Source organism: Pseudomonas sp. zfem002 (assembly GCF_032621685.1).
In the GTDB taxonomy this organism is placed as follows: domain Bacteria; phylum Pseudomonadota; class Gammaproteobacteria; order Pseudomonadales; family Pseudomonadaceae; genus Aquipseudomonas; species Aquipseudomonas japonica.
Genome location: NZ_JAVYJH010000013.1, coordinates 53,528 through 108,902, shown reverse-complemented (window position 1 = coordinate 108,902; position 55,375 = coordinate 53,528). Strand labels below are relative to the sequence as shown.

Genomic DNA, 55,375 nt, shown 5'->3' with positions numbered 1-55,375 from the left:
GGTCGTAGGTGGAAGGGTCGAAGACAGCACTCATGCGTTGAACCAGCCCAGCTTGATGACGAACAGGATGGACAGGATCACCAGGGCCGAGTTCAGGTCGCGGCCGCGGCCGGAGATCAGCTTGATCGCGGTCCAGGAGATGAAGCCGAAGGCGATGCCGTTGGCGATGGAGTAGGTCAGCGGCATCGCCAGGGCGGTGATCACCACCGGCGCGGCTTCGGTGATGTCATCCCAGTTGATTTCCGCCAGGCCCGAGGCCATCAGCACGGCGACGAACAGCAGCGCCGGCGCGGTGGCGAAGGCCGGTACGCTGCCGGCCAGCGGGGCGAAGAACAGCGCCAGGAGGAACAGGATGGCGACGACGATGGCGGTCAGGCCGGTACGGCCGCCGGCACTGACGCCCGCCGCCGACTCGATGTAGCTGGTGGTGGTCGAGGTGCCCAGCAGGGACCCGGCCATGGCCGCGGTACTGTCGGCGATCAGGGCGCGGCCCATCTTCGGCATGTGGCCGTCCTTGCCCATCAGGCCGGCACGCTTGGCTACCCCGATCAGGGTGCCGGAGTTGTCGAACAGGTCGACGAAGAGGAAGGCGAAGATCACGCTGACCAGGCCGATGTCCAGCGCGCCCTTGATGTCCAGTTGCAGGAAGGTCGGTGCCAGCGATGGCGGCATCGACACCACGCCGCCGAACTGGGTGACGCCGAAGACGATGGACACCACGGTCACGGCGAGGATGCCGATCAGCACCGCGCCGCGCACTTTCAGCGCCTCCAGGGCGACGATCAGGAAGAAGCCCAGGGTGGCGAGGATCGGCGCGGGCTGCTTGAGGTCGCCCAGGCCCACCAGGGTGGCCGGGTTATCGACGACGATACCCGCGTTATGCAGGGCGATCAGTGCGAGGAACAGACCGATACCGGCGGCGATCGCCGAGCGCAGCGGCAGCGGGATGCTGTTCACGATCCACTCGCGGATGCGGAAGATCGACAGCAGGAAGAACAGCACCGCGGAGATGAATACCGCGCCCAGCGCCACCTGCCAGGTGTGACCCATGTGCAGGACCACGGTGTAGGTGAAGAAGGCGTTCAGGCCCATGCCCGGCGCCAGGGCGATCGGGTAGTTGGCGATGATGCCCATGATCGTGGAGCCGATGGCCGCGGCCAGGCAGGTGGCGACGAACACCGCGCCCTTGTCCATGCCGGTCTCGCCGAGGATGCTCGGGTTGACGAAGAGAATGTAGGCCATGGCCAGGAACGTGGTGACGCCCGCCAGGATCTCGGTACGCACATTCGTATTGTGTGCTTTCAGTTGAAACAGCCGTTCCAGCATGTCCTGCTCCCCGTGGCGCGATGGGCGCCTAAAGTTGTCGGTCCGGTCAGGAAAGCACAAAGCGTACCGCCTTGACGTTTTTTTCGACCGGGCCGGAAAAAAGCCGCGCATCATACCAGCATGGCTGGCAGAGGGTAATGCGTCCAACCGCCCGCCGATCGTTCGCCGTAGGCCCGGTGATCTACGCTGGATGGACACGCCCGGAAGGAGTTCATCATGACCCAGAGAGCCCTGATCGCCGTCGCCGAAGGCGTCGATGACCTGCAGACCGTGACCCTCGTCGATGTGCTGCGCCAATCGGCGGTGGAGGTACTGCTGGCGAGTGTCGAGACGCGGCGGATGCTCACCTGTGCCCGTGGCACCCGGCTGACCGCCGACGCCATGCTGGTGGACGTGCTGGCGCAGTCGTTCGACCTGATCGTCCTGCCCGGGGGCGAAAACGGCGCACGGCGCCTGGCCGCGAGCCCGGCTTTGGAGCAGCGCATGCAGGAGCAGGTCAAGGCCGGGCAGTATTACGCGGCGATCGGCGAGTCGCCGGCGCTGGTGCTGCAGGCCTGGGGGCTGCTGCGTCAGCGGCGCATGACCTGCCACAACGATGTCAGCCAGCACCTGTCCGGGTGCAGCTTCGTCGATCAGGCGGTGGTGGTGGATGGCAACTGCATCACGGCGCAGCATTCGGCGGCGGCGATCCCGTTCGCCCTGGCCCTGGTGGAGCTGCTGGAAGGGAAGGTGATGCGGGGGCAGGTGGCGCACTTGCTCGGTTGCTGATGCCACGTAGATCCCCCTCTTAGGAGCGTGGCTTGTCGTGTGACGAACCACCGCGAAGGCCTGCAACGCAGGCCCATAGGCGACCAGATCAGGGGCCGCTGCGCGGTCCTTCGCGGGCAAGCCACGCTCCTACAGTGGGACGCGGAGTCGTCAGGTCGAGCGCCGGCTATGCATATGATCCCGCCCCGCCAGGGTCGGAAACAGCTTGATCCACACCCCGGTCACCACCAGGGTTCCGACGCCCCCCAGCACCACCGCCGGCACCGTGCCGAACCAGTGCGCGGTCACCCCCGACTCGAACTCGCCCAGCTGGTTCGAAGCACCGATGAACAAGCCGTTCACCGCACTCACCCGGCCGCGCATTTCGTCCGGCGTCTCCAGTTGCACGAAGGCGCCGCGGATCACCATGCTGATCATGTCGGCCGCGCCGAGCACGGCCAGCACCGCCAGGGAGAACCAGAACGAGGTGGACAGGCCGAAGGCGATGGTCGCCACGCCGAACACCCCGACCGCGGTGAACATCACCCGCCCGACCTTGCGCTCCACCGGGAAGCGCGCCAGCCACAGCGACATCAGCAACGCCCCCACCGCCGGTGCCGAGCGCAGCAGGCCCAGGCCCCAGGGGCCGGTGAGCAGGATGTCCTTGGCGAACACCGGCAACAACGCGGTGGCGCCACCCAGCAGCACGGCGAACAGATCGAGGGAGATCGCCCCGAGGATATCCGGGCGGCTGCGGATGAAGCGGATCCCCGCCAGCAGCGATTCGATGCTGGCGCGGCCCTGGGCCAGCGGGGTCTGCCGTGAGGTCAGGCTGAGGGTCAGGCAGCAGGCGATGAGGTACAGGCACACCGTCGGCCCGTACACCCAGACGCTGCCGAAGGCATAGAGAAAACCGCCCAGGGCCGGGGCGACGATGGTCGCCGACTGCATCGCCGAGGCCGACGCCGCCACCGCCCGCGGGAACAGCTCCGGCGGCACCACGTTGGGCAGCAGCGCCTGGGTCGCCGGCATCTCGAACGAACGGGCGGCGCCGAGGAGGAAGGCGAGGATGAAGATCAGCTCGCGAGTCACCGAGTCGCTGCTGCTGGCCAGCGCCAGCGCCAGGGCGATCAGCGCCTGCAGGCTCTGGCACAGCGCGGCGACGCGACGCCGGTCGTAGCGGTCGGCGACATGCCCGGTGTGCAGCATGAACAGTACCCGCGGGGCGAACTCCACCAGGCCGACCAGACCCAGGTCGAGGACATTGCCGGTCAACTGGTAGAGGTGCCAGCCGATGGCCACGGTGAGCATCTGGAAGCCGCTGGCGGTGAACACCCGGGCCAGCCAGAACGACAGGAAGGGACGGTGACGACGAAGCAGCAACGGAGCCGTGGCGGACATGGGCGAAGGCGCAGTCTTCATGGGGACGGGGTGTGGCAGCGTAACACCTGGCTGTAACAAAAGGTTGCAGGAAACGCCGATGCCGTTCGCTGAGCGCACCGTTTCACATTTTCGTAAAGAGGGTGAGGCAACCGGTCACGCGGCAATCAACCACACAACCGCGCGCAGGGTTCGGGACTATCCTTTCTCCCTGTCATTGACCTGGATCAATAGTTGCCGCTGCAACGATCCGCTCGACGACGGGCCTGCGGGCCGCCGATCCCTGGGGTGGGAAATTTTTCAGAACAATTCGAACAGGTTGCACTCAACCACCACGGGGGCAGTTGGCGTCAAGGCAACGGACCCTGACGCCGGATTACCTGACAGAGGAAGCACCATGTTCGGATCAGAGGCCCTCGATCTCGCCCGAATGCAGTTCGCGTTCACCGTGTCCTTTCACATCCTGTTCCCTGCCATCACCATCGGTCTCGCCAGCTACCTGGCGGTGCTCGAAGGCCTCTGGCTGAAAACCAACGAAGCGGTCTACCGCGACCTCTACCACTTCTGGTCGAAGATCTTCGCCGTCAACTTCGGCATGGGCGTGGTCTCCGGGCTGGTCATGGCCTACCAGTTCGGCACCAACTGGAGCCGCTTCTCCGACTTCGCCGGCGCGGTGACCGGGCCCCTGCTGACCTACGAGGTGCTCACCGCATTCTTCCTCGAGGCCGGTTTCCTCGGCGTCATGCTCTTCGGCTGGAATCGCGTCGGCCGTGGCCTGCATTTCTTCTCCACGGTGATGGTGGCTCTCGGCACGCTGGTCTCGACCTTCTGGATCCTCGCCTCCAACAGCTGGATGCAGACGCCCCAGGGCTTCGAGATCGTCGATGGCCGGGTGATTCCGGTGGACTGGCTGGCGGTGATCTTCAACCCGTCGTTCCCCTACCGCCTGATGCACATGGCCACCGCCGCCTTCGTCGCCACCGCCTTCTTCGTCGGCGCCTCGGCGGCCTGGCACCTGCTGCGCGGGCGCGACAACCCGGCGATCCGCAAGATGCTCTCGATGGCCATGTGGATGGCCCTGATCGTCGCCCCGATCCAGGCGGTGATCGGCGATTTTCACGGCCTCAACACCCTCAAGCACCAGCCGGTGAAGATCGCCGCCATCGAGGGGCATTGGGAAAACGTCGGCGACGAACCGACCCCGCTGATCCTCTTCGGCATTCCCGACATGCAGGCCGAGACCACCCGCTTCAAGCTGGAGATCCCGGCCCTGGGCAGCCTGATCCTGACCCACAGCCTGGACAAGCAAGTGCCGGCGATGAAGGACTTCCCGCCTGAGGACCGGCCCAATTCCACCGTGGTGTTCTGGTCGTTCCGCATCATGGTCGGGCTCGGCATGCTGATGATCTTCGTCGGCCTGTGGAGCCTCTGGCTGCGCAAGCGCGGCACCCTGTACAGCTCGCGGCCGTTCCTCTACCTGACCCTGTGGATGGGGCCGTCCGGCTTGATCGCGATCCTCGCCGGCTGGTTCACCACCGAAGTCGGCCGTCAGCCGTGGGTGGTCTACGGCCTGATGCGCACCGCCGATGGCGCCTCCAACCACAGCTACGCGCAGCTCGGTTTCACCCTGGTCATGTTCGTGGTGGTGTACTTCGCCCTGTTCGGCGCGGGCCTGGGCTACATGATGCGCCTGGTGCGCAAGGGACCGAAGACCGGCGAAGGCAACGAGACCAACCCCGGCGGCCCTGGCCAGCCCCGTACTCCGGCGCGGCCGCTGTCGGCGGCGAAAGACGATCACGACGTCCGCGACGTCAGCCTGACCAAAGAAGGACACTGAACCATGGGAATCGATCTTGCGCTGATCTGGGCCGTGATCATCATCTTCGGCGTGATGATGTACGTGGTCATGGACGGTTTCGACCTGGGCATCGGCATCCTCTTCCCCTTCATCAAGGGCGAGCAGGATCGCGATGTGATGATGAACACCGTGGCGCCGGTCTGGGACGGTAACGAGACCTGGCTGGTGCTGGGCGGGGCGGGATTGTTCGGCGCCTTCCCGCTGGCCTACTCGGTGGTGCTGTCGGCGCTGTACCTGCCGTTGATGCTGATGCTGGTGGGCTTGATCTTCCGTGGCGTGGCCTTCGAGTTCCGCTTCAAGGCCAAGGCCGACAAGCGCCATCTGTGGGACAAGGCATTCATCTGGGGCTCGCTGACCGCGACCTTCTTCCAGGGCGTGGCCCTGGGTGCCTTCATCGAGGGCTTCAAGGTGGTCGATCGGCAGTATGCCGGCGGCACCCTCGACTGGCTGACGCCCTTCAGCATCTTCAGCGGCCTCGGCCTGATCGTCGCCTACGCGCTGCTCGGCTGCACCTGGCTGATCATGAAGACCGAAGGCAAGCTCCAGGAGCAGATGCACAACCTCGGTCGGCCGCTGGCGCTGGTATTGCTGCTGGTGATCGGCATCGTCAGCCTGTGGACGCCGCTGGCCTATCCGAAGATCGCCGAGCGCTGGTTCACCATGCCCAACCTGCTCTGGTTCATGCCGGTGCCGCTGCTGGTCCTGGTGACCTTCTACGGCCTGCTCCAGGCGGTGAAGCGCAACGCCCACTACACGCCGTTCCTGCTCACCCTGGTGCTGATCTTCCTCGGCTACAGCGGCCTGGGCATCAGCCTGTGGCCGAACATCATCCCGCCATCGATCTCGATCTGGGACGCTGCCGCGCCGCCGCAGAGCCAGGGCTTCATGCTGGTCGGCACGCTGTTCATCCTGCCGTTCATCCTCGGCTACACCTTCTGGAGCTACTACGTGTTCCGCGGCAAGGTGACCCATGAACATGGTTATCACTAGGAGGGTTCAGCGCATGAAAGGCGACGATACCTTCGAACCGGAGAAGAAGCCGCTGTGGCAACGGCTGGGCTGGCTGGCGCTGATCTGGACGCTGAGCGTGGCGAGCCTGGCGGTGCTGGCGTGGCTGATGCGGATGTTCATGAGTGCGGCGGGGCTAAGCACGTAGGAGCTGGCTTGCCTGCGATGGACCGCAAAGCGGTCCCAGACAGCAGTGAGGTCTGGGACCGCTTTGCGGTCCATCGCAGGCAAGCCAGCTCCTACAAGAAGCAGCGCAATTTCTTCGCGTTTTATTTCCGGGCCTTGAGGATCACGAACTTCGGCGTCGCCGCCACCTGCTCCACCCCGCGGAACAGGCGCGCCAGCTTGGTGTGATAACCCAGATGACGGTTACCCACGATATACAGCGCCCCACCCACCACCAGCGCCTCGCGGGCCTGCTGGAACATGCGCCAGGCGAGGAAGTCGCCGACCACCTGCTGCTGGTGGAACGGCGGGTTGCACAGCACCACGTCCAGCGAGTTCGCCGGCTGCCCGTCCAGGCCGTCCGCCGCGTGGATCTCCGCCTCCCGCTCGCCGAGGGCCGCACGCCAGTTCTCCATGGCGGACTGCACCGCCATATAGGATTCGTCCACCAGGGTGTAGTGCGCCTGCGGGTTGTCCAGGGCACTGGCGATCGCCAGCACGCCATTGCCGCAGCCGAGGTCTGCTACGCGGGCGCTGCCGAGGTTGCGCGGCAGGTGCGGGAGAAACGCGCGGGTGCCGATGTCCAGCCCTTCGCGGCAGAACACGTTGGCATGGTTGACCAGCTCCAGGGCCGGCTTGTCCAGGCGGTAGCGGGTCGGGTAGGGCGACTGCGCGGGCGCCTTCGCCTCGAAGGTGGCGACCAGCAGGCGCGCCTTCTTCTGCGCCAGCGAGGCCTGCATCGGCCCGATGTACTGTTCCAGCAGATCCCCGGCGGCCCGTGGCAGGTGCTTGATCATCGCCCCGGCGACCACGCGGGCGCCCGGCGCCAGCTGGCTTTGCAGGCGAATCAGCTGCTCTTCGAGCAAGGCCAGGGTCTTCGGCACCCGCACCAGGACGTAGTCGAACGGTCCCGGGCACGGCGCGCTGGCCGGCACGAAGGGCACGCTGTCCCAGGGCTGGTCGTTGCGCGGCAGGTTCTTTTCCAGGCCCAGGCGAGCGAGGAAGGAATCGCCGCTGCTGGTCACCGCGAAGCGCTCGCGCAGGCTGATGGCCAGGCCGCCGAAACTGTCGTTGAGGACCAGCACCCGGGCACCAACGGGCAGGTCCTGCTCGGCCAGGTGTTCCAGCAGGTATTCGTCGGCGGCGTCGAAGGCTTGCAGGGGATCGTTGGCGTAGTCGGGCTGGCGGATCAGGTCGAGGTGGGCGAAGGGGCTGGTCAGCAAAGGCATGGGTCGAGGCTCTGGGGCATGGGTGTGCACTGCCGGGCAGTGACAGACAGGCGCCGATTCTACAGGGCTTTGCGGTCTAGCGGGGTCACAGCAGTCCGTGCATGGCGGCGATGGCCACGGCGCCGGCCTTGTTGTTGGCGTGCATCTTGGAAATGACGCTGCGGATATGGAAATTCACCGTGCTCTGCGACAGGGTGAGGATGCAGGCGATGTCCGAGGCGGTCTTGCCGGCGGCGGACCATTTCAGCACTTCGCGCTCGCGTTCGGACAGGCCGAAACCATTGGGTTGCAGCGGATTGATGCATTCGAGCATGACCGTGTGCATGACATTGCACAGCCACAGGGCCTGGCCGGTCTTGTCATAGAACTCGGCTACGCTGATAGCGTTTTCGCTGCGCGCCAGGCTGAGCACGCTGTTGTTGCCACGGATATCGTGGGCGGCCTGGCTCCAGCCATGGGTGAGGCCATTGGCCTTGGCCTCTTCGCGCAGTTGCGGGGTCTGTTCGAACACCGCGTCTTCCCACAGCAGCGGGATCAGCGAGTGACGGCAATGGTGGAAGGTCGGGTCCTGGGTGAGGTAGTTGCGCTCCTGGTACAACGCATTCCACTCGGCGGAGAAGTTGTTGTACATCAGGTACTGGGGGGTGAGGCCGCTCGCCTGGCTCTGCACCACCAGGCCGAGGTATTCCATGCCCAACTGCTCGGCCAGGGACAGCGCGGTTTCGAAGATGCGCTCAGGATCCCGTTCGCCGATCAGGCTTTCGAGCTGCTCTTGCTTCCAGTGCGGCATTGACGGGTTGCTCCCTGTGCATGGATCCAAGTTTTCCGCTGCGGCTTTGTCAGTATAGGAATTGTCCTACAGTGCGATTGGTTTTTTTCGCTATAAGTTGACCTATGTCATGGCCGACGAAGGATAGTTGATGTAACGGATTGTTTGCCGTGCGCTGAGGTTTTTCACACAAGGCCTACAAACCGGCGGTGTTTATTCTGATGGCTTTGCGCGACACTGGGCGCACCCGATTTGTGGAGCGAACCATGACTGCCAGCGCGGAGAAATACACCCGCCAAACCCTCCTCGATGTCCAGCCGCTGACCCCCAGCCTCTTCAGCCTGCGCACCACCCGCGATGCCGGCTTCCGCTTTCGCGCCGGCCAGTTCGCCCGCCTGGGCGTGACCAAGGCCGATGGCAGCGTGGTCTGGCGCGCCTATTCGATGGTGTCGTCACCGTTCGACGAGCACCTGGACTTCTATTCCATCGTGGTGCCGGGCGGCGAGTTCACCAGTGAGCTGAGTCGCCTGCGCGAAGGCGACGAACTGCTGATCGACCGCCAGGCGTTCGGCTACCTGACCCTCGATCGCTTCGTCGACGGCCGCGACCTGTGGCTGCTGGCGACCGGTACCGGGATCGCCCCGTTCCTCTCGATCCTGCAGGACTTCGAGGCCTGGGAGCGCTTCGAGCGGATCAAGCTGGTCTATTCGGTGCGCGAGGCCCGCGAGCTGGCCTATCTGGACCTGATCGCCGGCCTGGAGCAGCGCGACTACCTGGCGGAATACGCCGGCAAGCTGCAGTTCATTCCGGTGGTGACCCGCGAGCAGCATCCGGGGGCGCTGAACGGGCGGATCACCACGCTGATCGAGAACGGCGAACTGGAGCGGGCGGCCGGACTGGAGCTGATTCCGGAGCATTCGCGGGTGATGCTCTGTGGCAACCCCGAGATGATCGACGATACGCGCAAGGTGCTGAAGGCCAGGGAGTTGAACCTGAGCCTGAGCCGGCGGCCGGGGCAGGTGGCGGTCGAGACTTACTGGTGAGAGTCATTGGGACCGCCTTGCGGTCCTTCGCGGTGGTTCGTCACACGACAAGCCACGCTCCTACCAGTGCAGCGCGGATACGCGGATTTTGTAGGAGCGCGGCTTGTCGTGTGACGAACCACCGCGAAGGGCCGCATAGCGGCCCCAAAAATCTCAAGGCTTGTTGTTCTGAGCCTTCAACAGATCGCGAATCTCGGTCAGCAAGGTCTCCTGCGGAGTAGGCGCCGGCGGTACGGACGGTGCCACTGCTTCTTCACGCTTCAGCCGGTTGATCACTTTCACACCCATGAAGATCGCGAAGGCCACGATCACGAAGTCGATGATGGTCTGGATGAATTTGCCATAGGCCAGCATCACCGCCGGCGCATCGCCTTCGGCGGCCTTCAGCGTGATCGCCAGGTCACTGAAGTCCACTCCGCCAACCAACAAACCTATGGGCGGCATCACCACATCGCCGACAAAAGATGAAACGATCTTGCCGAACGCCGCGCCGATGATGATACCGACGGCCATGTCGACGACATTGCCCTTGACCGCAAAGGCTTTGAATTCACTGATCAGGCCCATGGTTTATTCCTTGTAACAATTGAAAGGGTCAACGCAGTGTAATTCAGCCGGCCGCTTCATGCGCTGCGTCGACTGCAAATGACCGCGCTCATAGCCAATGGTTTTGTCGCGATTGGCACCCGTCCCGGCACGGCGGCTATCATGGCGACTTTTTCCAGGAGATTGCCCATGGCCAAGGCCAAGCGCTTGTACGGCTGCACCGAGTGCGGCGCGACCTTTCCCAAATGGGCCGGCCAGTGCGGCGAGTGCGGCGCCTGGAACACCCTGACCGAGACCATGATCGAGAGCGGCGGCGCCGCAGCGCCCAGCGGGCGTACCGGCTGGGCCGGGCAGCAGGCGCAGATCAAGACCCTCGCCGAGGTCTCCATCGAGGAGATCCCGCGTTTCTCCACCGCCAGCGCCGAGCTCGACCGCGTTCTCGGCGGCGGCCTGGTGGACGGTTCGGTGGTGCTGATCGGCGGCGACCCCGGCATCGGCAAGTCCACCATCCTCCTGCAGACCCTCTGCCATATCGCCACGCGCATGCCGGCGCTGTACGTCACCGGCGAGGAATCCCAGCAGCAGGTGGCGATGCGCGGGCGTCGCCTGGGCCTGCCGCTGGATCAGTTGCGGGTGATGACCGAGACCTGCATCGAAAGCATCATCGCCACCGCGCGCAGCGAAAAACCCAAGGTCATGGTGATCGACTCGATCCAGACCATCTTCACCGAGCAGCTGCAATCCGCCCCCGGCGGCGTCGCTCAGGTCCGCGAGAGCGCCGCGCTGCTGGTGCGCTACGCCAAGCAGAGCGGCACGGCGATCTTCCTCGTCGGCCACGTGACCAAGGAAGGCGCCCTGGCCGGTCCGCGGGTACTGGAGCACATGGTCGACACCGTGCTGTATTTCGAGGGCGAGTCCGATGGCCGCCTGCGCCTGTTGCGCGCGGTGAAGAACCGCTTTGGCGCGGTCAACGAACTGGGCGTGTTCGGCATGACCGACCGTGGCCTGAAGGAAGTCTCCAACCCGTCGGCGATCTTCCTCACCCGGGCTCAGGAGGCGGTACCGGGCAGCGTGGTCATGGCCACCTGGGAAGGCACCCGGCCGATGCTGGTGGAGGTCCAGGCGCTGGTGGACGACAGCCATCTGGCCAACCCGCGACGGGTCACCCTGGGCCTGGACCAGAACCGCCTGGCCATGCTTCTGGCGGTCCTGCACCGCCACGGCGGCATTCCTACCCACGATCAGGACGTGTTCCTCAACGTGGTCGGCGGGGTCAAGGTGCTGGAGACCGCCTCCGACCTGGCCCTGCTCGCCGCCGTGATGTCGAGCCTGCGCAACCGGCCGCTGTCCCAGGGCCTGCTGGTGTTCGGCGAAGTCGGTCTGTCCGGCGAGGTGCGGCCGGTGCCGAGCGGCCAGGAGCGCCTGAAGGAAGCGGCCAAGCACGGCTTCAAGCGCGCCATCGTGCCCAAGGGCAACGCGCCGAAGGAGGCGCCGGCGGGTCTTCAGGTGATCGCCGTAACCCGTCTGGAACAAGCCCTCGACGCGCTGTTCGAGGAGTGAGCGGAGCAGGGCCTGCCCGCGCGCAGGCCCGCGACGATTGTCCGCGGGCCTGGTTGCAGGTTCACCGCCTGGCGGGGACGCTGGCGGCGACAGGTTTGCTGCGGCTGGAGCGGTACTTCGTCAGCTGTGGCGAGGTCGCGATGGTGAGGCGCTGAGGCAAGGGTAACGGCCAGCGCCATGCCGCCTGGCGCCCCAGGCGTTGGCGCTCATGCACCAGCCAGAGCATGCCGACCAGCATCAGCGGCAAATGCCCTTGCTCCACCAGCATCGGCAGTAACATCAACGGCCAGCAGGCGGCGATGCACCAGTTGCCCTTGACCACCCCGTAGCGCAGGCAGTCGCGGACCATGGCCCAGCCGAACGCGGAAATCCGTGGCAGGTAGTGACAGTGGTTCAGCGCCTGTTGCTTGACCGGTGTCGCCTGCCAGAACAGGACGACTCCCAGTGCCAACAGTGCCGCGTATCCGCCGTTGTCGCCCGTGAGTAGTTTCAGCCCGATGGACAGCCCGGTCAGCAGCAGGCCGGCCAGGCTCCACACCAGTACGTAGCCGCACAGGAACAGCGCCACGGCCAGCGGACGGCGCCGTGGCAGACTGCGTTGCCACAGGTAGTCCAGGGGCGCGGCCAACAGGGGCGGCATCATCGCCAGCAGCATCATCCACCAGGCCAGCAGCAGCCCCAGCGGATCGAGGGACAGCGCCTGGGTGACGCCGCGCCAGCCCAGCGCGGAGAGCACGCCGGCGATGGACCCGCAGAAGTCGGGCAGCGCCGATTGTGTCGGCGCCGCCACCAATGCGGCCCACCCGGCCAGGCTGGCGGTCGCCAGCCACGGCCAGGGGCTGTGCAGCCAGGCGGTGGTCAGCCTGACATCCATCGTCACTCGCCTTGGCGGTAAATGCTGATGCGGCCGACCGTGATGTCATCGCCGTCGAACAGGTTCTGGTCCGGGAACAGGCTGACCTGCAGGTGGGCCAGATCCAGGTCGCCACCCTGGCGCAGCACCTCGATCACCTGGGTGATCTCCAGCGAAGCGCTGAGACCGCTGCCGCCGTGGCTGGTGTTGACGTCGCTGGCCGACGAGACGCCGAACAGCGAGACCGAACCCGCGTGCAGTTCCGGATGCGCGTCCGGTTGCTCGCCTTGCGGCAGGTTGACGTAGACGTCGATCAGCACCGCGTTGCGCTGGCCACGGATGTTTTCCAGGTTGAGGAAGATCCGCTCATGCTTGGGCGCGATGGCGTTCTCCGCCACCAGGCTCTTGGCCGCGAGACGTCGGGATACCTTGGCCAGCCCCGATTTGTCCAGATGCACCCTGGTATCGCCCTTGCGTCCCACCAGCTTCAAGGTGTCACTGTTGGCGCCGATCAGTTCGACTTCGACTTCGGGTTCGTCCACGGCCGCTACCGTCGGTTGAGCGACGAATGCCGCTGCTGCCAGTTTTTCTTGCGGTGCCTTCGGTACCGGGTCATAGAAACTTTCATAGGTATAAGGCTGATCCTTGAGCTCCAGCGTTTCATGGACCTTCCAGAAGCGACTTTCGCCGTTCACCGTCGGCAGGATGAACGGGCGGCCCAGGGGTGGACCATCGACGAACTTGGGCTTGGTCGAGTTGTGGTGGCTCGGGTCGCGGTTCAGCCAGATCTGCCAGAGACGGTCGATGTTGGCGTGGTGCAGCCAGAACACCGGATCGAGGCCGGCGGTGTCCGGATCGGACATCAGCCCCGCACGGAAAGCCGGATCCTTGACCGGCAGGCCGTTGTCGCCACCGACCATGGTATGCACGAAGTTGTGCGGGCTGGATTCCAGCAGGCCGCTGGGATGGCCGGCGTTGTGGTTGAAGCCGGTAGACGGGCCACCGAAGCCAGGAGAACCGCCATTCTCCTTGCGGGTGAACTGGTCTTCGTTGAATGCGGCTGTCAGATCGAGCTTTGCCGGGTTCAGTCGGATGATGCCGTCCTTCTGTGAGCCGAAGCGCAGCACTACCGGCAGCGCCAGAGGGTTCGGCGTGCCGTCGGGCAGGGTTTCGCTGTAGAACTCTTCCGGCAGTCCGAGGGTTTCCGGACGGGTCTGGTACTCGTCGTAGTTCCAGTACGGCAGGGCCCAGTCAGCCGGGCCGCCGAGCTTGACCACCGCGGCGCGGACGATCTCCTCGAAGGACAGCAGGTACGGACGGTGCCACGGCAGGAAGTACCAGGACTGGTGCTGGCACTGGTTCCAGTACAGCTCGCGGTCCTTCAGGCTCGGCAGTTTGTCGACCTTCTTGTCGTAATAGCCTTCGGTTTCCCAGATGCTCGCGTCGAAGCCATGGATCGCGGCGAGAAAACGCCAGCTGGTGGGGTCGTTCAGCGGACGCGACTGCAGCTCGCGGACGGCCTTCGCATACCACAGCAGCGTCGGGTTCCAGGTCTCGCCGAGGTTCCACAAATCCTTGCGCACATAAGTCATGTTCACGCTCTCCCTGTTCCATGTGAGGTGGTGTTCCATATCGGCCCGATGACGATAGACCGGTAAAGGCACAGTGCCATATCGCTCCGTCGGATTGTTGAAGGAAATGTGCGCGCGCCAATCAATGAAAAGGGGCCGATGCTTGCGCATCGGCCCCCGGGGGTCTGGCGTGTCGTCAGTGTTCGGCGACGGCTGATCGTCGCGAGCCTGTTCCGCCATGTTCTCCTTCGGTGACCATCGGGATTTCCTTGCCGTCGGCATCGAACAGCTTGCCGTCCTTGAAGTAGTCGCCATCACGCAGGGCGGAGATATCGGAGTACACCACCGTGCGCTCGTAACCGGCAGCGAACACCGACTGCTGGTCGGAGTTGCCGGCCTTGAGGTGGTTGAACAGCAGGTTCAGGGCAATGGCCATGATCGCAGCGGAACTGATACCCGAGTGGAAGATGGTCTCGAACCAGCGCGGGAAGTGATCGTAGAAGTTCGGCGCGGCGATCGGGATCATGCCGAAGCCCAGGGAGGCGGCGACGATGATCAGGTTCATGTTGTTCTTGTACTCGACCTTGGACAGGGTGCGGATACCGCTGGCGGCCACGGTGCCGAACAGGACGATACCAGCGCCACCGAGGACCGAGGTCGGCACCGCGGCAATCACCCGGCCCATGATCGGCAGCAGGCCGAGGACCACCAGGATGACCCCGCCGGTGGCGACCACGTAGCGGCTCTTGACCCCGGTCACGGCGACCAGGCCGACGTTCTGGGCAAAGGCGCTCTGGGTGAAGGAACCGAAGATCGGCGCCAGGATGCTCGACGCCATGTCGGCGCGCAGGCCGTCGCCGAGGCGGCGCGAATCGACCTTGGTGTCGATGATTTCACCGACGGCGAGAATGTCCGCCGAGGTTTCCACCAGGGTCACGATGATCACGATGCACATCGACAGGATCGCCGCGATGTGGAAGGTCGGCATGCCGAAGTGGAACGGCGAGGGCAGCGCCACCAGCGGGCCTTCCATCACCTTGCTGAAGTCGGCCATGCCCAGCGACCAGGCGATCAGGGTACCGATGACCATCGCCAGGAGGATCGACAGCCGCGAGATCGCCGCGCTACCGAGCTTGCTCAGGGCCAGCACGATACCGAAGGTCAGCGCCGCCAGGCCGATGTTGGCCATGCTGCCGAAGTCCGGCGACTTGCTGTTGCCGCCCATCACCCAGCGTGCCGCGACCGGCATCAGGGTCAGGCCGATGGTGGTGATGACGATACCGGTCACCAGTGGCGGGAAGAACTTGGTGATGCGCGAGAAGATCGGGGTGATCAGGAAGCCGATGAACGACGCCGCCATGACCGCACCGAGCACGCCCGGCAGGCCACCGCCGCCTTCGGTGCTGATGATCGCGCCCATGGTCGCGACACCGGCGAACGAGACACCCTGGACCAGCGGCAACTGACAGCCGAAGAACGGCAGGCCGAGGGTTTGCAGAAGCGTTGCCAGACCCCCGGCGAACAGCGACGCGGCGATCAGCAGGCCGATCTCCGCCGGTGTCAGCCCGGCCGCCTGGCCGAGAATCAGGGGTACGGCGACGATACCGCCATACATCGTCAAGACGTGTTGCAGACCATAGGCCAGGTTGGCGCCGAGACCGAGGTTCTCGTCCTCGGGACGTTGCGCTGGAGACGTGCTGGATGCGGACGTGTTCATGGGAGCATGGGTCTCTGTTTTATTGTTGTGGCGCTACTGTAGACACTCAGTGCATTCGATTGCCAGCACAATTGTATACAATTTATCGATTAGCTCAGAAACAGTAGGGCCATTGATTCGGCCTTTTATACTGTGCATCAATCGTTCCAAGTAGGCGGGCGCGCTGTATCACGGCGACGAAAAAACCGTGTACAGCGCGAAAAAAGCTGTCGAGGTGGACAGGAAAGGCGGGGCCGGGTGAATCGATAGCAGGCTAAAAGTTTTTAAACTTCGATCAATTCGTGGAGTTCGCGCATCAACTCGGTGCGGTCAGGCAGGTTCAGCTCCACGATGCGGCGCAAATGTTCCATCGAGACGATATCGATATACAGGCAGACGAAACCCAGTTGCGCGTTGTCCAGATGGCGCAGTTGCACCTGCATCACCACCTTCGCGTCCTGGTCCAGGTGGATTTCGGCCTCGAAGGGTTGCTCGCCGTCGGCGTCCCAGGCGGCGGGGGCCTCGACCAGCAGGCCCTTGAAGGAAATATCGATCAGCTCGACCGGCCAGCGCCGGGCACCCTGGATCAATTCGGTGGGGGCGTCGAAGGCAATGCGTTTGAAGCGGCGACGGTCGTTTTGCTCGTTCATGTTCAGGCCTCCGGGGGGGACCTGTGAACTATAGCGCAGCCCTTGCCAGCGTCTGCCGAGGGGCGCAATCTTGCGTGGTGGCCATGGGCTCTGGAGGCTCTAGACCAACGTTGGGGCTGGCCTTTCCAGTGAGTCTCGCTAGACTCCGGGGGCTATCTTTTATCCACTAGCTGGAAGCGAACCATGAACAACAATAATAGCCTGGCCCGCCATATCCCCTGGCTGGCGCTGGCAGTACTAGGGGCCTGCGCGCTCGGGGTGGTTGCCCTGCGGCGTGGCGAAGCCATCAATGCCTTGTGGATTGTCGTCGCCTCGGTGGCGATCTACCTGGTCGCGTACCGTTACTACAGCCTGTTCATCGCCACCAAGGTGATGCAACTGGACCCGCGCCGGGCCACGCCCGCGGTGCTCAACAACGATGGCCTGGACTATGTCCCGACCAACAAGCACATCCTCTTCGGTCACCATTTCGCTGCCATCGCCGGCGCCGGCCCGCTGGTCGGCCCGGTGCTCGCCGCGCAGATGGGCTACCTGCCCGGCACCCTGTGGCTGATCGCCGGTGTGGTCCTGGCCGGCGCGGTGCAGGACTTCATGGTGCTGTTCCTCTCCACCCGCCGCAACGGCCGCTCCCTGGGCGACATGGTGCGCGAGGAGATGGGCCGGATTCCCGGAACCATCGCCCTGTTCGGCTGCTTCCTGATCATGATCATCATCCTCGCGGTGCTGGCGCTGATCGTGGTCAAGGCCCTGGCGGAAAGCCCATGGGGCATGTTCACGGTCATGGCGACCATCCCGATCGCGATGTTCATGGGCATCTACATGCGCTATATCCGCCCGGGGCATATCGGCGAGATCTCGGTGATCGGCGTGGTCCTGCTGCTGCTGTCGATCTGGCTGGGGGGCCAGATCGCCGCGGATCCGGTGTGGGGCCCGGCGTTCACCTTCACCGGTGTGCAGATCACCTGGATGCTGGTGGGCTACGGCTTCGTCGCCGCGGTGCTGCCGGTGTGGCTGGTGCTGGCGCCGCGTGACTACCTGTCGACCTTCCTCAAGATCGGCACCATTGTCGGCCTGGCCATCGGCATCCTGATCATCGCCCCCGAGCTGAAAATGCCGGCGCTGACCCAGTTCACCGACGGCACCGGTCCGGTGTGGAAAGGCACCCTGTTCCCGTTCCTGTTCATCACCATCGCCTGCGGCGCGGTGTCCGGCTTCCACGCGCTGATCTCCTCGGGGACCACGCCGAAGCTGCTGGACAACGAAGTGAACGCCCGCTACATCGGCTACGGCGGCATGCTCATGGAGTCGTTCGTCGCCATCATGGCCATGGTGGCCGCTTCGGTGATCGAGCCGGGCGTGTACTTCGCCATGAACAGCCCGGCGGCGGTGGTCGGTGCCGACGTCGTGTCGGTGGCGCAGACCGTCAGCAGTTGGGGCTTCAGCATCACCCCGGAACAACTGGAAGCGACCGCCCGCGACATCGGCGAGCACACCATCCTGGCCCGTGCCGGCGGTGCGCCGACCCTGGCGGTGGGTATCGCGCAGATCCTCCACCAGGTGCTGCCGGGTGAAAACACCATGGCCTTCTGGTACCACTTCGCGATCCTGTTCGAGGCGCTGTTCATCCTCACCGCGGTGGACGCCGGTACCCGTGCCGGCCGCTTCATGCTCCAGGACCTGCTGGGCAGCTTCGTCCCGGCGCTGAAACGTACCGAGTCGTGGGGCGCCAACCTGCTCGCCACCGCCGGTTGCGTGGCACTCTGGGGCTATCTGCTGTACCAGGGCGTGATCGATCCGCTGGGCGGCATCAACACCTTGTGGCCGCTGTTCGGCATCTCCAACCAGATGCTCGCCGGTATCGCCCTGATGCTCGGCACTGTGGTCCTGATCAAGATGAAGCGCCAGCGCTACATCTGGGTCACCCTGGTACCGGCCGTGTGGTTGCTGATCTGCACCACCACCGCCGGCCTGATCAAGCTGTTCGACCCGAACCCGGCCGTGGGCTTCCTGGCCCTGGCCAAGAAGTACAGCACCGCGCTGGAAGCCGGTCAGGTCCTGGCGCCGGCCAAGGACATCGGGCAGATGCAGCACGTGATCTTCAACGCCTACACCAACGCGACCCTGACCGTGCTGTTCCTGGTCGTGGTCTTCAGCGTGCTGTTCTTCGCGCTCAAGGTCGGCTATGCCGCCCTCGGCAAGAAAGAGCGCAGCGACAAGGAAACCCCGTTCCAGGCTCTGCCGGACGCATGATCGAGGACTGCAAACATGTTCAACGACCTGGGTCGACTGGGTAAGTACCTGGGGCAGGCAGCCCGCCTGATGGTCGGCATGCCCGACTACGACAACTATGTCGAGCACATGCAGACCAAGCACCCGGACAAACCGGTGATGAGCTACGAGGCGTTCTTCCGCGAACGCCAGGAAGCCCGTTACGGTGGCAAGGGTGGGCCCAAGTGCTGTTGAAAGGCCGCGCTTGAGTCAGTGACACACCTGTGGGAGTCCGGTGCGCCGGGCTCCCACAGTCATTTTCAGCGTCAGGAGAATTTCCCGCGTGCATTCCCCCATTCCCGTGACCGTGCTCAGCGGCTTTCTGGGTGCCGGCAAGACCACCTTGCTGCGGCATATCCTCAAGGCCGAGCACGGCCTGAAAATCGCCGTCATCGAAAACGAATTCAGCGATGCCGGCATCGACAGCCAGTTGCTCGGCGACGCGCCGGTCGAGGTCATGACCCTGGCCAACGGCTGCGTCTGCTGCAGCATCCACACCGACCTGACCAAGGCCCTGTTCCTCCTGCTGGAGCGCCTGGACAGCGGCGAGATCGCCTTCGACCGCCTGGTGATCGAGTGCACCGGCCTGGCCGATCCGGCGCCGGTGGCGCAGACCTTCTTCATCGACGAGGAACTGCGCGAGCGCTACATCCTCGACGGCATCATCACCCTGGTCGATGCCGCGCATGCCGAGCTGCACCTGACCCAGGCCATCGCCCAGGCCCAGGTCGGTTTCGCCGACCGCTTGCTGCTGAGCAAGACCGACCTGGTGGACGAGGCCACGGTCGAGGCACTGACCGCGCGGCTGGGGCGGATCAACCGCCGCGCGCCGGTACGGGTGGTGGAGCATGGCCGTATCGACCTGGCCGAATTGCTGGATGTGCGCGGCTTCAATCTCAATGCCGACCTGGGCGGCGGGATGCTCCTGCGGCCTGTCACCGGGACGAGCACGCCGGACCGCATTTCCAGCCTGGTCCTGCGCACGGAAACGCCGCTGGATATCGATCGCCTCAGCGACTTCATGAACGCGCTGCTGGAGGCGCATGGCAAGCAGTTGCTGCGTTACAAGGGCGTGCTGAACATCGCCGGCGAGGAGCGGCGCCTGGTGTTCCAGGGCGTGCTGAAGCTGTATGGCTTCGACTGGGATACCGAGTGGGCCGAGGGCGAGGCGCGTGAGAGCGTGATGGTGTTCATTGCCGATGAGTTGCCGGAAGACAAGATCCGGGCGGGGTTCGCGGCGTTGGGTCGCGATCTTCGGGCCTGACGTTATCCCCGTAGGAGCGCGGCTTGCCCGCGAAAGGATCGCGTAGCGGTCCCGAATGGGCCTGCTTTGCAGGCCTTCGCGGGCAAGCCGCGCTCCTACGGGTTCTGCGCAACAGGGCCAGAACCGATGTCCCATAAAAAAACCGATGCCGGTCACCCGGCATCGGTTTTTTCAGTTCAGCCCTGAATCAGTTGCCGTAGACCGGCAGCTTCTTGCAGATGGCCTTGACCTTCTCGCGAACGGCGTCGATCACCGCTTCGTTGTTCAGGTCGGCGAGGATGTCGCAGATCCAGCCGGCCAGTTCCTTGCACTCGGTTTCCTTGAAGCCGCGAGTGGTCACGGCCGGGGTGCCGAAGCGCAGGCCCGAGGTGACGAACGGGGAACGTGGGTCGTTCGGGACGGAGTTCTTGTTCACGGTGATGTAGGCGCGGCCCAGGGCGGCGTCGGCATCTTTACCAGAGATCTCCTGCTTGATCAGCGAGAGCAGGAACAGGTGGTTCTGGGTGCCGCCGGACACCACGTCGAAACCACGCTCGATGAACACGCTGGCCATGGCCTGGGCGTTCTTCACCACTTGCTGCTGGTAAGCCTTGAACTCAGGCTGCAGCGCTTCCTTGAAGCAGATGGCCTTGGCGGCGATCACGTGCTCCAGCGGGCCGCCCTGGGCGCCCGGGAAGACTGCGGAGTTCAGCTTCTTCTCGATGTCGGCGTTGGCACGGGCCAGGATCAAGCCGCCACGCGGACCACGCAGGGTCTTGTGGGTAGTGGTGGTGACCACGTCGGCGAACGGAACAGGGTTCGGGTACACGCCAGCGGCAACCAGGCCGGCAACGTGGGCCATGTCGACGAACAGGTAGGCACCCACTTTGTCGGCGATGGCGCGGAAGCGGGCGAAGTCCAGGACCTGCGAGTAGGCCGAGAAACCGGCAACGATCATCTTCGGCTTGTGCTCGACCGCCAGGCGCTCGACTTCGTCGTAGTCGATCAGGCCGTTGCCGTCGATGCCGTACTGCACGGCGTTGTACAGCTTGCCCGACGAGCTCACGGCAGCGCCGTGGGTCAGGTGACCGCCGTGGGCCAGGCTCATGCCCAAGATGGTGTCGCCGGCCTGCAGCAGGGCCAGGTAGACCGCGGCGTTGGCTTGCGAACCGGCGTGCGGCTGGACGTTGGCGTAGTCGGCGCCGAACAGTTCCTTGGCACGGTCGATGGCCAGTTGCTCGACCACGTCGACGTACTCGCAACCACCGTAGTAACGCTTGCCTGGGTAGCCTTCGGCGTACTTGTTGGTCAGAACCGAGCCTTGCGCTTCCATCACGGCTGGGCTGGTGTAGTTTTCCGAAGCGATCAGCTCGATGTGCTCTTCCTGGCGCTGGGCTTCCTGCTGCATGGCTTCGAAGAGCTCGGCGTCGTACTTGGCAATGGTCAAATCACGGCTGAACATGGCGGTCCTCAAGGATCGGGCTGAAATAGGCCGGCATTCTACCCCATAGACTTTTGTCTGGCATATGAAAGGGGATCATCTGGCGGACAAAAGGGGCTCAAGCAGCCCCTATTCGAGCATGAACAGGGTTTCGTTGCTGAATTGCGCTTCGAACTGGTTGGCCGGCATCGGTCGGCCGAACAGGTAGCCCTGCACCTCGTCGCAGCCGTGCTCGCGGAGGAACTCCAGCTGTTCGTGGGTTTCCACGCCCTCGGCGATCACCGCCAGGTTGAGGCTGTGGGCCATGGCGATGATCGCTCGGGCAATCTGCGCGTCCTGCTCGCCTTCCGGCAGGCCGTCGACGAAGGTGCGGTCGATCTTCAGCACGTCGATGGGGAACTGCTTGAGGTAGTTGAGCGACGAGTAGCCGGTGCCGAAGTCGTCGACCGCGATGCTCAGGCCGAGGTTCTTCAGGCTGTCGAGGATCTGCATGGCCTCGTGCACTTCGCGCATCAGGATGCTTTCGGTCAGCTCCAGCTCCAGGCACGCCGGCGGCAGGCCGGTGTCCTTGAGGATATTGGCAATGCGGTTGCCCAACTGGCCGTCGGAGAACTGCCGCGCCGAGATGTTCACCGAAACCTTGGGGACCCGCACCCGCGCCTGGTGCCAGACCTTGAGCTGGCGGCAGGCCTCGGCGATGACCCAGTCGCCGACGTCCACCACCAGGCCGAGCTCCTCGATCACCGGGATGAAGTCGCCCGGCGGCACCAGCCCGCGCTGCGGATGGCGCCAGCGCAGCAGCGCCTCGGCACCGGTCAGGCGCTTGCCGTCGCCGCTGAACTGCGGCTGGTAATAAAGAATGAACTCGTTCTGCTCCAGGGCATGGCGCAGGTCGCTCTCCAGCTCCAGGCGTTCCAGGGCGCTGGCGTTCATGTCCGCCTGGTAGAACTGGAAGTTGTTCTTGCCGCGCTCCTTGGCGTGGTACATCGCGGTGTCGGCGTTCTTCATCAGCTGGCTCAGCTCGCTGCCGTCCTGCGGGCTGAGGGCGATGCCGACACTGGCGGTGACGAAGAACTCGCGGTTCTCAAGGACGAACGGCCGCACCAGGCTACCGAGGATCTGCTCGGCGACATGGATGGCGCGGTTCAGCGCCATCTCGCGGGTGGCCCGCGGCTGCAGGAGCAGGGTGAACTCGTCGCCGCCCATGCGTGCCACGGTGTCGTCGTCGTCGACGCAATCGAGCAGGCGCTCGGCCATGTCCTTGAGCATGCGGTCGCCGGCGGCGTGGCCGAGGGAGTCGTTGATCGGCTTGAAGCGGTCGAGGTCGAGGAACATCAGCACCACCCACGACTTGTGTCGCTCGGCCTGCTGCAGCGCGGTGTACAGGCGGTCCTGGAACAGCGTGCGGTTGGGCAGGTGGGTGAGGGCGTCGTAGTAGGCCAGGCGGTGGATGCGCTGTTCGCTGGCCTTGCGCTCGCTGATGTCGGTGAAGAAGCACACGTAGCTGGCCAGGTCGCCCTCGTCGTCGAGCACCGCGGTGATGCCGACCCACGCCGGGTAGTGTTCGTCATTGCGCCGCTTGAGCCACACCTCGCCTTCCCAGGTCCCGCGCTGGTGCAGTTGCTTGAGCACGTAGCGCAGGTGCGAATCCTGCTGGTCGTCGACGGTGAGCATGCTCGGCAACTGGTCGAGGACATCGCGCACCGCGTAGCCGCTGACCCGGCTGAACGCCTCGTTGGCCTGGACGATGTAGCCGGCCGGGTCGGTGATCAGGATCGCCGAGGTGGAGTGTTCGAAGACCGTGGCGGCCATGCGCAGGTCTTTTTCCGCGCGGCGTTGCTGGCTGATGTCGCGACCGACGCCGAGGATGCCGCCGAACTGGTCGTGCTCGTCCCAGACCAGCACCAGGCGCAGTTCGATGGGGATCTTGCGGCCATCGGCGCGCAGGCAGTCGAACAGGAACAGCTGGGTCGGCACCTGGGTGCGCAGGGCCTCCAGTTGCGCCGCGTCGCCGAGGGCGCGGTTGACCCGTTCGACCAGGGTATACAGGCCGGCCAGTTGCGCCGGGTTGGCGATGGTCGACTGCCAGCCGTTGTTGAAGATCCACTCGACGTCGTAGCCCAGCACCGAGCGCACCGACGGACTGACGTAATTGAGCTGGAGCTGGTCGTCGGTGGAGAAGATCACGTCGCTGATGCTCTCGGCGAGCATGCGGTAGCGCTGCTCGCTGTCGCGCAGCGATTCGCTGGCTTCGAGCTGGTCGGTGACGTCCTTGGCCACGCCGATGATCCGCGTGACCTGGCCGCTGCCGTCACGGGTCAGCACCTGTTCGCGGATGTCGTAGCGGCGCCAGCGCTGGTCGTGGTGACGGAAGCGCAACTGGCAGTGCAGTTGCTCGACATAGCCGTTCTCGCGTTGCTGCCGGCGCAGGCCGCGATACAGCTCGGCGTCTTCCGGGTGCAGGAGGATTTCCCAGAAGAACTCGCCCATGCGCGCCAGTTCGTGGCGCTCGTAGCCCAGGGTCTGGCCCAGGTGGCGGTTGCTGAAGATCATCCGCAGGGTCTGCACATCCTGCACGTAGAGCTGGTCGGGGACGGTGCGCACGACATCGGACCAGAAGCTCTCGCGCTCCAGCAGCGACAGCTCGACGCGCTTGCGGCTGGTGATGTCGCTGATGCTGAGGATCACCGCCTGATAGTCGCGGCGCTGTTCGGGGAAGCGCACCATCAGCCACAGGTGCTGGTCGAGGCCCTGGTCGGCGGGCAGGCGCACTTCCAGTTCCAGCTGCGCCTGGTGGTCGAGCACCGCGCCGACCAGGTGCAGGCCGACGCCGTCGTTCTCCAGGGCATTGCCGGCGATCAGGTGACGCCAGGCGCCTTCGTTGCAATCGACGCCGAGCAGGTGCAAGGCGACCTGGTTGACCTCGGTGACCTTCAGTTCGCGCAGCAGCAGCTCGCGCAGGGTCGGGTCGGCTTCCAGGCGCCGCTCCAGGTCGTGGCGGCTGCGCAGGCGCAGGCGGTCGAGGAGGGTGGTGAGTCCGGACAGGTCGAGCACGCAGAGGGCCACGCCGGTGCTTTCGAAAATGTCCTGGTAGCGTCGGCGGCCCTCCTGCAGCAGCAGGTTGCGCCGCCGCATGTTGAACAGCGCGAGCAGCGGCAGCAGGGCGCAGAGCACGCCGAGCATGGCCTTGCCGATCAGCGCCGGGAGCAGGTCGCGCCGGCTGCGCTCGGCGTCGTGGAAGCCGCGCAGTTGCCAGTCGCTGTTGTCGATGAAGGCCAGCATCACGCTCTGCAGCGGCGCGTCCTCGCTGTTCGCCGAGGGCGGCGGACGCCGGCGCAGGTGATCGCTGATGATCTCGGCGCTCTGGCCATTCTCCAGTTGCCACTGCGGTGGATTGGCGTGTTCCAGGCGCTCGGCCAGTTGCGGGTACCAGCTCGGCTCGAAACGCAGCAGCCAGCGGGCGCTGTCCGCCTCGTCGCCCTGGCGCAGCAGCAGGTAGACGAAGGCATTGCCCTCGGCGTTGCTGAAGAAATGCGTGTGCTGGTGGCTGCGGCGCAGCAGTTCGGCCATCCCGGCCTGGTCGGGCGAGTTGTCCAGGCTGTCGCGCAGGATGCGTCCGTCGGCGGCGATCCAGGCCAGGCTGTCGAGCGCCGGCAGGCGCTGATGCAGGCGGCCGAACAGCGCCGGCATGGCCTCGGCGTCCGGCGGCGTTGCGTCGGCGGGCAGCAGGTTGCGGGCGCGCTGGGCTTCCAGGGCCAGGTTCAGGGTCATCCGCTCGGCCAGCTCGGCGTTGGCATCGATGCTGTGCTGGCGGCGGTCGGCAAGGGTATGCCGGTACTGCTCCAGGGTCTGCCAGAACAGCAACGCCAGCAACAGCAGGACCAGGATCGCCAGGGCGCCCTTCAACGAGCCGCGCAAGGACTGACCCGACGCGGCGGAGGCTTTGCGCGAGGAAGACGGCTGATTGAGATTGGTCAAACGGTGATCCTGCGGTATGGCTGGGACGCGGCAGCGCGTGGTCAGTGCCGACCACACGGGCGGCGATCCAGGGCTGCACTATAAGCCGGACGCCCGAAGGGCGGCTAGCATGCCCTGAAGCGTGGCAAAGTGCCAGTCCTGTTCGTCGCAATGGCGTTTCCCGTCACGCCCTTGTCACGCCCGGCGGTACAGGTTGCACCGGGCTGCCCCCTGCCCGCCGTCGCCCAGTTCGGGTAACCTTACGGGTTCCGACTATCTGTTGCACAAGGGTGAGGCCACGGCCTGTGCCCGCCGCGATCCTGCCCCGGGAAAACCCGCGAGCGCAGCGACGCCGGCCCCGATACCCGGTTTGTTCCAGCCCTGTCCCGAGGACGGGGCTTTTCCAACGATTCGAGCGAGGTCCGCATTTTGGCTCAATACGTCTACACCATGCACCGGCTGAGCAAGGTTGTTCCGCCCAAGCGTGAAATCCTCAAGAACATCTCCCTGTCGTTCTTCCCCGGCGCCAAGATCGGCGTCCTCGGCCTGAACGGCTCGGGCAAATCCACCCTGCTGAAGATCATGGCCGGCGTCGACAAGGAATTCGATGGCGAAGCCCGCCCGATGCCGGAGCTGAACGTCGGTTACCTGCCGCAGGAACCGCAACTGGACCCGAGCAAGACCGTGCGCGAAGTGGTCGAGGAAGCGGTCAGCGTGATCAAGGACGCCCAGGCCCGCCTGGACGAGGTCTACGCCGCCTACGCCGAACCGGATGCCGACTTCGACAAGCTGGCCGCCGAGCAGGCCAAGCTGGAAGCCATCCTGCAGGCCAGCGACGGCCACAACCTCGAGCGCCAGCTGGAAGTCGCCGCCGATGCCCTGCGCCTGCCAGCGTGGGATGCCAGGGTCGAGCACCTGTCCGGTGGTGAAAAACGCCGGGTCGCCCTGTGCCGCCTGCTGCTGTCCGCCCCGGACATGCTGCTCCTCGACGAACCGACCAACCACCTGGACGCCGATTCCGTCGCCTGGCTGGAGCACTTCCTCCACGACTTCCCGGGTACCGTGGTCGCGATCACCCACGACCGTTACTTCCTCGACAACGTCGCCGGCTGGATTCTCGAACTCGACCGCGGCGCCGGCATTCCTTACGAGGGCAACTACTCCGGCTGGCTCGAAGCCAAGTCCGACCGTCTGGCCCAGGAGTCCAAGCAGCAGTCGGCCCACGAGAAGGCCATGAAGGAAGAACTGGAGTGGGTGCGCAAAGGCGCCAAGGCCCGCCAGTCCAAGTCCAAGGCCCGTCTGGCGCGCTTCGAGGAAATGCAGTCGCAGGAATTCCAGAAGCGCAGCGAGACCAACGAGATCTACATCCCGGCCGGTCCGCGCCTGGGCGACAAGGTCATCGAGTTCAAGAACGTTTGCAAGGGCTATGGCGACCGCGTGCTGATCGACAACCTGTCGTTCACCATGCCGAAGGGCGCGATCGTCGGTGTCATCGGGGGTAACGGCGCGGGTAAATCGACCCTGTTCCGCATGCTGATGGGCAAGGAGCAACCGGACTCCGGCAGCATCGAGATCGGCGAAACCGTGCAACTGGCCTGCGTCGACCAGAGCCGCGAGGACCTGGACGGCAGCAAGACCGTGTTCCAGCAGATCTCCGACGGTTCCGACCAGATCCGCATCGGCAACTACGAGATCCCGTCGCGTACCTACGTCGGTCGCTTCAACTTCAAGGGCGGCGACCAGCAGAAGTTCGTCAAGGACCTGTCCGGTGGTGAGCGTGGCCGTCTGCACCTGGCCCTGACCCTGAAGGAGGGCGGCAACGTCCTGCTGCTCGACGAACCGTCCAACGACCTGGACGTGGAAACCCTGCGTTCGCTGGAGGAAGCCCTGCTGGACTTCCCGGGCGCCGCCATCGTGATTTCCCACGATCGCTGGTTCCTGGACCGCGTCGCGACCCACATCCTGGCCTATGAGGACGACTCGCAGGCGGTGTTCTTCGAGGGCAACTACACCGAGTATGAAGCCGATCGCAAGAAGCGCCTCGGCGACGCTGCCGCCCAGCCACACCGGGTACGGCACAAGAAGCTGGCCCAGTAAGGTCGGTTATTGATGCACAAGAATGGGGCCCTTGGTGGCCCCATTTTTGTGCCTGTGATTCGGGGAGCGCTTTGCGCTCCTTCGCGGGCGAGCCACGCTCCTACAGAAAAACGCAGGTCAACCCCCGTAGGAGCGTGGCTTGCCCGCGAAGGACCACAAAGTGGTCCACGACATGTATACATTTATAGAAATGCACCAAAAAAATTCAGAAAAACGACATTTCGCCCTGTTCCGGTGCGATGGCTTCTTGGTAAAGTCGCGAAAAAACCAAAAAGTCCAACTCCCTCGGTGAGATGTCTACTCATGACTGAATCTGTCGATCACTTCCTCGCGCGTCTGAAACAACGCGATCCTGCCCAACCCGAATTCCACCAGGCTGTGGAAGAAGTCCTGCGCAGCCTCTGGCCCTTCCTCGAAGCCAACCCGCATTACCTCGAAGCCGGCATTCTCGAGCGCATGGTCGAGCCCGAGCGGGCGGTACTGTTCCGTGTGTCCTGGGTCGATGACGCGGGCAAGGTCCAGGTCAACCGCGGCTACCGCATCCAGATGAGCAGCGCCATCGGCCCGTACAAGGGCGGTCTGCGTTTCCACCCGTCGGTGAACATCGGCGTGTTGAAATTCCTCGCCTTCGAACAGGTGTTCAAGAACTCCCTGACCTCCCTGCCCATGGGCGGCGGCAAGGGTGGTTCGGACTTCGATCCGAAGGGTAAGAGCGACGCCGAAGTGATGCGCTTCTGCCAGGCCTTCATGAGCGAGCTGTACCGCCACATCGGCGCTGACCTCGACGTGCCGGCCGGTGATATCGGCGTGGGCGCGCGGGAAATCGGCTTCATGTTCGGCCAGTACAAGCGCCTGGCCAACCAGTTCACCTCGGTGCTGACCGGCAAGGGCATGAACTACGGCGGCAGCCTGATCCGTCCGGAAGCCACCGGCTACGGCTGCGTGTACTTCGCCGAGGAAATGCTCAAGCGCGAAGACAAGCGCATCGACGGCCGCCGCGTGGCCATCTCCGGCTCGGGCAACGTTGCCCAGTACGCCGCGCGCAAGGTCATGGACCTGGGCGGCAAGGTCATCTCGCTGTCCGACTCCGAAGGCACGCTGTTCGCCGAGGCCGGCCTGAGCGACGAGCAGTGGACCGCGCTGATGGAGCTGAAGAACGTCAAGCGTGGCCGCCTGAGCGAGCTGGCGACCCAGTTCGGCCTGGAATTCCGCGCCGGTCAGCGCCCGTGGAACCTGCCGTGCGACATCGCCCTGCCATGCGCGACCCAGAACGAGCTGGACCTGGCCGACGCCCGCGCGCTGCTGGCCAACGGCTGCATCTGCGTGGCCGAAGGCGCGAACATGCCAACCACCCTGGAAGCGGTCGACCTGTTCATCGAAGCCGGCATCCTCTTCGCCCCGGGCAAGGCCTCCAACGCCGGCGGCGTCGCGGTCAGCGGCCTGGAAATGTCGCAGAACGCCATGCGCCTGCTGTGGACCGCCGGTGAAGTGGACAGCAAGCTGCACAACATCATGCAGTCGATCCACCATGCCTGCGTGCACTACGGCGAGGAAAACGGTCGTATCAACTACGTGAAAGGCGCCAACATCGCCGGCTTCGTCAAAGTCGCCGACGCCATGCTGGCCCAGGGCGTGGTCTAAGATTCGGGCTCCGGCTCGATGGCGATGACCTCGATCAGCTGATCGCCCGCCGGTCGTCGCCACACAACCTCGTCACCGGGTGCCGCTCCCAGCAGCGCCCGGCCCAGCGGGGAACCCCAGTTGATCAGGCCGGCAGCGATGTCGGCCTGGTCTTCCCCCACCAGTTGCACCACCTGTTGCCGGTCCTGTTCGTCGCTATAGGTCACCCGGCTGCCGATCTGCACCTTGTCCCGCGATGTCGCCGCCGGCACCACCTGGGCGCTCTGCTGCCGCGCGCTGAAATAGCGCAGGTCGCGTTCGGTATCGGCGAGGCGCTGCTTGTCGCCCCGCTCACCCTGGGCGAGCAGGTCGCTGCGCAGGCGATTGAGTTCCATCACCCGCTGCTGCAGGTGGGCAAGCCCTTGGGCGGTGACATAGTTGGGCTGGTCGCTGACCTTGCGCTCGACTGGCTGGCTGGCCTGGGCGGCGGCCTGGTCCTCGTTGACGAATGCTCGGCTCATGAACGGTCTCCTTTGCCAGAAGACCATGCTGGCAGGCTCGCGGTTGCAGTGGATGTCCGATTGCGACGCCGTCATCGCCGATAGGCCCGTGCCGCGTCACGGTCCTTTTCCTGTTGCCAGCGTTCTTCGCGCTCGTCCCAGTGGCGGTCGTAGTAGTTCTGCTGATCCTGGTTCTGGCGCATCGCCTGGCACTGGCGGAAGCCGTCGTCCCAGCCGGTTTCGTACTGGCGGTTGTGCAGGTAGCGCGGGACATCCTTGCGGAATTCGCCGGCCATGACCCCGGCGGCCTGCCGGCCACTGCCGCAGCCGTCCTGGAAGCCATCGGCGTAGGCCGGTGGATAACCTTTCTCGATCAGTTGCTGGTGGGTCGACTGGCAACCCGCCAGCAATAGCACAGCCACAACCCAGTACCAGCGCATCGCAAGACTCTCCGCATAATGGGGAAAGTCTAGGAGGGGGATTGTCGGTGTGCGGTCAAAAGGTGGTGAATGGCGTGTTTCGGGAGCGCCTCAGTAGTGATACCACTTCAACTCCAGCATCACCTCGTTCTGCGCCGTCGCCAGCTGGCTGAACTCGCGCCTGGCGCTCAGGCGCAGGCCCAGGCTGTCGCTCAACTCCCACTGCTGGTTGAGGCTCAGGCTGCGCCGCACCTCGCCATTGACGAAGTAATCGCCCTTGGCCTCGAGGCTCAGGTTGCCCAGCCCGTTGCGCCACAGCACCCCGGTATTGAACCCGGCGGCGGGGGCGATGAACTGGGCGAAGTCGTTGTGGTGCTCGACCCGCACGGTGCCCAGGGCAAAACCGAGCAGGTCGTCGCCCAGTGCCCAGGTCCCGCCGGCGCCGCCATTGACATGGCTGACCAGCACTTCGTCGTCATGCTTGCCCGGCACCCGCTCCAGCCCCCCGGCCACCTGCCATGACCAGGGCTTGAGCAGATCGTTGCGCGGGGTCAGCGAGCGGATGGTCGCCAGGTCCAGGCGCTGCACTTGCCAGTCGTTGCCTTCGTACTGGCGCAGCTTGAGCTGGAGAATCTCGATCTGCGCACCGAGGGGGAAGCCATAGGCGTTGTCGTTGAGGTCGTGATAGGCCATGCGCAGGCCATATTCGGCGAAGGCCCGGTCCTCGCGGGTGCCGACGCCGAGCTGCCAGGTGCGCGATTGGTGACCGTCCTCGGGCAGGCCGGGGCGGTCGATCGCCAGCGCTGGCGGCGGGTTGCGATTGATCGCCCGCAGCAGTTCGAAGCTGCGTCGCGCCTGCGCCGGATCGCGCTCCTGACCGGTGGCGCGGTAGCGCTCCAGGCGGTAGGCGGCGTCCTGCACCAGGGCCTGGCGCGGCTTGGGCAGGGCGCTGAACTCGGGGCTTTGCAGATGATCGGTATCGGCGGCCAGCGCCAGCACCTGGCGCTGCTCGGCTTTTTCCAGCGGCGCGGCGCGGGCCAGCAACTCCCGTTCTCGCGACGGCCGGTAGTCCACCCGCTCGACCAGCCCGGCGTGCTTCACCGCCTTGACCGTGTCGGTGGGGATCGCGGTCAGGGGAAAATGCGAGGTCAGGTCCAGGCTCGGGCGCGCCACCTGGAGCAGTTCCAGCAGGCGATAGGAGCAGTTCTCGTCGAAGAAGAAGTAGTCGAAGCGGATCTGCTTGAGCTCCCAGATATGCTCGACCATGCGCCCGGTTTCCGCGGGCGAAAGGTTCAGCCGGTACTCCCACAGGTCGCGGTTTTCCAGGCTGCGGTACTCGGAGAGTTTCTCCTGGTAGGGGACGAAGGCGAACAGGCCGGGATAGCCGCCCATCAGGCCCTTCCAGGCATACAGAATGCTGTTGTCGTTGCCTTCGATATAGGCGCCGAAGTTGACCGCGTAGCTGAGCAGGGCGGTTTCGTTGCTCTGCACGTCGGCCTGGTCGATGCGCAGCAAGGTATGGCCGAACATCGACGACGGGCTGTTCAGGTAGGCGGCGGGGAAGATCAGCACCGCGCTGTGTGGCGCCACGTCCTGGAACCAGCGGGTGTATTCGGCGCAGTCAGGTGTCGGCAGTTCGCTGAGCTGCAACTGCTCGCGCAGCCAGCGGGTGCGTGCCGGGTACACGCATTGCGCGTGCCGGTCGCCCAGGCTGGCGGGTTCGTAGAGGGCCCGCACGGTGGCGGCCAGCTCGCGATCGGGATGGTGCGCACCGTCCTCGGCGAGAAAGAACCGTTCGTCGTCGACATAACTGCGCCAACCGCCCAGCTTGCCGGTCTCGTAATGGCCCAGGGCAATCCAGTAGGGGTCGGTGGCCAGGGCCTGGAGGCGCGATTCGTCCATGAGAGGTGCCGCGTGCAGCGGGGCACAGGCACAGAGCGCCAGAGCGGCGAGGCGTTTGAGCATGTCGGGCAACTACTTCTCGAATGAAGCCGATGGGATCAACAACCCGCTCCGTTCCCGGAGCGGGGTGACGCAGGGTCAGATTCAGGCTGGAGTAGCGTACTTGGCCAGGCGGGCATCCGCCTTGAGCACGGCGAGGGTGTTGCTGTGGACGTCTTCGGCGGTGATGTCCGCGGTCTTGAAGATGTCCTGGAAGTGCTGGTGGGTGACGGCGGCGAAGTGCGCGCGGTCTTCGGGGGCCACACCGAGAACCACGGCATAGGTGGTCAGGGCTTCGCCCTGGCCCTTGGCCATGTCTTCGGAGAGCTCGTTCATCATGCCGTTCATGGCGAACCAGGATTTGCCGCCGTAGGTCAGCGCAGCGTTGGTCGAGCAGCCGTTGGTCCCCGAGGTCATGCCGAAGGTGGCGTTGCCCGAGGTGCCGTTGGTGGTGGAGGCGAGGAAGTGAGCGGGCGTGCCGCGTTGGCCTTCGAACAGCATGTTGCCCCAGCCGCAGTCCGGTCCGCCGGGCGCCTGGGCCATGGCGTTGATCGAAACCGCGGTGAACAGAGTACCCAGAAGAATCCGTTTCATAGCTTTGTTCTCTTTTTGATTTGCAAACCAAAGGTCAGGGTTGTCCGGCGTGCCGCGGGGGGACTGCCGGATCGGGTCCGGTTATCTACCCGGCCGCGCAGTGTAGAGTTTAGGCAGGATCCTGCGGTTCCGTTATTAATTGCGAAATATTGCGTTAACACGCGGCTCTCATCACGTTTTCGACGCTTGTAGGCAAATGCGCCAAGAGCCTTGCAACGCGGCTGTAGGCGGCGCCAGAATGCCCGCATCTGCCCCGCCGAAGTAAGGAAGCCCGATGCCCGATCCTGTCGCTGCGAGCCTGCGTCTTGCGCCAGAAGCCCTGACCCGGCCGTTTTCCGCTGAACAGTTCGCTTTTTCCACAACCAATGATCTGGAGCCATTTCGCGGTGTACTGGGCCAGGAACGTGCAGTAGAGGCCCTGCAGTTCGGTGTCGCCATGCCCCGTCCGGGCTACAACGTGTTCGTCATGGGCGAGCCGGGCACCGGCCGCTTCTCGTTCGTCAAACGCTACCTGAAAGCCGAAGGCAAGCGCCTGCAGACCCCGTCCGACTGGGTCTACGTCAACAACTTCGACGAGCCGCGCGAGCCCCGCGCGGTGGAGCTGGCGCCGGGTAGCGCGAGCACCTTCATCGCCGATATCGGCGGCCTGATCGACAACCTGGTGGTCACCTTCCCGGCGGTCTTCGAGCACCCGTCCTACCAGCAGAAGAAGAGCGCCATCGACCGCGCCTTCAACCAGCGCTACGACCGCGCCCTCGACGTGATCGAGCGCGCCTCGCTGGAGAAGGACGTGGCGCTGTACCGCGACAGCAGCAATGTCGCCTTCACCCCGATGAGCGATGGCAAGGCCCTCGACGAAGCCGAGTTCGCCCAGTTGCCGGAAGCCGAGCGCGAGCGCTTCCACGAAGACATCGCCGTCCTGGAAGAGCGCCTGAACGAAGAACTCGCCAGCCTGCCGCAGTGGAAGCGCGAGTCGAACAACCAACTGCGTCAGCTCAACGAGGAAACCATAACCCTGGCCCTGCAGCCGCTGCTCGGCCCGTTGTCGGAAAAATACTCGGAGAACGCCGCGGTCTGCGCCTACCTGCAGGCCATGCAGGTGCACCTGCTGCGTACCGTGGTCGAGCAACTGGTGGACGACAGCAAGGTCGACGCCGTGGCGCGCAAGATGCTCGAGGAGCAGCTCTCGCCGAGCCTGGTGGTCGGTCACTCGGCCAGCGGCGGGGCGCCGGTGGTATTCGAACCGCACCCGACCTACGACAACCTGTTCGGCCGCATCGAATACAGCACCGACCAGGGCGCCCTGTACACCAACTACCGGCAGTTGCGCCCGGGGGCGCTGCATCGCGCCAACGGCGGTTTCCTGATCCTCGAAGCGGAGAAGATGCTCGGCGAGCCGTTCGTCTGGGATGCGCTCAAGCGCGCCCTGCAGTCGCGCAAGCTGAAAATGGAATCGCCGTTGGGCGAGCTGGGCCGCATCGCCACGGTGACCCTGACGCCGCAGATGATCCCGTTGCAGGTCAAGGTCGTCATCATCGGCGCGCGCCAGCTCTACTACGCGCTGCAGGACCACGATCCGGACTTCCAGGAGATGTTCCGCGTGCTGGTGGATTTCGATGAAGAGATCCCGATGCACGACGAGAGCCTGGAGCAGTTCGCCCAGCTCCTGAAGACCCGCACCAGCGAGGAAGGCATGGCGCCGCTGACCGCCGACGCGGTGGCGCGCCTGGCGACCTACAGCGCGCGCCTGGCGGAAAACCAGAAGCGTCTGTCGGCGCGCATCGGTGATCTGTTCCAGCTGGTCAGCGAGGCCGACTTCATCCGTCACCTGGCCAACGACGAAATGACTGACGTCGGCCATATCGAGCGCGCGCTCAAGGCCAAGGCCACGCGCACCGGGCGGGTTTCGGCGCGGATTCTCGACGACATGCTCGCCGGGATCATCCTGATCGATACCGAGGGCGCAGCGGTGGGCAAGTGCAACGGCCTGACCGTACTGGAAGTGGGCGACTCCGCATTCGGTGTGCCGGCGCGGATTTCCGCCACGGTGTACCCGGGCGGCAGCGGCATCGTCGACATCGAGCGCGAGGTCAATCTCGGCCAGCCGATCCACTCCAAGGGCGTGATGATTCTCACCGGCTATCTCGGCAGCCGTTACGCCCAGGAATTCCCCCTGGCGATTTCCGCGAGCATCGCGCTGGAGCAGTCCTACGGCTATGTCGACGGCGACAGTGCCTCGCTCGGCGAGGCCTGCACGCTGATCTCGGCGCTGTCGAAGACACCGCTCAAGCAATGTTTCGCCATCACCGGCTCGATCAACCAGTTCGGTGAAGTGCAGGCGGTCGGCGGGGTCAACGAGAAGATCGAAGGGTTCTTCCGCCTGTGCGAAGCCCGTGGCCTGACCGGCGAGCAGGGCGCGATCATCCCGAAAGCCAACGTGTCCACCCTGATGCTCGACGAGCGGGTGCTGCAGGCGGTGCGTGCCGGGCAGTTCCACGTCTATGCGGTGAGCCAGGCCGACGAGGCGCTCAGCCTGCTGGTGGGCGAGCCTGCTGGTACGCCGGATGCCGACGGCCAGTTCCCGGCGGGCAGCGTCAACGCGCGGGTGGTGGAGCGCCTGCGGGTGATCGCCGAGATGATCAGCGAGGAAGACCTCAAGGAAGCCGAGAAAGAGCAGGCGGAACAGGCACTTGCCGAAGTAAACCCGGCCTGACGGTTGGCTGGCGGGCGCCGCGATGGCATGACCATTCGGCGCCCGTTTGCCGCCGGTCGCTTGTGCCGAGCGGTTTTCTTCTATTCTTCAAAGCATGGATAGTCGTCGGTACAGGATGGAAACAGCCTTGTTCGAAGGCTGAACGAGATTCTTCCGAGGGTCGTCGCCATGCCGCGCAGCCTCAGCCTTACCCGCCAATGCCTGGGTCTGGTCACCCGCATTGAGTGCAGCATACGTCCCCTGGCCGGCGACACCGGTATGTGGACGCTCCTCTTCGCCGCCGGCATGGCTGGCGAACAACCTTCCGCGATCAAGGCCCAGGGGCCGTTCCACGGTCCTTTCGTCGCCGAGTCGGTGCTCAATGCCATCGTCGACAGTCTGACCCTGCACGGCTATCAGCTCGCCGACGATCCGCAGATCTGGAGTGTGCACCTGCAGGCGCAGCTGCGTCGGGTCAATGGTCACGTGCACCACTGAGGTCGGGGTTTCCTGTCCCGCTGGCAAGCCTGCGGCAGCACGTCGCGGGCTTTTTCCTACACGCTCGGCTGATATACTCCCGCCCGATTTTCCCCCCGCCTTCAGGTGACTAGCTCAATGGAACGCTTTATCGAAAATGCGATGTACGCCTCGCGCTGGCTGCTCGCGCCGATCTACTTTGGATTGTCGCTGGGCTTGCTGGCTCTGGCGCTGAAGTTCTTCCAGGAAATCTTCCACGTCCTGCCGAACATCTTCAGTCTCGCCGAGGCGGACCTGATCCTGGTGATCCTGTCGCTGATCGACATGGCCCTGGTGGGCGGTCTGCTGGTGATGGTGATGATCTCCGGCTACGAGAACTTCGTTTCGCAGCTGGACATCGACGAGGACAAGGAAAAGCTCAGCTGGCTGGGCAAGATGGACTCCTCGTCGCTGAAGATGAAGGTCGCCGCGTCGATCGTGGCGATCTCCTCGATCCACCTGCTGCGTGTGTTCATGGATGCGCAGAACATCTCCACCGACTACCTGATGTGGTACGTGATCATCCACATGACCTTCGTGATCTCGGCCTTCGCCATGGGCTACCTGGACAAGGTCACCAAGCACTGATCGCCGCTGACGCTCGTGTCATCGACCGCCCGTCCGTTGCATAACGGACGGGCGGTTGCGTTTGTGCCTTGTGCTTTGTCCGCGGCTGTACAAAAAATGAACGGTTGCTCGACTGTTCCCGCTGCGAGGTACGCTCATGAACCTGCACGAACTGAACACCCAGGCCCGCACGGGCCATATCGACGAGATCAACCTGATCGCCATCGAAGGTGGCGACTATCTGCTGGAGGCGCGCGCCCACGGGCACGCACACGCCCTGACCGATGCCCGCGGCGGACGCCTGAAAGTGCATTCGCTGGTGGAGGCGCATCATTTGCTCGAAGGCCTGCCGGCCCTGCCGATGCACCTGGTGCACTGGTCGGTGCAGGACGAAATGTGCGGCATGCCCGATATGCCCGAAGAAGATCTCAAGCTGCCGCTGTCCAGCCGTTCCGCCAGGTAGCTGATGCGCTTCGCCGCAGTGTGCTAGGCTGCTCGCCCTTTTCATGAAGGGCGCGGTCGTCAGTGCGCCCTGCTGCGGAGTAGATCAATGTCCGAAATCAACCTGTCCACCGACGAAACCCGCGTCAGCTACGGCATCGGCCGCCAACTGGGCGGCCAGCTGCGCGACAACCCGCCACCGGGCGTGAGCCTGGACGCCATCCTGGCCGGCCTGACCGACGCCTTCAACGGCGCCGAAAGCCGCGTCAGCGAAGCCGACCTGTCGGCCAGCTTCAAGGTCATCCGTGAAGTCATGCAGGCCGAGCAGGCCGCCAAGGCTGAAGCCGCCGCTGCCGCCGGCAAGGAATTCCTGGTCGAGAACGCCAAGCGCGAAGGCATCACCACCCTGGCTTCCGGTCTGCAGTTCGAAGTGCTGACCGCTGGCGAAGGCGCCAAGCCGACCCGCGAAGACAACGTGCGTACCCACTACCACGGCACCCTGATCGACGGCACTGTCTTCGACAGCTCCTACGATCGTGGTCAGCCAGCTGAATTCCCGGTCGGTGGCGTGATCGCCGGCTGGACCGAAGCCTTGCAACTGATGAACGCGGGCAGCAAATGGCGCCTGTACGTGCCGAGCGAGCTGGCCTACGGCGCCCAGGGCGTCGGCAGCATCCCGCCGCACAGCGTGCTGGTGTTCGACGTCGAGCTGCTGGACGTTCTGTAAGGCTTCAGGCCGGAGCGGGGCAATGATATTGCCCTGCACCGGTGCTTGATCCGCCGCGGACCCTGTGTGGCGGCGTTCTTGCTTCAGAATCCTGTATGCGGGGTATTCGGGCGCAACGCCCGGGCATAGCAGAACAGGAACAGGTTCCTCACCAGTTCCTTGAGCACGATCGGCTCACTCGAATTCAATCCGTTCAGGTCCAGGTCGCCCTGGTCGCGCAGTTCGTCCAGCGCTGCCTCTTCGAGCACGGCACAGACCTCGCCGGTCTCGCGGTGGAGGATGCGCAGGTAGGGTTGTGGGCGATCAAGCCAGGCGTCGATCAGATAAGTCATGGCTATTCTCCTTGAAAGCGTTCAGTGAGAATAATTCTTATTACCGGAATAGCAAGTGACAATTGGGAATAATTTGCATTTTCTGCCGAGGTGCGCGCGCGTGTCGCGCTGCGCACCTGGAAAGGCGGGGGATCAGACCTTGCGGACGAATTCCGATTTCAGCTTCATCGGGCCGATGCCGTCGATCTTGCAGTCGATATCGTGGTCGCCGTCGCACAGGCGGATGTTCTTCACCTTGGTGCCGACCTTGACCACCAGCGAGGTGCCCTTGACCTTGAGGTCCTTGATCACGGTGATGGTGTCGCCGTCCTGCAGGACGTTGCCCACTGCGTCCTTCTTCACCACGTCATCGTTGGCCGCCTCGGCTTCGCCGTTGGCCGACCATTCGTGGGCGCACTCGGGGCAGATCAGTTGAGCGCCGTCTTCATAGGTGTATTCGGAGTTGCATTTGGGGCAGGGTGGCAAGGTGCTCACTAAATTTCCTCGGGTCGTGCGTGCAGAAAACCCACATTGTATAGGGTTTTGCCTGACAGAGGAAAAGCAGGCCCGTCGAACGACGGGCCTGGCGGGGACTCAGTGCGTGCGGGCGACCGCGAATTCGCTGAGTTCGATCAGGGCTTCGCGGTATTCGCTGGCCGGCAGTACTTCCAGGCAGGCGATGGCGCGGGCCACGTAGTCGCGGGCCAGGTTGGCGGTGTAGTCCAGCGAGCCGGAGGCTTCCACGGCTTCGCGAATGCGTTCCAGGTCCTCGATCCCGCCTTTCTGGATCGCCTGGCGCACCAGGGCCGCCTGTTCCGCGGTGCCTTCGCGCATGGTGTAGATCAGCGGCAGGGTCGGCTTGCCTTCGGCGAGGTCGTCGCCGACGTTCTTGCCCAGGGTCTGTGCGTCGCCCTTGTAGTCGAGCAGGTCGTCGACCAGCTGGAAGGCCACACCGAGGTGGTCGCCGAAGGTGCGCAGGGCCTCGCGCTGCTCGTCGCTGGCACCGGCCAGGGCGGCGGCGCTGTGGGTCGAGGCTTCGAACAGCATCGCGGTCTTGCCGCGGATGACGTCCATGTAGATCTCTTCGGTGGTGCTGGCGTCACGCACCCGCGACAGCTGCAGCACTTCGCCCTCGGCGATGACCCGGGTGGCCTTGGAGAGGATCTGCATGACTGGCATCGAGCCCAGCTCGACCATCATTTCGAACGAGCGCGAATAAAGGAAGTCGCCCACCAGCACGCTCGGTGCGTTGCCCCACAGGGCATTGGCGGTGGAGCGGCCACGGCGCATGCCGGACATGTCGACCACGTCGTCGTGCAGCAGGGTGGCGGTGTGGAGGAACTCGATGGTGGCGGCGAGCAGGCGCAGGTCGTCGCCTTCACGGCCCAGGGCCTTGCCGCAGAGCAGGACCAGCAGCGGACGCAGACGCTTGCCGCCGGCGGAGGTAATGTAGTCGCCGATTTTCGATACCAGCGGAACGCGGGAAGTCAGCTGTTTCTTGATGATCTCGTCAACGGCGCTGAAATCGTCCGCTACCGCGCGGTAGAAAGCTTGGGGTTGCATCGGCCACAGGTGCTCCATATAGGTTGCGCGGCATGCTAGGTTGCGGGTCCCGGCCTGTCAAGGCGCCCGGCCGGGCGGGCCGGGGCGCCACTTGCAAGGGCCGGATGGCTTGCGTACAATCGCGCACCCTACTTCCTGGGCAGCACCTGCCTTACGCAATTGCACCGGGCCGTTCCAGCCCCATGCAGCCATGCCAGCCAATACTCTTCCTATAAAGCGCTGGGTGAGCAGGATTATCGGAGAAATACCATGTCTTACGCAGTAATTGTTACCGGTGGCAAGCAGTACAAAGTCGCCGAAGGTGAATACCTGAAGATCGAGAAACTGGAAGTCGCCACTGGCGAATCCGTTACTTTCGACCGCGTTCTGCTGGTTGCCAATGGCGACGACGTGAACATCGGCGCTCCAGTCGTTGCTGGTGCAAAAGTTGTTGCTGAAGTGATCTCCCAAGGTCGTCACGACAAAGTGCGCATCATCAAGTTCCGCCGCCGTAAGCACCACATGAAGCGCATGGGCCACCGCCAGTGGTTCACCGAGATCAAAATCACCGGTATTCAGGCTTAATTCCAGCCTAATCCCCCTTCAGGAGAATTGAACTCATGGCACACAAAAAAGCTGGTGGTAGTACCCGTAACGGTCGCGACTCAGAAGCCAAACGCCTTGGCGTGAAGATGTATGGCGGCCAGGCTATCGTTCCAGGCAACATCATCGTCCGCCAACGCGGCACCCAGTTCCACGCCGGCTACGGCGTTGGCATGGGCAAGGATCACACCCTGTTCGCCAAGATCGCGGGTAAGATCAAGTTCGAAGTAAAAGGCGCCTTCGGTCGTCGTTACGTGAGCGTTGTCGCCGAGTAATCGCGCGAACGCTGGGAGAGCCCTGTCTTGCGACGGGGCTTTTTCGTTTATGGAGTGAGTCTCTTGCAAAGCTGTCCGCATGGGCTGCCGGCGCTGTATTCGCTTGACGGGTTCGCCGCGCTCATTTTTGCAAGAGCCTTACGTATCTGGTCACTCAGCTCGTCCATCTGACGAGAGGCGGTTTTTATGAAGTTTGTTGACGAAGTATCGATCCGGGTCAAAGCCGGTGATGGCGGGAACGGTTGCATGGCCTTCCGCCGCGAAAAGTTCATCGAGAACGGTGGTCCCAACGGCGGTGACGGTGGTGACGGCGGCTCGATCTACATGGTCGCCGACGAAAACCTCAACACCCTGGTCGACTACCGCTATACCCGTCATTTCGAAGCCGAGCGTGGCGCCAACGGCGGCAGCACCGACTGCACCGGCAAGAAGGGCGAAGACCTGATCCTGCGGGTTCCGGTCGGTACCACCGTGATCGACGCCAGCACCCAGGAAATCATCGGCGACCTGGTCAAGGCCGGGCAGAAACTGATGGTGGTGCAGGGTGGCTGGCACGGCCTGGGCAACACCCGCTTCAAGTCCAGTACCAACCGTGCGCCACGCCAGACCACGCCGGGCAAGCCGGGCGAGCAACGTGACCTCAAGCTGGAAATGAAAGTGCTGGCCGACGTTGGTCTGCTGGGCTTGCCGAACGCCGGCAAGAGCACCTTCATCCGCGCCGTCTCGGCTGCCAAGCCGAAGGTCGCCGACTACCCGTTCACCACCCTGGTACCGAACCTGGGCGTGGTCAGCGTCGACCGCTGGAAGAGCTTCGTCATCGCCGACATCCCCGGCCTGATCGAAGGCGCCTCCGACGGTGCCGGCCTGGGTATCCGCTTCCTCAAGCACCTGGCGCGGACCCGCGTGCTGCTGCACCTGGTCGACCTGGCGCCGCTGGACGAAAGTAGCCCGGCCGATGCCGCCGAAGTGATCGTCAACGAGCTGGAGCGCTTCAGCCCGTCGCTGTGCGAGCGCGAGCGCTGGCTGGTGCTGAACAAGGCCGACATGATTCCTGAAGACGAGCGCGAAGCGCGGGTCAAGGAAGTGGTCGACCGCCTGCAATGGGAAGGCCCGGTCTACCTGATCTCGGCCATCTCCCGCCAGGGCACCGAGCAGATCAGCCATGACCTGATGCGCTACCTCGAAGACCGCGCCGACCGTCTGGCGGCCGACCCGGCCTATGCCGAAGAACTGCGTGACCTCGACCAGCGTATCGAAGACGAGGCCCGCGCCCAGCTGCAGGCCCTGGACGACGCCCGCACCCTGCGCCGCACCGGCGTCAAGAGCGTGGCCGATGCCAGCGATGACGACGATGACTTCTGGGGCGACGAGGACGACGAAGACGGTCCGGAAATCATTTACGTGCGCGACTGATCCGTTGCAGTACACTGAACGCCGCTTTTTCAAGCGGCGTTTTGTTATCTACAGAATCTACAGAATCCACACAGATCGATAGGTTGGAAGAAGATGCGGAGCAAGGTGACAGGTGCCCAGCGCTGGGTCGTGAAGATTGGCAGTGCCCTGCTGACGGCGGATGGCAAGGGCCTGGATCGCGCGGCCATGGGTGTCTGGGTCGAACAGATGGTGGCCCTGCGTGAAGCAGGCGTCGAGTTGGTGCTGGTCTCCTCGGGAGCCGTGGCTGCCGGCATGAGCCGTCTGGGCTGGACCAAGCGACCGAGCGCGATGAACGAGCTGCAGGCCGCTGCCTCCATCGGCCAGATGGGCCTGGTGCAGGCCTGGGAATCGAGTTTCGCCGAGCACGGCAAGCACACCGCGCAAATTCTCCTGACCCACGACGACCTCTCCGACCGCAAGCGCTACCTCAACGCCCGCAGCACCCTGCGCACTCTGGTGGAGCTGGGCGTGGTGCCGGTGATCAACGAGAACGACACCGTGGTCACCGACGAGATCCGCTTCGGCGACAACGACACCCTGGCGGCGCTGGTGGCCAACCTGGTCGAGGCCGACCTGCTGGTGATCCTCACCGACCGTGACGGCATGTTCGATGCCGACCCGCGCAACAACCCCGAAGCCCAGCTGATCTACGAAGCCCGCGCCGACGATCCGGCCCTGGATGCCGTGGCCGGCGGTACCGGTGGCGCGCTGGGCCGTGGCGGCATGCAGACCAAGCTGCGCGCCGCTCGCCTGGCGGCCCGTTCCGGTGCCCACACCATCATCATCGGCGGACGCATCGAGCGCGTGCTCGACCGTCTCAAGGCCGGCGAGCGCATCGGCACCCTGCTGTCGCCGGAGCGCGGCATGCTGGCGGCGCGCAAGCAGTGGCTGGCCGGACACCTGCAGACCCGCGGCACCCTGGTGCTGGACGCCGGTGCCGTGCAGGCGCTGCGCCAGGCCAACAAGAGCCTGCTGCCGGTCGGCGTGAAGACCGTGCAGGGCAGCTTCCGCCGTGGCGAGATGGTGGTCTGCGTCGGTCCGGACGGCGTCGAAGTCGCCCGCGGCCTGGCCAACTACAGCGCGCTGGAAGCGCAGAAGATCATCGGCCAGTCGTCGGAAGCCATCGAGGGCCTGCTCGGCTACAGCGCCGAGCCGGAGCTGGTGCACCGCGACAACCTGATTCTGGTTTGAGGAGAAGATCGAGTGTTCAAGGGACTGTTTGCCGCCGCCTTGCTGGCGTTGCCGATGCTGGCTTCGGCGGAAGTGGTGGGTGAGGTATCCACGGTGTTCAAGGTCCTCGGGCCGAACGACAAGATCGTCGTCGAAGCCTTCGACGATCCCAAGGTCGAGGGCGTGACCTGCTACCTGTCGCGGGCCAAGACCGGCGGGGTGAAGGGCGGGCTGGGGCTGGCCGAGGACCGTGCCGAGGCGTCCATCGCCTGCCGTCAGGTCGGGCCGATCAAGTTCAGCGGGCAGCTCAAGGATGGCGAGGAAGTGTTCAAGGAACGCACCTCGCTGGTGTTCAAGACCATGCAGGTGGTGCGCTTCCTCGACCAGAAGCGCAATACCCTGGTGTACCTGGTGTACAGCGACCGCCTGATCGAGGGCAGCCCGCAGAATGCGGTGACGGCGATTCCGATCCTGCCCTGGTCGCAAAACTAGACTCACTACGGACTCTGTGGGAGCACTTGTCTATCAGGCTGAAGCCTCTTCAGTCTCTTCCCGAACCACCGCCTTCTCCACATCCAGCCGACTGATGTACTTCCAGTCCGCCTCGTCGATGTAGATCCCGTTCGGCCCGCTACCACCTTCCAGATCGATCGCCACCCGCGCCGACACCTGCGGCTTCACGCTCGCCAGGATCGGCACGAAGCCCAGTTGCAGGCTGGTTTCCAGCAGCGCGGCCTGGTTGCGTTCGTCGATGTCCGCCGCCTCGTCGAGGTAGTACGGCAGGCGCACGCGGCCGGCCAGGTCGCGGTCCATCAGGTGCAGCAACAGGTACATGTTGGTCAGCGCCTTGATGGTCATGGTGGTGCCGTTGGACGCGGCGCCGTCGATGTCGGTGTGGATCACCGGCTGGCCGTTGACCTTGGTGATCTCGAACGCCAGTTCGAACAGGTCCTTCAGGCCCAGCTGGTTGTGGTTGGCCGCGACCAGGCGTGCCAGGTATTCCTTGGCTTCCTCGTTCTTGTTGTCCTGCTCGGCGCTCTGGCTCAGGTCGAACACCGACAGGGTCTCGCCTTCCTCGTACTGGCCGGCGCTGTGGATGATCTGGTCGATGTGCTTGAGCGCTTCCTTGTTCGGCGCGAGAACGATGCGGAAGCTCTCCAGGTTGGACACCTGGCGCCGGTTGATCTCGCGGTTGAACAGGGCCAGCTGGTGTTCGAGGCTGTCGTAGTCGCTGCGGATGTTGCGCAGGGTCCGGGCGATGTCGGTGACCGCCGCGCGGCGTGCCTTGCCCAGGGTCAGGGCTTCGTCGGTGCGGTGCGCGTAGGCGTTGATCAGCAGTTGCAGGCGACGCTCCATATCGTCTTCGCTGTCGAACTTGGCCACGCCTTTCAGGCGCACCTGGGCGTACAGCGCCTCGATCTGGTTGTCGACGCGCAGCAGGCCCTGCCAGCTGTCCTGGTAGTCGTTGAGCAGCGGCAGCAGGTTGTCCATGGAGTCGTCCACCGGCTCCATGAACGGCGTGCCGAACGGCAGGTCCGCCGGCAGCAGCTGGCGACGGCGCAGGGCGTCGTCGAGGGTGCGCTGCTTGGCTTCCATGTCGGCGATCTGCCGGCCGACCAGTTGCAGCTTGGCGGAGAGCTGCTGGACGCGCTCGGTGAAGGCGTCGCTGGAGCGCTTGAGTTCGTCCTGCGCGGCTTCCAGCTGGGCCAGCTGTTCCAGCTTGTCGCCTTCCTCGGCGCTCAGGGTCTGGCTGCGGCGGAAGTCTTCCAGGGCTTTCTGGGCGTCCAGTACCTGCTGGTACAGCGCTTCGGTCTGGGTCTTGCTCGCGGCGCGGTCGGCAGCCACCGACTGCTGGGTCTTGAGCTGCTTGAGCTCCTTCTCCAGGCGTTCCTTCTGGTCGCGCAGGGCGGCACGGTCGGCCAGGGCCTGCAGGGCCGGCGGCTCGATATGCGAGAGGTCGATGGACAGCCCGGGCACTTCGAAACGCTCGCCCTTGAAGCCATCCAGCAGCGCTTCCAGGGTCTTGATCCAGACATCGCTCTCGTCCAGCTCGATGCCGCGCTCGCCCAGCGGCAGGCTGAACAGCGCGCCGTTGAACAGGCGCATCAGGCGCTCGACGTCCTGCTGCGAGAACTCCTCGCGCAGACGGGCGTAGCTGTTGTTGTCGGCGTGGTCGAGCTGCTGCCTGACCGACTTCAGGCGTTTTTCCAGGTCGCGCAGACGCTCTTCCAGATCCTCGGCGCTGAACTGCCGCGACTGGGCCAGGGCACCGGCCAGTTCGTCGTGGGCGTCCTTGGCCGCCAGCAGTTGCTGCTCCAGCACCTTGACGTCATCGACCAGGGCAAAGCGGTTCTTCAGCACCGACAGCTCGCCGAGCCAGCGCTGGATGCCGCTGATCTCGCGCTCCAGGCGCATCAGCTCCTGGGTGCCGTTGCGCTGGTCGTTCTGCAGCGCGTCCTGTTCGCCACGGTAGTGCTCGGACTGGATCACCAGCTCTTCCTTGCGCGCGCTGGCGTAGTCCTGCCAGGTGCCGAGCAGCGAATCGAGCAGCGGCGACAGGCGGTGCAGCTTGCCGCGCAGGATGTCGCGCTGCGCCACGCCGTTGGCCAGGGCCTCGACCAGCGGGCCGGCGGCGACCAGCGAGTTGTAGTCCTGCTCCATCCGGCGCACGTCGCGGAAGGCTTCGTCGCAGGCGGCGATGTAGTCGACGCTGCCCGAACGCAGGCTGTGCTCGAAGGCGTCGAGGAACAGCTGCTTGAGCTTGGCCGCGGTGATCTCGCGCATGTGCAGCAGGTTGATGAACAGGGCGCGGAAGGTCTTCAGGCTCTGCTCGCTGGTGGAGCGCAGCGGGATCAGGGTCAGGTCCAGCGGGATCGAGGTGTGGCCGCCGACCAGCAGGCGGCGCAGTTCGTCCGGTTTCAGTTCGTAGGCCTTCAGGCCGTTGCGCTCGAGGTTGGCGAACAGCTCCTTCTGGCGCAGGCAGGTGTCGTTCTTCTGGTAATGGGCCAAGTCCAGTTCGCCGGCATAGGCGAAGAACTGGTGGCCGAAGCCGCCGCCCGGGCCGCGACCGACCACGCCGATAACGTGGGGGCCATGGGGCAGGTTGACTTCACAGAGGATGTAGCTGGTGTCGCTGGCGAAGTAGAAGCGCCGCGACTGCTCCAGGCTGTACTTGCCGAAGCTCATGTCCGACATGCGCGCCAGGATGGGGAACTGCAAGGCGTTGATCGAGGCACTCTTGCCCAGGTTGTTGGCACCGTAGACCGACAGCGGGTGTTCCAGGGGGAACAGGCCGAGGCTGTAGCCGGCGGTGTTGAGCAGTGCGAAGCGGCGGATGCCGTAGCGTTCCTGGCTCATGCGTCAATCTCCTGTTGCTCTTCGGCGATGGCCCGGGCCAGGGCCTCTTCTTCGCTTTCCTCGGCGAATGGCGCGAGGTCCAGCGGATCGTCGGTGTGATTCAGCTCTTCCGGGGTTTCCTCGACTACCAGCACCGGCGTCGGCAGCGGCAGGTTGCTGTGCAGGCTGGCGGCCAGGTCGCGGTCCTGCTGGACCGACAGGCAGACATCGAGGAAGCGGTGCATCGGCGGCAGGAAACGGTAGATACCGTTCTCTTCATGGGCGAAGCCGAGCTGGGTCATGCGCCGCATGATCTTCTCTTCCAGCTCGTCCGGGGTCTGCACCTCGGCCTGGAGGAACAGGTCGCGGTACTTGTCGAGCATCGATGGCAGTTCGTCGCGGCCGATGCTGCCGCCGTCGAGCACCGACATCGGGTCGCGGCCCTGGTCGGCCAGGTGCTCGACGAGGATGAAGGTGAACAGCGACAGGCGCTGCGCGGTCTTGTTGACCTGGGCCGCGGCCTGCTCGGGAACGAAGTAGTAGAAGCCGCGGGTATCGCACACCAGCTCGAAGCCCAGGGCCTTGAACAGGCCGCGGTACTGGTCCTGGAAGTTCGACAACTGGGCGTACAGCTCCGGATCGCGCCGGCTGATGTGGAAGCCCTTGAACAGCTCGCGGAAGATCGGTGCGAGCTGGGACAGTTCGGAAAGATCAAGATGCATGGGTAGGGCTCGCAGCAGGTTCGGGCGAAGATTCGGGCGACGCTTCGCGGCTGGATGTCAGGGCGAAGGAGCGCAGGCTCACCAGGTGTTCGCGGGTGGTGTAGTCGCGGCGTTCGAGGCGTTCGCGGGTGAAGCGTTTTTCCCGCGACAGGCGCGAGAACCAGTACAGCAGCTCGTCGGTGGCGCCTTCTGGCTCCTGCTCCAGCAGCCAGACCATCAGGTCCGGCAGCGGCAGGGCGTCTTCGCAGCGCTCGAGCATTTCCTTGACCGTGCGCGGGGCGCGGCTCGGTTCGCCCTTGTGGGTCTTGTGCGCCTTGGGGAAGCGCGCCGGTTTCGGTTCGAAGCGGGCCAGGGCGTAGACGTAGGCCTCGACCTGGCTGGCGCTGCCGAGGAAGGTGCTCTGCGGGCGGGTGAACAGCGGCATGGCCGCCTGCGGCACGGCATCGATGCCCTTGCGCCGGATCACCGAGAGGGCGAGGGCGGCGCCGCGGGTCACGGCGTTGTGCCGGCGCGCTTCCTCGCGCAGCGGCAGGAGCAGTTCGCGGGCGTGGCGCAGGGTCAGCTGGGCGCTGGTCTGCATTTCCAGGATGCGCGCGTGGGTGCGCAGGAGCATGTCGTTGTCGACCAGCTGACCGAGCCGCGCCTGTTCGCTGAGCAGGCGCAGGAGCACGGTCTCGACCTTGCGCACGCCCTGTTCGAAGGCGCCGTCGGCGTTGACCAGCTGGATCATCGGCTCGACGTACTCGTCCCAGGTCGCCAGGACTTCGGCATAGCGCTGGCGCAGGGGAATCTGCCGGTCGCTGGTCTTGGCCCGCTCGGCCACGCCGACCAAGGCCTGTTCGTCGTTGTCGAGCTTCTTCAGCACGTCGCGCACGCGCATGTCGAGCAGGCGCAGCTGGCGCGCCAGGTCGTGACCGTCGCGAATGTCGAAGGCGTCCTGGATATGCCCGGCCAGGCGCTCCAGGTGGCGCAGGTAGGCCTCGATCTCCAGGCACAGGCCGAGGCGGTGCTCGCGGCGCAGGTAGGCGAGGAAATCGTGGATCTGCGCGTTCAGCTCGAAGCGGTTCGGGCTTTTCGCCACCGGGACCAGGATGTCCAGGCGGATCCACACGTCGAGCAGGGCGGTGATGTCCTGCGGCGTGCTTTCCAGCTGCTGGGCGGCCAGTTGCTGGCGCAGTTCGCCCAGGCTCAGGGTGCCGCCGTCAAAACGCTCTGACAAAGGTTCCAGCAGGTTCCAGTGCTCGGCCAGGGCCCGCAGGACACGTTTCGGTTCGATCATTGGCGGGTCGACTCGCTGCCAAATAAAACGCCGGATTGTACTGCATTGAACGGGAATGGTTTCACCCTTGATCGTTTGCCGGGGTTGTCCGCCGGATTTGTGCCGATCGGCAGCGGCGCCGGACGCGCAACGGCGTTAGAATGTCGCCCCGACTTATCCACAGATGGCCGAACGCCTTGCTCACCGAGTCCCGCCGCCGCGCTTACCTGAACGCCATGCAAGTGGTGCCCTGGCTGCCGCGTACCGAACTGCCGTTCGCCGCGCCGTCGCGCCCGGAACTGCTGCTGCCGCTCGAGCCGTTGCCGGACGCAGCGCCCGTGATCCAGCCGGCCCCGGCCGCGCCCACCAGTGCCACGCCGCCGCCGGCCAGACCGGCGGAGCGGCCGAAGATCGAGATTCCGCGCCCGGGGACCACGCCCAAGGCGGCCAGCAAGCCGGTGGAAAGCGAGGAAGACAAGCCCGCCGTGGTCCGTGTCGTGGCGCCGCCACCGCCGCGTTTCGCCCTGCAACTGCTGCGCGCCGGCAGTTGCCTGCTGCTGGTGGAACTGGCCACCGGCCAGCCATTCCAGAGTCGCGACCCGTCCTATCTGCTGCTCAAGGACATGCTGCGCGCCGCTGGCCTGCCGGAAAGCCCGCAGATCATCGGCGAGCCGGTGCGCTGGCCGTTGCTCGGCAAGGGCAGCCTCGACCAGGGGCCTGACGGCGCGCGGGACTTCGTCCAGGGCTTTACCCAGGTCCAGCTGGAGCGCGAGCCGGTCGCCTGCCTGTGGCTGATCGGCCTGCCGGCCATCCGTCATGCCGGCGAGCGCGACGAGGATGCGTATTACCAGGAATTTTCGGTTCAGGGCCTGGGCACCGCCTGGGCCCTGCCCGGTCTCGAAGTGTTGATGGACGAGCCGCAGCGCAAGGCGGACGTCTGGAAAGCCATGCGCCGGCTGATGGCGCGCTGGAAGCCAAGCAATGAGTGACACCGTCAGTTTTCGCCGGATGACCGAGGCGGATCTGGATGCCGTGCTGAAGATCGAATACGCCGCCTTCAGCCATCCCTGGACCCGCGGGATCTTCCTCGACGGTCTGAAGAGCTACGAAATCTGGCTGATGTTCGAAGGCGAGCAGCAGGTCGGCCACGGCGTGATCAACGTGATCATCGACGAAGCGCACCTGCTCAACATCACCGTCAAGCCGGAAAGCCAGGGCCGCGGCCTGGGCCTGCGCCTGCTGGAGCAGTTGATGAAGCGCGCCTACGAACTGAACGGCCGCGAGTGTTTCCTCGAAGTGCGCGCCAGCAACCAGTCGGCCTATCGCCTGTACGAGCGCTACGGTTTCAACGAAGTGGGCCGGCGCCGCGACTACTACCCGGCGGCGGGTGGGCGCGAGGACGCGCTGGTGATGGCCTGCACCCTGATCGAATGAGCGTGGCGTGACCTTGTCGGGTCGTCGCCTGTCATAACGAAGCATCATTTCATGAGGCTTGACCATGCACGACCTGCAGGAACTGATCGACAACAACGAACGCTGGGCCGACGCCATCAAGCAGCGCGACCCGGATTTCTTCGCCAAGCTGGCGCGCCAGCAGACCCCTGAATTCCTCTGGATCGGCTGCTCCGACGCGCGGGTGCCGGCCAACGAGATCGTCGGCATGCTGCCGGGCGACCTGTTCGTCCATCGCAACGTGGCCAACGTGGTGCTGCACACCGACCTCAACTGCCTGTCGGTGATCCAGTACGCGGTGGACGTGCTCAAGGTCCGCCATATCCTGGTGACCGGGCACTATGGTTGCGGCGGGGTGCGGGCGTCCATGCAGGATCGCCAGTTCGGCCTGATCGATGGCTGGCTGCGGGCGATTCGCGACATCTACTACGAGCATCGTGTGGAACTGTCGAAGCTGCCGACCGAGGAAGAGCGGGTCGACCGTCTGTGCGAGCTGAACGTGATCCAGCAGGTGGCCAACGTCGGCCATACCACCATCGTGCAGAACGCCTGGCATCGTGGCCAGGAGCTGTCGGTGCATGGCTGCATCTACGGGATCAAGGACGGGCGCTGGAAGAGTCTGGACGTGACCATCAGCGGGCTGGCGCAGTTGCCGCCGCAGTATCGGTTGCGGCCGCAGGACTGAAGCGAATCTCCGGAGCGGGCGCCCCGTAGGAGCGAGGCTCGCCCACGAAGGATCCCGTAGGAGCGTGGCTTGCCCGCGAAGGACCGCGCAGCGGTCCCGGACCTCACTGCTGTCGGGACCGCTGACGCGGTCCTTCGCGGGCAAGCCACGCTCCTACGGGGTCCTGCGCGGGTAAGCCGCGTTCCTACGGGTTCTTCGCGGGGGCTTCAGATTTCCGCTGGCTTCTGCAGATTGCGCAGGCTGCGGGTCACCGTCCCGGTATTGCACTTGGCGCTGGCCTGCTCCGGGGTCATGTTGCGAATGGTCCGGTAGAACAGTTCGCAGGTCTGCTTCTTCGCCGTCACCTGCCACTTCTGCGTACAGGCATTCAGGGTCGCCTGCGGATCGGCCTTCGGATTGCTGCCCACCCCCGCCTGCCAGCACGCCGCGCTGAGGTCCTGGCCCATCATCTTCAGGCCCGCGGCATCGGCCTTGTCTTCGTCGCCGTCATAGCTGTCCTTGTCCGCCGCGTACCAGATCGCGCTCGGGTGGTTGGCGCCGAGCACCGGCACCTTCTGCCCTGGCGTCGGGCTGATGGTCGCCAGGCCCAGCACCTTCAGGTCCGCGCCGTACTGCTGCTTGATCCAGCTGCGCACCGGCGAGCCGAACGCCACCATCGGCAGCGAGGCACCGTTCGAGGTCACGGTCACTTCCTTGACCATGCGCACCTGGTAGTCCTGGAAGTAGCTGTACACACCCTCCAGGTCCTTGCCGGCGCTGGCCGGGGCGGCGATCGGGGCGATGTCGACGATGGTCTGGTAGGCCGGGGTCTTTTCCGCGGGGATGCCGTTGAAGGTCAGCAGGCTGGCCCAGCGATCGGTGGTGTTGGAGCGCAGGTAGTCCTGGGCCTGGGTCAGCGAGTAGTCCGGCGGGAAGTGCAGCAGTTCGATGCTGCGGCGATTCTCCAGGGCCATGCCCAGCGGCAGGAACAGGTACCAGTTGTAGGCCCACTTGCCGTCGCCGTTGAGTTTCTGTGCGCCGTTGTAGGCCAGTTCACCGGTGTCGAGCAGGGCGTTCAGGGGTTTCTGGTAATCGCTCGGTACGCCAGCGATGTCGGCGTAGTACTTGTCGTTGTCGCGCAGCACCTTGACCGTCGCGGCGGGATAGCCGTCGCGCTGGACGCTCTGGGTCAGGTAGTGCTCGACGGTCTGCTCCAGCGTCCAGTTGCGAAAGCAGATCACGTTGCAGTTGTTGGGGTAGGCGAACAGCCGGGTTACCCGTTCCTGGTTGCCGAGTTCCACCCGGGTGTCAGCCAGTGCCTGGCCGGCGACGCCGAGAGCGATCAGGCCGAGGGCAATCGGTGCAATCTTGTGCATGCTTAACTCCTTGTCAGGTAGCTCCCCGCGGATGGGAGGCACGCCATACTGGAGGACTTGCCATGCCTGTGGGAAGAGGGCGGATGAACGGATGCAACCTGCTGTTGGCGACGCTGCTGGCCAGTACCGCGGTCCAGGCCGACGAGCGCGATCTGTGGGCGTTCGCGCAATGGACCGGCACCCACGACACCCGCGCCTTCCGCGACATGCTGGTGCAGGCCCGGCTGTATGGCGTGGTGCCGTTGCATCAGCTGCTGCGCTCGGCCAGTGACTGGCGACAGTGCCGGGCCGAGCCGTTCGCGGTGGCGCCGCAGGCGCAGTGGGCGAGCGTGCGCAGCACCTTGCGCCTGCTCGACCTGCTGGCTGACGAGCGCGTGCTCGGCCCCTACGAGGTGGTGTCGGCCTACCGCGATCCAGTGCTCAATCGCTGTGCCGGCGGGGCGCCGGGCAGTGCCCACATGCGCGCCTTCGCCGTCGACCTGCTGCTGGCGAGGGGCAGCGAGGCGCAGACGCTGTGCCGTTTCTGGCAGGCCTACGGCAAGGTCTGGAACATGGGCCTCGGTCGCTATCCCTCGGGACGGATCCATATCGATACCGCGGGCTATCGCACCTGGGGCGAGGCCTGCTCGATGACCCACTCGCTGAAGCGCTGACACTTCTGCGACGTCGCCAGCGCCTGCGGACACAACAGCACATACGCCGAGCCGTCGCGGATGAAACCATGGGGCGCGACCAGTTGCCCGCTGGCCAGTTCGTCACCCACCATCAGCCGCGACGCCATGGCCACCCCAAGCCCCGCCACCGCCGCCTGGATGCACAGGTAGAAATGCTCGTAGTCGGCCCGTTCGCTGCCCCGTTCGGTCTGCTCGTGCAGACGCAGCCAGGTCGCCCAGGCGCCTGGCCGGGTGGCGCTGTGCAGCAGGCACTGGCCGGCGAAGCCCTTGGCCGGCAGGCCGAGCGCGGGACTGGCCACCGGCCCGACCCATTCCTCGCAGACCTTCTGTACCTGCAAACCGTCCTCCCACTGGAAATCGTCACGCCGCAGGGCCAGGTCGACTCCGCTGCGGACGAAATCCAGCGGCCCGCCGGCCGCCAGCAGATGGACCTGGATATCCGCATGCCGGGCCTGGAAATCCGCCAGGCGCGGGATCAGCCATTTCATCGCCAGGGTCGGTTCGCAGGACAGCACCAGCACGTTCTCCCGCGTCTGCTGCTGCAGCCGCGACACCGTGCCTTGCAGTTGCTCGAACACCGACTGGGTGGTGGCGAGCAGGTTGCGACCGGCGGCGGTGAGGAAGATCGCGCGGTTGCGTCGCTCGAACAGCTCCACCCCCAGCGAGGCTTCCAGCAGGCGCACCTGGCGACTGACCGCGCCATGGGTGACATGCAGCAGTTCGGCGGCGCGGACGAAACTCTCGGTGCGCGCGGCGACATCGAAATAGCGAAAGGCGGTGAGGGCTGGCAGTTTCATATCTGTGAGGAAAACTAGCGGATTTGCCGCACTATAAATCGCTTTTTCCCTTGCGGTCAGGCTTTCGATAATGGAGACCTTCACCACTCTCCGCGCTGTTTCGTAGCGCATCAGAAGAAGGAAGCCTGCCTTGAACGAACTCCTCGCCGTCGCCCTGTTCACCGTACTGGCGGTCATCAGCCCGGGGCCCGACTTCGCCATGGTCACCCGGGCCAGCTACGCCCATGGCCGGCGCAGCGGTCTGCTCGCCGCCCTCGGCATCGCCTGCGGGGTGCAGGTGCATGTGCTGTACACGGTGCTCGGGGTGTCGGTGCTGGTGCAGCATTCGCCGGCGTTGTTCCTGGCGATGAAAGTGCTCGGCGCCGGTTACCTGATCTACCTCGGCTACAGCTCGTTGACCAATACCACCCAGCTGTCGCTGGACGGCGATGACGGGGCGCGAAAGGGCACCTTTCTCTCGGGCTTCCTGACCAATGCGCTGAATCCAAAGACCCTGCTGTTCGTGATCAGCGCCTACACCCAGGTGGTGCAGCCGGGCAGTTCGCTGGTCCAGCAGTTCGGCTACGGGGTGTTCATGTCGCTGGCGCACGGGGTCTGGTTCTGCATCGTCGCGCTGTGTTTTTCCAGCGCGCCGTTGCGCCGGGTCATGATCGAGCGACAGCGCGTGGTGGACCGGATGATCGGCGTGGCCCTGCTTGGGCTCGGCGTGACGGTGTTATTCGCCAGTGTGCGTTGAGCGGATTGCAACTATCTGTGTCGGCTTGATAAGGCAGGTGTACACCAGCCTCTTCAATCCACATATATTTTCATGGCAACGGTAAAGGCGACGATCCATGCGAATGGGAAAACAAGTATCAGTCGTTGTGTTTTTATGAACTTTTTCATGATGGGCTGAATGTTTTCCATATCATTCTTGCAGATGCGCCCATCCTCAAAAAATGGCTCGGGAAAGAGTAGGATATGGTTTAAGGCTGATCGGATTTTTTTCTTTCTGCTTTTTGTTCCGGTTTCGATGAGGTGCTCGGAAATGATGATGTAGGGGCTGTTTTTCATTAACTTGAACAGCGTGCGGTGATAGGTTTCTTCGATTTTGTTAGTGTATTTTATGGCTGCCATCAGCATGAGAACGCCAAAGCCGATCATGCAGAGCCACATACCTTTTGACCACGTTGCCATATCAATCATGCTTGTTTCTCGATTGGAAATATCGCTCTTGGGTAATGAGCGTTGAGCGGCCGGCTTGCCCCCGTCCCAAGGTCAGGGGGCACGACCTGACGCAAGTGTGCATGTGGCGGACTATCGATTTAAAAAATATTCCCTTGATGCCATGGATATTGCTATCCAGGCGATAGAGAAACTCATAAGGAAGCGTTCCAGAGTCATCCATTTTCTGATGTGGCGTGGTAACAGCTTTTTGTGCGTGTCGCTGCGCTGTTCGGTTTTCAGGTAGATCTCTTCGAAAATTTCCCTGTGGTGTGTCTTCTCAAATCTGTCAGTTACTCTGAGCGTGGCGAACAGCATCAGGAACCCGAGACCAATAATACAAAGCCATACACCATTCGACCATGTTTTAACATCAGTGATGGAGCTGAGATTATGAATGCCAGCGTATTGCAATACGCCTGATGGGGAGAGCTCAGGCAAATCTTTTATTGTCAGTAGCAAAAAAACACCCAGTGCCCATATCCAGCTGATCTTGTGTAGAAGATTGTCTCTGGACAGGATTTTTTTCAAATGAGCAGGAAAGTTCTCAACGTCAGCATGTGATATGAAGCCGATTGAGGCGAACCTGCTTTTTGACAGTGAGCTATGCAGTAGGCCTGGAATGAATATTTTCCTTGAGAAGCCCGTCAATGTGTAGGCCTTGATGGTGGAACTCAGTTCTGGACTGCTTTTTATCGAGGCTATCATTTCGTCAAGGTGTTTGTGTGTGATGTGTATCCGATGCGCAAATGCAACAGCCCACAAGGCTGGGATCGCTAGGATAAGTGCTAGTAATGTTGTCTCTATCCAGATGTTCATTTGCCAGGGCACCAACTGAAGATACCCCTTCAAGGCTGGAGGGGTATTGGCTGAAGGAAGCTAAAAGGAGTTTTCACTCTTGATCTTTGACAGGATTCCGATCACGACCATCCCGGTGATGGCTATCAGTGAAAGGGAAAATTCAAGCTTGATGATGCGCTCAAGTTTTCTAGGGAAATTTTTTACATCCTTTGCGCAGAGGTCGCCTGCACGAACCGAGGCATTTTTAAATAATACCAGCCCGGCCAGAAGTCCAAATGTAAGAGACTTTGACCTGTAGGGTTTACTGTGTTTGCTCAGCGACAGGGCATAAGG

At 64.3% G+C, this 55,375-nt stretch carries 53 protein-coding genes (2 of these 53 cut by a window edge); 26 read left to right on the top strand and 27 right to left on the bottom strand.

The genetic code is table 11. The features are described 5' to 3' along the window. Positions 1-34 carry the start of a tRNA (uridine(54)-C5)-methyltransferase TrmA gene (gene trmA / locus RTI28_RS16585; RefSeq protein ID WP_316921459.1) on the bottom strand. Its footprint begins 1,052 nt before the window's first position, so 34 of the gene's 1,086 nt are visible here — the first part of the coding sequence; the start codon lies at positions 32-34; its stop codon lies off the left edge, out of view. Beyond that, positions 31-1,326, bottom strand: a complete 1,296-nt coding sequence (locus RTI28_RS16580; protein ID WP_316921458.1) for an NCS2 family permease — start codon at positions 1,324-1,326, stop codon at positions 31-33. The genes trmA and RTI28_RS16580 overlap by 4 nt, the downstream gene beginning before the upstream one ends. Before the next feature lie 216 nt (positions 1,327-1,542). Here RTI28_RS16580 and RTI28_RS16575 point away from each other — a divergent pair, with 216 nt between their 5' ends. Continuing rightward, on the top strand, positions 1,543-2,094 hold the full coding sequence (locus RTI28_RS16575) for a DJ-1 family glyoxalase III (protein WP_316921457.1): 552 nt from the start codon (positions 1,543-1,545) through the stop codon (positions 2,092-2,094). 150 nt (positions 2,095-2,244) lie between these two features. Here RTI28_RS16575 and RTI28_RS16570 read toward each other — a convergent pair whose 3' ends face one another. Then, positions 2,245-3,474 carry an MFS transporter gene (locus RTI28_RS16570; protein ID WP_316921456.1) on the bottom strand — a complete coding sequence of 410 codons (1,230 nt, stop codon included), beginning with the start codon at positions 3,472-3,474 and terminating at the stop codon, positions 2,245-2,247. A 376-nt stretch (positions 3,475-3,850) separates the two neighbouring features. Here RTI28_RS16570 and RTI28_RS16565 point away from each other — a divergent pair, with 376 nt between their 5' ends. The 3 genes from RTI28_RS16565 to RTI28_RS16555 are packed head-to-tail and all read left to right on the top strand — an operon-like array spanning position 3,851 to position 6,467. Next, positions 3,851-5,290, top strand: a complete 1,440-nt coding sequence (locus tag RTI28_RS16565) for a cytochrome ubiquinol oxidase subunit I (protein ID WP_316921455.1) — start codon at positions 3,851-3,853, stop codon at positions 5,288-5,290. Positions 5,291-5,293: 3 nt separating this feature from the next. Then, positions 5,294-6,301, top strand: coding sequence for a cytochrome d ubiquinol oxidase subunit II (gene cydB / locus RTI28_RS16560; RefSeq protein ID WP_316921454.1), 1,008 nt, complete (start codon positions 5,294-5,296; stop codon positions 6,299-6,301). 13 nt (positions 6,302-6,314) lie between these two features. After that, on the top strand, positions 6,315-6,467 hold the full coding sequence (locus RTI28_RS16555; RefSeq protein WP_316921453.1) for a DUF2474 domain-containing protein: 153 nt from the start codon (positions 6,315-6,317) through the stop codon (positions 6,465-6,467). A 121-nt stretch (positions 6,468-6,588) separates the two neighbouring features. Here RTI28_RS16555 and RTI28_RS16550 read toward each other — a convergent pair whose 3' ends face one another. Together RTI28_RS16550 and RTI28_RS16545 are read right to left on the bottom strand one after the other, a co-directional pair. Further along, positions 6,589-7,713 carry a methyltransferase gene (locus RTI28_RS16550; RefSeq protein ID WP_316921452.1) on the bottom strand — a complete coding sequence of 375 codons (1,125 nt, stop codon included), beginning with the start codon at positions 7,711-7,713 and terminating at the stop codon, positions 6,589-6,591. 85 nt (positions 7,714-7,798) lie between these two features. Beyond that, on the bottom strand, positions 7,799-8,503 hold the full coding sequence (locus tag RTI28_RS16545) for a LuxR family transcriptional regulator (RefSeq protein WP_316921451.1): 705 nt from the start codon (positions 8,501-8,503) through the stop codon (positions 7,799-7,801). A gap of 245 nt (positions 8,504-8,748) precedes the next feature. Here RTI28_RS16545 and RTI28_RS16540 point away from each other — a divergent pair, with 245 nt between their 5' ends. Further along, the gene (locus RTI28_RS16540; RefSeq protein WP_316921450.1) at positions 8,749-9,525 is read left to right on the top strand and encodes a ferredoxin--NADP reductase; all 777 of its coding nucleotides are present in this window, start codon (positions 8,749-8,751) and stop codon (positions 9,523-9,525) included. Between the two features lie 153 nt (positions 9,526-9,678). On the opposite strand, the gene mscL is transcribed toward RTI28_RS16540, so the two are convergent. Next, complete coding sequence (mscL, locus tag RTI28_RS16535) at positions 9,679-10,092, bottom strand: large-conductance mechanosensitive channel protein MscL (RefSeq protein WP_316921449.1); 414 nt, start codon at positions 10,090-10,092, stop codon at positions 9,679-9,681. A 168-nt stretch (positions 10,093-10,260) separates the two neighbouring features. Here mscL and radA point away from each other — a divergent pair, with 168 nt between their 5' ends. Beyond that, positions 10,261-11,631, top strand: a complete 1,371-nt coding sequence (gene radA, locus RTI28_RS16530) for a DNA repair protein RadA (RefSeq protein WP_316921448.1) — start codon at positions 10,261-10,263, stop codon at positions 11,629-11,631. A gap of 61 nt (positions 11,632-11,692) precedes the next feature. Here radA and RTI28_RS16525 read toward each other — a convergent pair whose 3' ends face one another. From RTI28_RS16525 to RTI28_RS16510, 4 genes are all read right to left on the bottom strand, one after another. Continuing rightward, a complete protein-coding gene (locus tag RTI28_RS16525) occupies positions 11,693-12,505 on the bottom strand; it encodes a DUF2182 domain-containing protein (protein WP_316921447.1) in 813 nt (270 codons plus the stop codon). Positions 12,506-12,507: 2 nt separating this feature from the next. Then, complete coding sequence (locus RTI28_RS16520) at positions 12,508-14,076, bottom strand: tyrosinase family protein (protein WP_316921446.1); 1,569 nt, start codon at positions 14,074-14,076, stop codon at positions 12,508-12,510. A 175-nt stretch (positions 14,077-14,251) separates the two neighbouring features. Next, a complete protein-coding gene (locus RTI28_RS16515; RefSeq protein WP_316921445.1) occupies positions 14,252-15,772 on the bottom strand; it encodes a nucleobase:cation symporter-2 family protein in 1,521 nt (506 codons plus the stop codon). A gap of 263 nt (positions 15,773-16,035) precedes the next feature. Further along, positions 16,036-16,401 carry a PilZ domain-containing protein gene (locus tag RTI28_RS16510; RefSeq protein ID WP_316921444.1) on the bottom strand — a complete coding sequence of 122 codons (366 nt, stop codon included), beginning with the start codon at positions 16,399-16,401 and terminating at the stop codon, positions 16,036-16,038. 183 nt (positions 16,402-16,584) lie between these two features. On the opposite strand from RTI28_RS16510, the gene RTI28_RS16505 reads away from it, so the two are divergent. The 3 genes from RTI28_RS16505 (at position 16,585) to yjiA (ending at position 19,933) form a co-directional block, all read left to right on the top strand. After that, positions 16,585-18,651 carry a carbon starvation CstA family protein gene (locus RTI28_RS16505; RefSeq protein WP_316921443.1) on the top strand — a complete coding sequence of 689 codons (2,067 nt, stop codon included), beginning with the start codon at positions 16,585-16,587 and terminating at the stop codon, positions 18,649-18,651. Between the two features lie 15 nt (positions 18,652-18,666). Next, positions 18,667-18,864, top strand: a complete 198-nt coding sequence (locus tag RTI28_RS16500; RefSeq protein ID WP_028944033.1) for a YbdD/YjiX family protein — start codon at positions 18,667-18,669, stop codon at positions 18,862-18,864. A gap of 88 nt (positions 18,865-18,952) precedes the next feature. After that, positions 18,953-19,933, top strand: coding sequence for a GTPase (gene yjiA / locus RTI28_RS16495; RefSeq protein ID WP_316921442.1), 981 nt, complete (start codon positions 18,953-18,955; stop codon positions 19,931-19,933). Between the two features lie 187 nt (positions 19,934-20,120). On the opposite strand, the gene glyA is transcribed toward yjiA, so the two are convergent. Both glyA and RTI28_RS16485 read right to left on the bottom strand, forming a co-directional pair. Further along, complete coding sequence (gene glyA / locus RTI28_RS16490; RefSeq protein WP_316921441.1) at positions 20,121-21,374, bottom strand: serine hydroxymethyltransferase; 1,254 nt, start codon at positions 21,372-21,374, stop codon at positions 20,121-20,123. 108 nt (positions 21,375-21,482) lie between these two features. Next, positions 21,483-25,331, bottom strand: a complete 3,849-nt coding sequence (locus RTI28_RS16485; RefSeq protein WP_316921440.1) for an EAL domain-containing protein — start codon at positions 25,329-25,331, stop codon at positions 21,483-21,485. A gap of 408 nt (positions 25,332-25,739) precedes the next feature. Here RTI28_RS16485 and ettA point away from each other — a divergent pair, with 408 nt between their 5' ends. Beyond that, positions 25,740-27,407 (top strand): energy-dependent translational throttle protein EttA, encoded by a 1,668-nt coding sequence (ettA, locus tag RTI28_RS16480; RefSeq protein ID WP_316921439.1) that lies wholly within the window; start codon positions 25,740-25,742, stop codon positions 27,405-27,407. Positions 27,408-27,710: 303 nt separating this feature from the next. Then, a complete protein-coding gene (gene gdhA, locus RTI28_RS16475) occupies positions 27,711-29,048 on the top strand; it encodes an NADP-specific glutamate dehydrogenase (protein WP_316921438.1) in 1,338 nt (445 codons plus the stop codon). On the opposite strand, the gene RTI28_RS16470 is transcribed toward gdhA, so the two are convergent. The 4 genes from RTI28_RS16470 to RTI28_RS16455 all read right to left on the bottom strand — a co-directional run bounded on the left by RTI28_RS16470 (position 29,045) and on the right by RTI28_RS16455 (position 32,481). Then, positions 29,045-29,548, bottom strand: a complete 504-nt coding sequence (locus tag RTI28_RS16470; protein WP_316921437.1) for a GreA/GreB family elongation factor — start codon at positions 29,546-29,548, stop codon at positions 29,045-29,047. The two genes, gdhA and RTI28_RS16470, sit on opposite strands and share 4 nt — an antisense overlap. 71 nt (positions 29,549-29,619) lie before the next feature. Next, complete coding sequence (locus RTI28_RS16465) at positions 29,620-29,967, bottom strand: hypothetical protein (protein ID WP_316921436.1); 348 nt, start codon at positions 29,965-29,967, stop codon at positions 29,620-29,622. Between the two features lie 90 nt (positions 29,968-30,057). Further along, positions 30,058-31,911, bottom strand: coding sequence for a DUF4105 domain-containing protein (locus RTI28_RS16460; protein WP_316921435.1), 1,854 nt, complete (start codon positions 31,909-31,911; stop codon positions 30,058-30,060). Positions 31,912-31,992: 81 nt separating this feature from the next. Further along, positions 31,993-32,481, bottom strand: a complete 489-nt coding sequence (locus tag RTI28_RS16455) for a DUF3015 domain-containing protein (RefSeq protein WP_316921434.1) — start codon at positions 32,479-32,481, stop codon at positions 31,993-31,995. A 274-nt stretch (positions 32,482-32,755) separates the two neighbouring features. Here RTI28_RS16455 and RTI28_RS16450 point away from each other — a divergent pair, with 274 nt between their 5' ends. The 5 genes from RTI28_RS16450 to RTI28_RS16430 all read left to right on the top strand — a co-directional run bounded on the left by RTI28_RS16450 (position 32,756) and on the right by RTI28_RS16430 (position 37,424). Then, entirely contained in the window at positions 32,756-35,194 is a 2,439-nt protein-coding gene (locus tag RTI28_RS16450; RefSeq protein WP_316921433.1) for a Lon protease family protein, read from the top strand. Positions 35,195-35,362: 168 nt separating this feature from the next. Further along, complete coding sequence (locus tag RTI28_RS16445; RefSeq protein WP_316921432.1) at positions 35,363-35,671, top strand: hypothetical protein; 309 nt, start codon at positions 35,363-35,365, stop codon at positions 35,669-35,671. A 117-nt stretch (positions 35,672-35,788) separates the two neighbouring features. After that, positions 35,789-36,277, top strand: coding sequence for a TIGR00645 family protein (locus RTI28_RS16440; protein ID WP_316921431.1), 489 nt, complete (start codon positions 35,789-35,791; stop codon positions 36,275-36,277). 136 nt (positions 36,278-36,413) lie between these two features. Beyond that, positions 36,414-36,719: a DUF6482 family protein gene (locus RTI28_RS16435; protein WP_316921430.1), complete on the top strand. Its 306-nt coding sequence runs from the start codon at positions 36,414-36,416 to the stop codon at positions 36,717-36,719. An 87-nt stretch (positions 36,720-36,806) separates the two neighbouring features. Further along, positions 36,807-37,424, top strand: coding sequence for an FKBP-type peptidyl-prolyl cis-trans isomerase (locus RTI28_RS16430; protein WP_316921429.1), 618 nt, complete (start codon positions 36,807-36,809; stop codon positions 37,422-37,424). An 83-nt stretch (positions 37,425-37,507) separates the two neighbouring features. On the opposite strand, the gene RTI28_RS16425 is transcribed toward RTI28_RS16430, so the two are convergent. The 3 genes from RTI28_RS16425 to RTI28_RS16415 all read right to left on the bottom strand — a co-directional run bounded on the left by RTI28_RS16425 (position 37,508) and on the right by RTI28_RS16415 (position 39,298). Then, on the bottom strand, positions 37,508-37,756 hold the full coding sequence (locus tag RTI28_RS16425; protein ID WP_042124780.1) for a hypothetical protein: 249 nt from the start codon (positions 37,754-37,756) through the stop codon (positions 37,508-37,510). Between the two features lie 132 nt (positions 37,757-37,888). Beyond that, complete coding sequence (locus RTI28_RS16420; RefSeq protein WP_316921428.1) at positions 37,889-38,230, bottom strand: zinc ribbon domain-containing protein YjdM; 342 nt, start codon at positions 38,228-38,230, stop codon at positions 37,889-37,891. Positions 38,231-38,329: 99 nt separating this feature from the next. After that, on the bottom strand, positions 38,330-39,298 hold the full coding sequence (locus RTI28_RS16415; protein ID WP_316921427.1) for a polyprenyl synthetase family protein: 969 nt from the start codon (positions 39,296-39,298) through the stop codon (positions 38,330-38,332). 249 nt (positions 39,299-39,547) lie between these two features. Here RTI28_RS16415 and rplU point away from each other — a divergent pair, with 249 nt between their 5' ends. The 5 genes from rplU to RTI28_RS16390 all read left to right on the top strand — a co-directional run bounded on the left by rplU (position 39,548) and on the right by RTI28_RS16390 (position 43,251). Further along, positions 39,548-39,862 carry a 50S ribosomal protein L21 gene (gene rplU, locus RTI28_RS16410; protein ID WP_009398990.1) on the top strand — a complete coding sequence of 105 codons (315 nt, stop codon included), beginning with the start codon at positions 39,548-39,550 and terminating at the stop codon, positions 39,860-39,862. A gap of 35 nt (positions 39,863-39,897) precedes the next feature. Next, positions 39,898-40,155, top strand: coding sequence for a 50S ribosomal protein L27 (rpmA, locus tag RTI28_RS16405; RefSeq protein ID WP_009398991.1), 258 nt, complete (start codon positions 39,898-39,900; stop codon positions 40,153-40,155). A 186-nt stretch (positions 40,156-40,341) separates the two neighbouring features. After that, positions 40,342-41,568 (top strand): Obg family GTPase CgtA, encoded by a 1,227-nt coding sequence (gene cgtA, locus RTI28_RS16400; RefSeq protein ID WP_316921426.1) that lies wholly within the window; start codon positions 40,342-40,344, stop codon positions 41,566-41,568. 93 nt (positions 41,569-41,661) lie between these two features. Further along, positions 41,662-42,780 (top strand): glutamate 5-kinase, encoded by a 1,119-nt coding sequence (proB, locus tag RTI28_RS16395; RefSeq protein WP_316921425.1) that lies wholly within the window; start codon positions 41,662-41,664, stop codon positions 42,778-42,780. Between the two features lie 54 nt (positions 42,781-42,834). Next, positions 42,835-43,251, top strand: coding sequence for a CreA family protein (locus RTI28_RS16390; RefSeq protein ID WP_316921487.1), 417 nt, complete (start codon positions 42,835-42,837; stop codon positions 43,249-43,251). A 33-nt stretch (positions 43,252-43,284) separates the two neighbouring features. Here RTI28_RS16390 and mksF read toward each other — a convergent pair whose 3' ends face one another. Genes mksF through mksB form a run of 3 tightly spaced genes read right to left on the bottom strand, consistent with a single transcriptional unit; the run spans position 43,285 to position 48,096 of the window. Further along, entirely contained in the window at positions 43,285-46,116 is a 2,832-nt protein-coding gene (gene mksF, locus RTI28_RS16385) for an Mks condensin complex protein MksF (protein ID WP_316921424.1), read from the bottom strand. Beyond that, positions 46,113-46,817: an Mks condensin complex protein MksE gene (mksE, locus tag RTI28_RS16380; RefSeq protein WP_316921423.1), complete on the bottom strand. Its 705-nt coding sequence runs from the start codon at positions 46,815-46,817 to the stop codon at positions 46,113-46,115. Before mksE ends, mksF begins: the two co-directional genes overlap by 4 nt. Further along, positions 46,807-48,096, bottom strand: coding sequence for an Mks condensin complex protein MksB (gene mksB / locus RTI28_RS16375; protein WP_316921422.1), 1,290 nt, complete (start codon positions 48,094-48,096; stop codon positions 46,807-46,809). The genes mksE and mksB overlap by 11 nt, the downstream gene beginning before the upstream one ends. A gap of 176 nt (positions 48,097-48,272) precedes the next feature. Here mksB and RTI28_RS16370 point away from each other — a divergent pair, with 176 nt between their 5' ends. The 3 genes from RTI28_RS16370 (at position 48,273) to can (ending at position 50,212) form a co-directional block, all read left to right on the top strand. Beyond that, the gene (locus tag RTI28_RS16370; RefSeq protein WP_316921421.1) at positions 48,273-49,064 is read left to right on the top strand and encodes an energy transducer TonB; all 792 of its coding nucleotides are present in this window, start codon (positions 48,273-48,275) and stop codon (positions 49,062-49,064) included. Beyond that, positions 49,057-49,509, top strand: a complete 453-nt coding sequence (gene rimI / locus RTI28_RS16365) for a ribosomal protein S18-alanine N-acetyltransferase (RefSeq protein ID WP_316921420.1) — start codon at positions 49,057-49,059, stop codon at positions 49,507-49,509. The genes RTI28_RS16370 and rimI overlap by 8 nt, the downstream gene beginning before the upstream one ends. 64 nt (positions 49,510-49,573) lie before the next feature. Continuing rightward, the gene (gene can / locus RTI28_RS16360; protein WP_316921419.1) at positions 49,574-50,212 is read left to right on the top strand and encodes a carbonate dehydratase; all 639 of its coding nucleotides are present in this window, start codon (positions 49,574-49,576) and stop codon (positions 50,210-50,212) included. Between the two features lie 206 nt (positions 50,213-50,418). On the opposite strand, the gene RTI28_RS16355 is transcribed toward can, so the two are convergent. Continuing rightward, complete coding sequence (locus RTI28_RS16355) at positions 50,419-51,567, bottom strand: hypothetical protein (RefSeq protein WP_316921418.1); 1,149 nt, start codon at positions 51,565-51,567, stop codon at positions 50,419-50,421. 83 nt (positions 51,568-51,650) lie between these two features. On the opposite strand from RTI28_RS16355, the gene RTI28_RS16350 reads away from it, so the two are divergent. Beyond that, positions 51,651-52,220 carry a YcbK family protein gene (locus RTI28_RS16350; RefSeq protein WP_316921417.1) on the top strand — a complete coding sequence of 190 codons (570 nt, stop codon included), beginning with the start codon at positions 51,651-51,653 and terminating at the stop codon, positions 52,218-52,220. Here RTI28_RS16350 and RTI28_RS16345 read toward each other — a convergent pair. Continuing rightward, a complete protein-coding gene (locus tag RTI28_RS16345; protein WP_316921416.1) occupies positions 52,169-53,038 on the bottom strand; it encodes a LysR substrate-binding domain-containing protein in 870 nt (289 codons plus the stop codon). The genes RTI28_RS16350 and RTI28_RS16345 overlap by 52 nt on opposite strands. 130 nt (positions 53,039-53,168) lie before the next feature. Between RTI28_RS16345 and RTI28_RS16340 the strand changes: the two genes are divergently transcribed. Next, positions 53,169-53,774 carry a LysE family translocator gene (locus tag RTI28_RS16340; RefSeq protein WP_316921415.1) on the top strand — a complete coding sequence of 202 codons (606 nt, stop codon included), beginning with the start codon at positions 53,169-53,171 and terminating at the stop codon, positions 53,772-53,774. Positions 53,775-53,827: 53 nt separating this feature from the next. Here RTI28_RS16340 and RTI28_RS16335 read toward each other — a convergent pair whose 3' ends face one another. The 3 genes from RTI28_RS16335 to RTI28_RS16325 form a co-directional block, all read right to left on the bottom strand. Further along, complete coding sequence (locus RTI28_RS16335) at positions 53,828-54,223, bottom strand: hypothetical protein (protein ID WP_316921414.1); 396 nt, start codon at positions 54,221-54,223, stop codon at positions 53,828-53,830. Positions 54,224-54,334: 111 nt separating this feature from the next. Further along, a complete protein-coding gene (locus tag RTI28_RS16330; RefSeq protein ID WP_316921413.1) occupies positions 54,335-55,060 on the bottom strand; it encodes a hypothetical protein in 726 nt (241 codons plus the stop codon). A 60-nt stretch (positions 55,061-55,120) separates the two neighbouring features. Continuing rightward, positions 55,121-55,375, bottom strand: partial view of a hypothetical protein gene (locus RTI28_RS16325; protein ID WP_316921412.1) — the 3' portion only. Its footprint extends 150 nt past the window's final position; 255 of the gene's 405 nt are visible here — the last part of the coding sequence; the start codon falls outside the window, past its right edge; it ends in the stop codon at positions 55,121-55,123.

What these genes read in the sequence shown, in the direction of transcription:
- RTI28_RS16575 (WP_316921457.1), top strand. Translation starts at nt 1,543, where the DNA reads ATGACCCAGAGAGCCCTGATCGCCGTCGCCGAAGGCGTCGATGACCTG.
- RTI28_RS16520 (WP_316921446.1), bottom strand. Translation starts at nt 14,076, where the DNA reads ATGACTTATGTGCGCAAGGATTTGTGGAACCTCGGCGAGACCTGGAAC.
- RTI28_RS16345 (WP_316921416.1), bottom strand. Translation starts at nt 53,038, where the DNA reads ATGAAACTGCCAGCCCTCACCGCCTTTCGCTATTTCGATGTCGCCGCG.
- mksB (WP_316921422.1), bottom strand. Translation starts at nt 48,096, where the DNA reads ATGATCGAACCGAAACGTGTCCTGCGGGCCCTGGCCGAGCACTGGAAC.
- RTI28_RS16330 (WP_316921413.1), bottom strand. Translation starts at nt 55,060, where the DNA reads ATGAACATCTGGATAGAGACAACATTACTAGCACTTATCCTAGCGATC.
- RTI28_RS16570 (WP_316921456.1), bottom strand. Translation starts at nt 3,474, where the DNA reads ATGTCCGCCACGGCTCCGTTGCTGCTTCGTCGTCACCGTCCCTTCCTG.
- RTI28_RS16390 (WP_316921487.1), top strand. Translation starts at nt 42,835, where the DNA reads ATGCTGGCTTCGGCGGAAGTGGTGGGTGAGGTATCCACGGTGTTCAAG.
- RTI28_RS16455 (WP_316921434.1), bottom strand. Translation starts at nt 32,481, where the DNA reads ATGAAACGGATTCTTCTGGGTACTCTGTTCACCGCGGTTTCGATCAAC.
- RTI28_RS16335 (WP_316921414.1), bottom strand. Translation starts at nt 54,223, where the DNA reads ATGATTGATATGGCAACGTGGTCAAAAGGTATGTGGCTCTGCATGATC.
- RTI28_RS16565 (WP_316921455.1), top strand. Translation starts at nt 3,851, where the DNA reads ATGTTCGGATCAGAGGCCCTCGATCTCGCCCGAATGCAGTTCGCGTTC.
- RTI28_RS16430 (WP_316921429.1), top strand. Translation starts at nt 36,807, where the DNA reads ATGTCCGAAATCAACCTGTCCACCGACGAAACCCGCGTCAGCTACGGC.
- RTI28_RS16425 (WP_042124780.1), bottom strand. Translation starts at nt 37,756, where the DNA reads ATGACTTATCTGATCGACGCCTGGCTTGATCGCCCACAACCCTACCTG.
- RTI28_RS16500 (WP_028944033.1), top strand. Translation starts at nt 18,667, where the DNA reads ATGTTCAACGACCTGGGTCGACTGGGTAAGTACCTGGGGCAGGCAGCC.
- RTI28_RS16580 (WP_316921458.1), bottom strand. Translation starts at nt 1,326, where the DNA reads ATGCTGGAACGGCTGTTTCAACTGAAAGCACACAATACGAATGTGCGT.
- RTI28_RS16540 (WP_316921450.1), top strand. Translation starts at nt 8,749, where the DNA reads ATGACTGCCAGCGCGGAGAAATACACCCGCCAAACCCTCCTCGATGTC.
- RTI28_RS16470 (WP_316921437.1), bottom strand. Translation starts at nt 29,548, where the DNA reads ATGAGCCGAGCATTCGTCAACGAGGACCAGGCCGCCGCCCAGGCCAGC.
- radA (WP_316921448.1), top strand. Translation starts at nt 10,261, where the DNA reads ATGGCCAAGGCCAAGCGCTTGTACGGCTGCACCGAGTGCGGCGCGACC.
- RTI28_RS16435 (WP_316921430.1), top strand. Translation starts at nt 36,414, where the DNA reads ATGAACCTGCACGAACTGAACACCCAGGCCCGCACGGGCCATATCGAC.
- RTI28_RS16525 (WP_316921447.1), bottom strand. Translation starts at nt 12,505, where the DNA reads ATGGATGTCAGGCTGACCACCGCCTGGCTGCACAGCCCCTGGCCGTGG.
- RTI28_RS16460 (WP_316921435.1), bottom strand. Translation starts at nt 31,911, where the DNA reads ATGCTCAAACGCCTCGCCGCTCTGGCGCTCTGTGCCTGTGCCCCGCTG.
- mksF (WP_316921424.1), bottom strand. Translation starts at nt 46,116, where the DNA reads ATGAGCCAGGAACGCTACGGCATCCGCCGCTTCGCACTGCTCAACACC.
- rimI (WP_316921420.1), top strand. Translation starts at nt 49,057, where the DNA reads ATGAGTGACACCGTCAGTTTTCGCCGGATGACCGAGGCGGATCTGGAT.
- mksE (WP_316921423.1), bottom strand. Translation starts at nt 46,817, where the DNA reads ATGCATCTTGATCTTTCCGAACTGTCCCAGCTCGCACCGATCTTCCGC.
- RTI28_RS16545 (WP_316921451.1), bottom strand. Translation starts at nt 8,503, where the DNA reads ATGCCGCACTGGAAGCAAGAGCAGCTCGAAAGCCTGATCGGCGAACGG.
- RTI28_RS16555 (WP_316921453.1), top strand. Translation starts at nt 6,315, where the DNA reads ATGAAAGGCGACGATACCTTCGAACCGGAGAAGAAGCCGCTGTGGCAA.
- RTI28_RS16440 (WP_316921431.1), top strand. Translation starts at nt 35,789, where the DNA reads ATGGAACGCTTTATCGAAAATGCGATGTACGCCTCGCGCTGGCTGCTC.
- rpmA (WP_009398991.1), top strand. Translation starts at nt 39,898, where the DNA reads ATGGCACACAAAAAAGCTGGTGGTAGTACCCGTAACGGTCGCGACTCA.
- RTI28_RS16445 (WP_316921432.1), top strand. Translation starts at nt 35,363, where the DNA reads ATGCCGCGCAGCCTCAGCCTTACCCGCCAATGCCTGGGTCTGGTCACC.
- RTI28_RS16550 (WP_316921452.1), bottom strand. Translation starts at nt 7,713, where the DNA reads ATGCCTTTGCTGACCAGCCCCTTCGCCCACCTCGACCTGATCCGCCAG.
- can (WP_316921419.1), top strand. Translation starts at nt 49,574, where the DNA reads ATGCACGACCTGCAGGAACTGATCGACAACAACGAACGCTGGGCCGAC.
- RTI28_RS16355 (WP_316921418.1), bottom strand. Translation starts at nt 51,567, where the DNA reads ATGCACAAGATTGCACCGATTGCCCTCGGCCTGATCGCTCTCGGCGTC.
- cydB (WP_316921454.1), top strand. Translation starts at nt 5,294, where the DNA reads ATGGGAATCGATCTTGCGCTGATCTGGGCCGTGATCATCATCTTCGGC.
- RTI28_RS16465 (WP_316921436.1), bottom strand. Translation starts at nt 29,967, where the DNA reads ATGCGCTGGTACTGGGTTGTGGCTGTGCTATTGCTGGCGGGTTGCCAG.
- mscL (WP_316921449.1), bottom strand. Translation starts at nt 10,092, where the DNA reads ATGGGCCTGATCAGTGAATTCAAAGCCTTTGCGGTCAAGGGCAATGTC.
- RTI28_RS16450 (WP_316921433.1), top strand. Translation starts at nt 32,756, where the DNA reads ATGCCCGATCCTGTCGCTGCGAGCCTGCGTCTTGCGCCAGAAGCCCTG.
- proB (WP_316921425.1), top strand. Translation starts at nt 41,662, where the DNA reads ATGCGGAGCAAGGTGACAGGTGCCCAGCGCTGGGTCGTGAAGATTGGC.
- RTI28_RS16510 (WP_316921444.1), bottom strand. Translation starts at nt 16,401, where the DNA reads ATGAACGAGCAAAACGACCGTCGCCGCTTCAAACGCATTGCCTTCGAC.
- RTI28_RS16415 (WP_316921427.1), bottom strand. Translation starts at nt 39,298, where the DNA reads ATGCAACCCCAAGCTTTCTACCGCGCGGTAGCGGACGATTTCAGCGCC.
- RTI28_RS16515 (WP_316921445.1), bottom strand. Translation starts at nt 15,772, where the DNA reads ATGAACACGTCCGCATCCAGCACGTCTCCAGCGCAACGTCCCGAGGAC.
- RTI28_RS16350 (WP_316921417.1), top strand. Translation starts at nt 51,651, where the DNA reads ATGAACGGATGCAACCTGCTGTTGGCGACGCTGCTGGCCAGTACCGCG.
- gdhA (WP_316921438.1), top strand. Translation starts at nt 27,711, where the DNA reads ATGACTGAATCTGTCGATCACTTCCTCGCGCGTCTGAAACAACGCGAT.
- rplU (WP_009398990.1), top strand. Translation starts at nt 39,548, where the DNA reads ATGTCTTACGCAGTAATTGTTACCGGTGGCAAGCAGTACAAAGTCGCC.
- RTI28_RS16505 (WP_316921443.1), top strand. Translation starts at nt 16,585, where the DNA reads ATGAACAACAATAATAGCCTGGCCCGCCATATCCCCTGGCTGGCGCTG.
- cgtA (WP_316921426.1), top strand. Translation starts at nt 40,342, where the DNA reads ATGAAGTTTGTTGACGAAGTATCGATCCGGGTCAAAGCCGGTGATGGC.
- glyA (WP_316921441.1), bottom strand. Translation starts at nt 21,374, where the DNA reads ATGTTCAGCCGTGATTTGACCATTGCCAAGTACGACGCCGAGCTCTTC.